Source organism: Nakamurella aerolata (assembly GCF_013002705.1).
Classification (GTDB): domain Bacteria; phylum Actinomycetota; class Actinomycetes; order Mycobacteriales; family Nakamurellaceae; genus Nakamurella; species Nakamurella aerolata.
In genome coordinates, this window is sequence record NZ_JABEND010000010.1 from 1 (window position 1) to 57,671 (window position 57,671).

At 69.4% G+C, this 57,671-nt stretch carries 46 protein-coding genes, 2 tRNA genes and 3 pseudogenes (1 of these 51 running past the window's edge); 36 read left to right on the forward strand and 15 right to left on the reverse strand.

Going from position 1 to position 57,671, the window contains the following annotated elements:
* Nucleotides 1-1,027 precede the first annotated feature (1,027 nt).
* Nucleotides 1,028-2,089 carry an SIS domain-containing protein gene (locus HKD39_RS15335; RefSeq protein WP_171200764.1) on the forward strand — a complete coding sequence of 354 codons (1,062 nt, stop codon included), beginning with the start codon at nucleotides 1,028-1,030 and terminating at the stop codon, nucleotides 2,087-2,089.
* Between the two features lie 15 nt (nucleotides 2,090-2,104).
* Here the strand turns inward: HKD39_RS15335 and HKD39_RS15340 are convergent, their stop codons facing one another.
* Nucleotides 2,105-2,815: a DinB family protein gene (locus HKD39_RS15340; protein ID WP_171200765.1), complete on the reverse strand. Its 711-nt coding sequence runs from the start codon at nucleotides 2,813-2,815 to the stop codon at nucleotides 2,105-2,107.
* Between the two features lie 91 nt (nucleotides 2,816-2,906).
* Between HKD39_RS15340 and HKD39_RS15345 the strand changes: the two genes are divergently transcribed.
* The 8 genes from HKD39_RS15345 to HKD39_RS15380 all read left to right on the forward strand — a co-directional run bounded on the left by HKD39_RS15345 (nucleotide 2,907) and on the right by HKD39_RS15380 (nucleotide 12,882).
* Nucleotides 2,907-4,442: a M20/M25/M40 family metallo-hydrolase gene (locus tag HKD39_RS15345; RefSeq protein WP_171200766.1), complete on the forward strand. Its 1,536-nt coding sequence runs from the start codon at nucleotides 2,907-2,909 to the stop codon at nucleotides 4,440-4,442.
* A 343-nt stretch (nucleotides 4,443-4,785) separates the two neighbouring features.
* Nucleotides 4,786-6,096, forward strand: a complete 1,311-nt coding sequence (locus tag HKD39_RS15350) for a M16 family metallopeptidase (protein WP_212754638.1) — start codon at nucleotides 4,786-4,788, stop codon at nucleotides 6,094-6,096.
* The gene (locus HKD39_RS15355) at nucleotides 6,093-7,559 is read left to right on the forward strand and encodes a M16 family metallopeptidase (protein WP_343074739.1); all 1,467 of its coding nucleotides are present in this window, start codon (nucleotides 6,093-6,095) and stop codon (nucleotides 7,557-7,559) included. Before HKD39_RS15350 ends, HKD39_RS15355 begins: the two co-directional genes overlap by 4 nt.
* 74 nt (nucleotides 7,560-7,633) lie before the next feature.
* The gene (nudC, locus tag HKD39_RS15360; RefSeq protein WP_171200870.1) at nucleotides 7,634-8,641 is read left to right on the forward strand and encodes an NAD(+) diphosphatase; all 1,008 of its coding nucleotides are present in this window, start codon (nucleotides 7,634-7,636) and stop codon (nucleotides 8,639-8,641) included.
* A 34-nt stretch (nucleotides 8,642-8,675) separates the two neighbouring features.
* A complete protein-coding gene (locus tag HKD39_RS20110; protein WP_343074740.1) occupies nucleotides 8,676-10,991 on the forward strand; it encodes an ATP-dependent DNA helicase UvrD2 in 2,316 nt (771 codons plus the stop codon).
* Between the two features lie 383 nt (nucleotides 10,992-11,374).
* The gene (locus tag HKD39_RS15370) at nucleotides 11,375-11,629 is read left to right on the forward strand and encodes a hypothetical protein (protein WP_171200767.1); all 255 of its coding nucleotides are present in this window, start codon (nucleotides 11,375-11,377) and stop codon (nucleotides 11,627-11,629) included.
* Nucleotides 11,630-11,775: 146 nt separating this feature from the next.
* Nucleotides 11,776-12,051 carry a WhiB family transcriptional regulator gene (locus tag HKD39_RS15375; RefSeq protein ID WP_171200768.1) on the forward strand — a complete coding sequence of 92 codons (276 nt, stop codon included), beginning with the start codon at nucleotides 11,776-11,778 and terminating at the stop codon, nucleotides 12,049-12,051.
* A gap of 645 nt (nucleotides 12,052-12,696) precedes the next feature.
* Nucleotides 12,697-12,882, forward strand: a complete 186-nt coding sequence (locus HKD39_RS15380; protein WP_171200769.1) for a hypothetical protein — start codon at nucleotides 12,697-12,699, stop codon at nucleotides 12,880-12,882.
* Nucleotides 12,883-13,042: 160 nt separating this feature from the next.
* Here the strand turns inward: HKD39_RS15380 and HKD39_RS15385 are convergent, their stop codons facing one another.
* The 3 genes from HKD39_RS15385 to HKD39_RS15395 all read right to left on the reverse strand — a co-directional run bounded on the left by HKD39_RS15385 (nucleotide 13,043) and on the right by HKD39_RS15395 (nucleotide 16,289).
* Nucleotides 13,043-14,356 carry an AarF/UbiB family protein gene (locus HKD39_RS15385; protein ID WP_171200770.1) on the reverse strand — a complete coding sequence of 438 codons (1,314 nt, stop codon included), beginning with the start codon at nucleotides 14,354-14,356 and terminating at the stop codon, nucleotides 13,043-13,045.
* Nucleotides 14,357-14,501: 145 nt separating this feature from the next.
* Nucleotides 14,502-15,770 carry a hypothetical protein gene (locus tag HKD39_RS15390; protein ID WP_171200771.1) on the reverse strand — a complete coding sequence of 423 codons (1,269 nt, stop codon included), beginning with the start codon at nucleotides 15,768-15,770 and terminating at the stop codon, nucleotides 14,502-14,504.
* Nucleotides 15,771-16,139: 369 nt separating this feature from the next.
* Complete coding sequence (locus HKD39_RS15395; RefSeq protein WP_171200772.1) at nucleotides 16,140-16,289, reverse strand: DUF5679 domain-containing protein; 150 nt, start codon at nucleotides 16,287-16,289, stop codon at nucleotides 16,140-16,142.
* Between the two features lie 482 nt (nucleotides 16,290-16,771).
* Here HKD39_RS15395 and mgrA point away from each other — a divergent pair, with 482 nt between their 5' ends.
* Nucleotides 16,772-17,821, forward strand: a complete 1,050-nt coding sequence (gene mgrA / locus HKD39_RS15400; RefSeq protein WP_171200773.1) for an L-glyceraldehyde 3-phosphate reductase — start codon at nucleotides 16,772-16,774, stop codon at nucleotides 17,819-17,821.
* A 217-nt stretch (nucleotides 17,822-18,038) separates the two neighbouring features.
* Here the strand turns inward: mgrA and HKD39_RS15405 are convergent, their stop codons facing one another.
* Nucleotides 18,039-19,778 (reverse strand): zinc-dependent metalloprotease, encoded by a 1,740-nt coding sequence (locus HKD39_RS15405; protein WP_212754616.1) that lies wholly within the window; start codon nucleotides 19,776-19,778, stop codon nucleotides 18,039-18,041.
* Nucleotides 19,779-20,019: 241 nt separating this feature from the next.
* Here HKD39_RS15405 and HKD39_RS15410 point away from each other — a divergent pair, with 241 nt between their 5' ends.
* Entirely contained in the window at nucleotides 20,020-21,117 is a 1,098-nt protein-coding gene (locus HKD39_RS15410; RefSeq protein ID WP_171200774.1) for a YlbL family protein, read from the forward strand.
* A 231-nt stretch (nucleotides 21,118-21,348) separates the two neighbouring features.
* A complete protein-coding gene (locus HKD39_RS15415; protein WP_212754642.1) occupies nucleotides 21,349-24,324 on the forward strand; it encodes a UPF0182 family membrane protein in 2,976 nt (991 codons plus the stop codon).
* 886 nt (nucleotides 24,325-25,210) lie between these two features.
* Here the strand turns inward: HKD39_RS15415 and HKD39_RS15420 are convergent.
* Nucleotides 25,211-25,284, reverse strand: a tRNA-Met gene (locus HKD39_RS15420).
* Between the two features lie 304 nt (nucleotides 25,285-25,588).
* Here HKD39_RS15420 and HKD39_RS15425 point away from each other — a divergent pair.
* Nucleotides 25,589-26,689 (forward strand): DUF2961 domain-containing protein, encoded by a 1,101-nt coding sequence (locus tag HKD39_RS15425; RefSeq protein WP_171200776.1) that lies wholly within the window; start codon nucleotides 25,589-25,591, stop codon nucleotides 26,687-26,689.
* A 42-nt stretch (nucleotides 26,690-26,731) separates the two neighbouring features.
* On the opposite strand, the gene HKD39_RS15430 is transcribed toward HKD39_RS15425, so the two are convergent.
* Nucleotides 26,732-27,664, reverse strand: coding sequence for a phosphotransferase (locus tag HKD39_RS15430; RefSeq protein WP_171200777.1), 933 nt, complete (start codon nucleotides 27,662-27,664; stop codon nucleotides 26,732-26,734).
* Between the two features lie 65 nt (nucleotides 27,665-27,729).
* On the opposite strand from HKD39_RS15430, the gene HKD39_RS15435 reads away from it, so the two are divergent.
* Nucleotides 27,730-28,341 carry a GNAT family N-acetyltransferase gene (locus HKD39_RS15435; protein ID WP_171200778.1) on the forward strand — a complete coding sequence of 204 codons (612 nt, stop codon included), beginning with the start codon at nucleotides 27,730-27,732 and terminating at the stop codon, nucleotides 28,339-28,341.
* Nucleotides 28,342-28,387: 46 nt separating this feature from the next.
* On the opposite strand, the gene prfB is transcribed toward HKD39_RS15435, so the two are convergent.
* Entirely contained in the window at nucleotides 28,388-29,515 is a 1,128-nt protein-coding gene (gene prfB, locus HKD39_RS15440) for a peptide chain release factor 2 (protein ID WP_343074744.1), read from the reverse strand.
* A 106-nt stretch (nucleotides 29,516-29,621) separates the two neighbouring features.
* On the opposite strand from prfB, the gene HKD39_RS15445 reads away from it, so the two are divergent.
* From HKD39_RS15445 to HKD39_RS15515, 15 genes and pseudogenes are all read left to right on the forward strand, one after another.
* Nucleotides 29,622-30,701 carry a ribokinase gene (locus tag HKD39_RS15445; protein WP_171200780.1) on the forward strand — a complete coding sequence of 360 codons (1,080 nt, stop codon included), beginning with the start codon at nucleotides 29,622-29,624 and terminating at the stop codon, nucleotides 30,699-30,701.
* Nucleotides 30,702-31,754: 1,053 nt separating this feature from the next.
* Nucleotides 31,755-32,285 (forward strand): hypothetical protein, encoded by a 531-nt coding sequence (locus HKD39_RS15450; RefSeq protein WP_171200781.1) that lies wholly within the window; start codon nucleotides 31,755-31,757, stop codon nucleotides 32,283-32,285.
* Nucleotides 32,285-32,653, forward strand: coding sequence for a phage tail protein (locus HKD39_RS15455; RefSeq protein WP_171200782.1), 369 nt, complete (start codon nucleotides 32,285-32,287; stop codon nucleotides 32,651-32,653). The genes HKD39_RS15450 and HKD39_RS15455 overlap by 1 nt, the downstream gene beginning before the upstream one ends.
* A gap of 216 nt (nucleotides 32,654-32,869) precedes the next feature.
* Complete coding sequence (locus HKD39_RS15460) at nucleotides 32,870-33,724, forward strand: type II secretion system F family protein (RefSeq protein ID WP_171200783.1); 855 nt, start codon at nucleotides 32,870-32,872, stop codon at nucleotides 33,722-33,724.
* A complete protein-coding gene (locus HKD39_RS15465; RefSeq protein WP_171200784.1) occupies nucleotides 33,721-34,659 on the forward strand; it encodes a type II secretion system F family protein in 939 nt (312 codons plus the stop codon). The genes HKD39_RS15460 and HKD39_RS15465 overlap by 4 nt, the downstream gene beginning before the upstream one ends.
* A gap of 171 nt (nucleotides 34,660-34,830) precedes the next feature.
* On the forward strand, nucleotides 34,831-35,097 hold the full coding sequence (locus HKD39_RS15470) for a hypothetical protein (protein ID WP_212754618.1): 267 nt from the start codon (nucleotides 34,831-34,833) through the stop codon (nucleotides 35,095-35,097).
* A gap of 35 nt (nucleotides 35,098-35,132) precedes the next feature.
* Nucleotides 35,133-35,483, forward strand: a pseudogene (locus HKD39_RS15475) (TadE/TadG family type IV pilus assembly protein); the annotation flags it as partial.
* Complete coding sequence (locus tag HKD39_RS15480) at nucleotides 35,480-36,022, forward strand: hypothetical protein (RefSeq protein ID WP_171200786.1); 543 nt, start codon at nucleotides 35,480-35,482, stop codon at nucleotides 36,020-36,022. The pseudogene HKD39_RS15475 and the gene HKD39_RS15480, both read left to right, overlap by 4 nt.
* On the forward strand, nucleotides 36,022-36,528 hold the full coding sequence (locus tag HKD39_RS15485) for a pilus assembly protein TadG-related protein (RefSeq protein ID WP_171200787.1): 507 nt from the start codon (nucleotides 36,022-36,024) through the stop codon (nucleotides 36,526-36,528). Before HKD39_RS15480 ends, HKD39_RS15485 begins: the two co-directional genes overlap by 1 nt.
* Before the next feature lie 190 nt (nucleotides 36,529-36,718).
* Nucleotides 36,719-38,056 (forward strand): annotated as a pseudogene (nhaA, locus tag HKD39_RS15490) (Na+/H+ antiporter NhaA); the annotation flags it as partial.
* Nucleotides 38,057-38,337: 281 nt separating this feature from the next.
* On the forward strand, nucleotides 38,338-39,099 hold the full coding sequence (gene ddaH / locus HKD39_RS15495) for a dimethylargininase (RefSeq protein ID WP_171200789.1): 762 nt from the start codon (nucleotides 38,338-38,340) through the stop codon (nucleotides 39,097-39,099).
* Nucleotides 39,100-39,267: 168 nt separating this feature from the next.
* Complete coding sequence (gene dhaK, locus HKD39_RS15500) at nucleotides 39,268-40,269, forward strand: dihydroxyacetone kinase subunit DhaK (protein ID WP_171200790.1); 1,002 nt, start codon at nucleotides 39,268-39,270, stop codon at nucleotides 40,267-40,269.
* Between the two features lie 8 nt (nucleotides 40,270-40,277).
* Nucleotides 40,278-40,934, forward strand: coding sequence for a dihydroxyacetone kinase subunit DhaL (gene dhaL / locus HKD39_RS15505; RefSeq protein WP_171200791.1), 657 nt, complete (start codon nucleotides 40,278-40,280; stop codon nucleotides 40,932-40,934).
* Nucleotides 40,934-43,381, forward strand: a complete 2,448-nt coding sequence (dhaM, locus tag HKD39_RS15510) for a dihydroxyacetone kinase phosphoryl donor subunit DhaM (protein ID WP_171200792.1) — start codon at nucleotides 40,934-40,936, stop codon at nucleotides 43,379-43,381. The genes dhaL and dhaM overlap by 1 nt, the downstream gene beginning before the upstream one ends.
* Nucleotides 43,382-43,389: 8 nt before the next feature.
* Entirely contained in the window at nucleotides 43,390-43,842 is a 453-nt protein-coding gene (locus HKD39_RS15515; RefSeq protein WP_171200793.1) for a DUF4240 domain-containing protein, read from the forward strand.
* Between the two features lie 63 nt (nucleotides 43,843-43,905).
* Here the strand turns inward: HKD39_RS15515 and HKD39_RS15520 are convergent, their stop codons facing one another.
* The gene (locus tag HKD39_RS15520; protein ID WP_171200794.1) at nucleotides 43,906-45,306 is read right to left on the reverse strand and encodes a purple acid phosphatase family protein; all 1,401 of its coding nucleotides are present in this window, start codon (nucleotides 45,304-45,306) and stop codon (nucleotides 43,906-43,908) included.
* 299 nt (nucleotides 45,307-45,605) lie between these two features.
* Between HKD39_RS15520 and HKD39_RS15525 the strand changes: the two genes are divergently transcribed.
* The 3 genes from HKD39_RS15525 to HKD39_RS20815 all read left to right on the forward strand — a co-directional run bounded on the left by HKD39_RS15525 (nucleotide 45,606) and on the right by HKD39_RS20815 (nucleotide 46,939).
* Nucleotides 45,606-45,678: transfer RNA gene (locus tag HKD39_RS15525), tRNA-His, on the forward strand.
* A gap of 228 nt (nucleotides 45,679-45,906) precedes the next feature.
* Nucleotides 45,907-46,767: an NYN domain-containing protein gene (locus HKD39_RS15530; RefSeq protein ID WP_212754619.1), complete on the forward strand. Its 861-nt coding sequence runs from the start codon at nucleotides 45,907-45,909 to the stop codon at nucleotides 46,765-46,767.
* The gene (locus HKD39_RS20815) at nucleotides 46,748-46,939 is read left to right on the forward strand and encodes a DUF5343 domain-containing protein (protein ID WP_171200795.1); all 192 of its coding nucleotides are present in this window, start codon (nucleotides 46,748-46,750) and stop codon (nucleotides 46,937-46,939) included. The genes HKD39_RS15530 and HKD39_RS20815 overlap by 20 nt, the downstream gene beginning before the upstream one ends.
* 81 nt (nucleotides 46,940-47,020) lie before the next feature.
* Here the strand turns inward: HKD39_RS20815 and HKD39_RS15540 are convergent, their stop codons facing one another.
* Nucleotides 47,021-47,446, reverse strand: coding sequence for a PIN domain-containing protein (locus tag HKD39_RS15540; protein ID WP_171200796.1), 426 nt, complete (start codon nucleotides 47,444-47,446; stop codon nucleotides 47,021-47,023).
* Nucleotides 47,447-47,448: 2 nt separating this feature from the next.
* On the reverse strand, nucleotides 47,449-47,730 hold the full coding sequence (locus tag HKD39_RS15545) for a type II toxin-antitoxin system Phd/YefM family antitoxin (RefSeq protein ID WP_171200797.1): 282 nt from the start codon (nucleotides 47,728-47,730) through the stop codon (nucleotides 47,449-47,451).
* 221 nt (nucleotides 47,731-47,951) lie between these two features.
* On the opposite strand from HKD39_RS15545, the pseudogene HKD39_RS18975 reads away from it, so the two are divergent.
* Nucleotides 47,952-49,289, forward strand: a pseudogene (locus HKD39_RS18975) (DUF2252 domain-containing protein).
* A gap of 13 nt (nucleotides 49,290-49,302) precedes the next feature.
* Here the strand turns inward: HKD39_RS18975 and orn are convergent.
* A complete protein-coding gene (gene orn, locus HKD39_RS15555) occupies nucleotides 49,303-49,953 on the reverse strand; it encodes an oligoribonuclease (RefSeq protein WP_171200798.1) in 651 nt (216 codons plus the stop codon).
* A 98-nt stretch (nucleotides 49,954-50,051) separates the two neighbouring features.
* Between orn and HKD39_RS15560 the strand changes: the two genes are divergently transcribed.
* The 3 genes from HKD39_RS15560 (at nucleotide 50,052) to HKD39_RS15570 (ending at nucleotide 55,404) form a co-directional block, all read left to right on the forward strand.
* Complete coding sequence (locus HKD39_RS15560) at nucleotides 50,052-51,857, forward strand: helicase HerA-like domain-containing protein (RefSeq protein ID WP_171200799.1); 1,806 nt, start codon at nucleotides 50,052-50,054, stop codon at nucleotides 51,855-51,857.
* A gap of 99 nt (nucleotides 51,858-51,956) precedes the next feature.
* Nucleotides 51,957-52,808, forward strand: coding sequence for a hypothetical protein (locus HKD39_RS15565; protein ID WP_171200800.1), 852 nt, complete (start codon nucleotides 51,957-51,959; stop codon nucleotides 52,806-52,808).
* Nucleotides 52,809-52,851: 43 nt separating this feature from the next.
* Entirely contained in the window at nucleotides 52,852-55,404 is a 2,553-nt protein-coding gene (locus tag HKD39_RS15570; protein ID WP_212754622.1) for a glycoside hydrolase family 31 protein, read from the forward strand.
* On the opposite strand, the gene paaE is transcribed toward HKD39_RS15570, so the two are convergent.
* From paaE to paaC, 3 genes are all read right to left on the reverse strand, one after another.
* Nucleotides 55,392-56,507 carry a 1,2-phenylacetyl-CoA epoxidase subunit PaaE gene (gene paaE, locus HKD39_RS15575; RefSeq protein ID WP_171200801.1) on the reverse strand — a complete coding sequence of 372 codons (1,116 nt, stop codon included), beginning with the start codon at nucleotides 56,505-56,507 and terminating at the stop codon, nucleotides 55,392-55,394. The genes HKD39_RS15570 and paaE overlap by 13 nt on opposite strands.
* Before the next feature lie 110 nt (nucleotides 56,508-56,617).
* Nucleotides 56,618-57,172 (reverse strand): 1,2-phenylacetyl-CoA epoxidase subunit PaaD, encoded by a 555-nt coding sequence (gene paaD / locus HKD39_RS15580; protein ID WP_171200875.1) that lies wholly within the window; start codon nucleotides 57,170-57,172, stop codon nucleotides 56,618-56,620.
* A 113-nt stretch (nucleotides 57,173-57,285) separates the two neighbouring features.
* Nucleotides 57,286-57,671, reverse strand: the 3' portion of a protein-coding gene (gene paaC, locus HKD39_RS15585; RefSeq protein WP_212754646.1) for a 1,2-phenylacetyl-CoA epoxidase subunit PaaC. It continues 361 nt past the right edge of the window; 386 of the gene's 747 nt are visible here — the last part of the coding sequence; its start codon lies off the right edge, out of view; it ends in the stop codon at nucleotides 57,286-57,288.

A 57,671-nucleotide genomic window follows, 5' to 3' on the forward strand; every position in this document is an offset into this window, starting at 1 on the left:
TCGGCACGGCGGGCGCCAGTGCCGGCACTCGCGGATGCAGCGGCGCCGGGGTCGGCCGTATCGACATCGCTCGCGGCGCTACCACGAGGCGATGGAGCGGTGCCTGTGGCGCCGGTCGAGGGCACGGGCACCGCAGGCGAGTCACCCCGCTCGGCGACCAAAGCCGCTGTGGGCGGGCGGGATTCCAGATGCGCAACCAAACCCGACCCCGGCTGCAGCACCCCCAACGCCGTACACCACCGCTGGAACTGCGCGTGCGAAACCCCCGCAGCGCCAACCTGAACCGGCTTCCGGTTGAGCATCAACATCACCCCCTTGTGACACACCCAGATTACCTCTTCTAGTACGCATGTTCGATCCGCCGATCGGATGAAAGTCAATGTCGTGAGGTCATCACAGCGACAACCGAATCTGCCCGCACAACCGGATCGGCTGTGCTTGGCAAATACATTGATCGACAATCTGATGGTGGCCGGCGCTCTGTCATCCGCACCGGTGGTTCCTTTGCCGGCCGCCCGGCCGCGGTCGGGCCCCATTGCCGCCGGTCGGCTGCCATGGCCCCCATCCGGTTGTTCATCCACATACCGCCGCCCATCCGCTGGTCCGATGTCGACCTGTCGGCCAGGCGACCGCCGTCGTCGATGGGGCCAGCGGTGTCCTTCCGACCGCCACGATCCGACGATGATGGCGCCAGCCACCTGGCCCTGCACTGCCGGGCAGTGGTCCCCCGCCACCCTGCTCGCCGGAGACCAGCCGGCCGAACTTGTTGTACGCCAAGAGGTTCGCGCCAACCGGCGAGCAGCAAGGCCCGCTCGTCACCGGTCACCAACCAAGCGCTGGCGGCCCCGCCACCGCCTGTGCAATACTGATTGAACCAAGCAGCTTGTGCGCAATTGCAAGCAGGAACGCGCACAACTTCAAACATCGAGGCAATTCACCGCCGCCCGCACGCTTGTCGCTCCCAGCGTGCACCCGGCGGTCGAGGAGAGGCGGAGGCGTCATGGCGGGATCGGTGGTGCGATCAGAGATGGCCGAGCAACCCCAGGTGCTGGCCAACCTGGTGCAGCAGCGCAACGAACTGCATGCGGCGGTGCAGGACGCGCTGCCACAATCGTTGCGGGGCATCACGTTGATCGCCAGGGGGAGCAGCGACAACGTCGCCGTGCACGCCCGCTATCTGCTCGAGTTGGCCACCGGCATGCCGGTGAGCATGGTGGCGCCGTCGCTGGTCACCAGGTACCACCGGGTCTCGGATCTGCGCGACTATCTGGTGATTGCGCTGTCGCAGTCGGGCCGCACCCCGGAAATTGTCGATGTCGCCACCCAGGCCGCCGGCGTCGGCGCCGCGGTGGTCGCCGTCACCAACGATGTCGAGTCTCCGTTGGCCGAGGCGGCCGCGGCGACCCTGTCGGTGGGCACCGGCGCGGAGCGAGCCGTCCCGGCCACCAAGACCGTCACCGGGCAGCTGGCGCTGGTCACCTTGCTGGCCGAAGCCGTTGCAGCGTCACCGGCGATCGGCGAACGCACCGACCTCACCCAGTACACCGGCGGCGACGCCGCCTGGGCGGCGCTGCCGGACACTGTTGCCGACGTGTTGGCCGACACCGCGCCGCTCGCCGACGCGGTGGGCATCCTGGCCGAGCGCCCCGACGGCATTCACCTGGCCCGCGGCCTCACCTACGCGGCCGCGCTGGAAGGTGCCCTGAAGGCCAAGGAAACCTCTCGCCGGGTGCACGAGGGCTACTCCAGCGCCGACTTCTTGCACGGCCCGCTGACCGTCGCATCGCCCACCGTCAGCGTGGTCGCCTACGGCGCCGACGGGCCGGTGCTGGCGGACGTCGCGAACACCGCGCGGGCCGCTGCAGACCTCGGCTCCCCGGTGGTCGGTGTCGGTCACCCGGACGTGGTCGCCGGTCTCCCCGACGGTGCCAAGAGCGCGTTTCTGCCTGTGCCGCAACGGCTTGGCGAAGCCCTCGCCGTGGTGCCGATGGTGGTCCGCGGCCAGCAGCTGGCCATCGACACCACCCTGGAACTCGGCCTCGACCCTGACACTCCCGAGGGACTGAACAAGGTCACCGCGACGCACTGAACGCGGCGGTCGGCGTTACTGCCGGAACTGCTCAGCCGTCTGCTGCAGCCTGCGGTGGTAATCGGCCCACCACTGCTCGGACTCGTCCGGCAGATTGCTGACACCGGCGCGCAGACCGACGGCACCGTCGATGTTCTCCCTGACGATGTCCGCCTGGCCCAGATGGCGCTGTTCTTCGGCGATCACGTGCACCAGCAGGCGTTGCAGGGTTACCTCGCCGGCATCGGGACCCCACCACGGAACGGTGCCCGGTGCGGTGAGGTCCAACTCGTCGATCGTGCGGTCTGCGTGCGCGCGAACACGTTGGTACAACTCAACAATCGATTCCTGGCTCTCGTCCGCAGTGGCCCACATGTCGGCGTTCGGCTCGGAATCGTCGCTGCCCATCTCCGCGTACCACGCCGGCATCTCCGGCACCGGACGCCCGAAGCACTCACCGAGGTACCCGGCTTCGACCCCACTGAGATGCTTGACCAAGCCCAACAGATTGGTGCCGGTCGGGGTCAGCGGGCGGCGGACGTCGTACTCGCTGGCGTCTTCCAACTTGAACAGCAGCGCATCCCGCCCGGAATCCAGGTAGCGGCGGAACACCGCCTTCGGATCGGACTGCCCTGCAGCAGCTTGGGCCGCATCCGGCGGGACCGCTTCCGCCGGGACAGCTTCCGTCGGGATGGCAGCTGCCGGGGCCTCGGCACCGGTGGCAGCGGGGTCGTCGGGATCAGTCATCCCGGCAGTCTCCCAGCTCGCGCCGGCCCGCGCTGCTGCGCGCGGCGAGCCCACGACGGCGCCGGCCATGCGCCTTGCATAGGCTCGGGGGATGACCGAGCCCTCAGGGCCAGACCGACACGCGTCTGACCCACCGCACACGGCCGATCCCACCTCGGGATCGCACGACACCGCCGCCCCACGCGCAAACCCGGAACGCGCGCTGGTCGCTGAACGGTTCGACGACTGGGTGCAGACGCTGTCCGAGTGGCTCACCATCCCATCGGTCAGCGCCGATCCGGCTCGCCGCGGCGACGTCCTGCGTAGTGCAGAGTTCTTCGCAGATCAGTTGCGCCAGACAGGTTTCCCGCGAGTCGAGGTGCTGAACGAAGGACCGTATCTTCCGGCGGTGGCCGCACATTGGCCCTCCGGCGACCCGGACGCGGTACGGGTGGTGCTGTACGGCCACCACGACGTGCAACCGGCCGACGGCGAAGAACGCTGGACCCATCCACCGTTCGACCCGACGGTGATCGACGGTGTGCTGCACGGCCGCGGCGCCAGCGACGACAAGGGCAACATCGCCACTCATCTGCTCGGCTTGACGGCCCACCTGCGGGCCACCGAGCGCAGCGCGCCCGCTGTCGATCTGACCGTTGTGGTTGAGGGCGAGGAGGAGTCCGGAAGTACCCACGTCACCGAACTGCTCGCCGACGTCAAGACCTTCATGACGCGGGCCGGCGCCGATTCCGCGGACGAGACCGACGTGATCGTGGTGACCGACACCGGCATCTTCTCCGCCGACACCCCATCGGTGGTGGTGGGGATGCGCGGCATGATCGCCGGCGAACTGCATGTGCACGGGCCGGACATCGACCTGCACTCCGGCCAATTCGGGGGAGCGGTGCCGAACCCGTTGGCGGAGTTGGCCCGGCTGGTCGCCGCTCTGCACGACGACGACGGTCGCATCGCCGTGCCGGGCTTCTACGACGGGGTGATCGAACCGGACGCCGCCGACCGCGCGGCGATCGCTGCGCTCCCGTTCGACGAGCAGGCCTGGTTGACCGGGCCCGCCGCGTCCAGGGCACTGGCCGGCGAGAAGGGTTACAGCACCCTGGAACGGCTCGGCGCGCGCCCCACCGCCGAGGTGAACGGCATCTACGGCGGCTACACCGGGCCCGGCGGCAAAACCATTGTGCCGACCGACGGATATGCGAAGTTGTCGTTCCGGCTGACCGGTAAGCAAGACCCTGCGCACATCCGCAAGGTGGTCGACCAGTTCGTCGCCGACAACCTGCGGGACGGGCTGACCGCCGAAATCCATTGGGAGTCAGACGGTGTCGAGCCGCTGTACACCGATCCCAAGCATCCGGCCACGCTGGCCACCCAGCGTGCGCTCGGCCGCGCCTTCGACACCGATACCGTGCTCATCACCAGAGAGGGCGGGTCCGGTCCCGAGTCCGATCTGGTGCAGGCGTTCAACGCACCCATGGTCTTCATCGGGGTGATGACCCCGGAGGACCAGATCCACGCACCCAACGAGAAGGCGCCATTGGCGCTGCTGCAGAAGGGATGTGAAGCCATGGCGCACCTCTGGCGAGAGCTCGCCGCCGTCGGCCGCAAGCAACTCAGGACGAGCAATGGCTGAGCGCGCCCGTTCCGGTAAGAAGCCCGGCCCCAAGCGCGCGGCGACAAAGGATACGCCGGCCACGCGCAAGGCGGCCAAGCCAGCGGCGACAAAGGGTACGCAGGCCACGCGCAAGGCGGCCAAGCCAGCGGCGACAAAGGGTACGCAGGCCACGCGCAAGGCGGCCAAGCCCACATCGGCCAAGCGTGCGTCGGCCAAGAGCGCCCCGGTCAAGCCAGCAGCCAAACGCGCGGCGGCCAAACCAGCAGCGGCCAAACCAGCAGCAAAGCCCACGCAGCGCACCCTCGCGACGGACAGTCGCAGCGCGGCGGAGCGCCTCGGGCTGAAGCTGCCGCGCAAGGCGTTGCCGAGTCAGGATCACCCCGTACATCGGGATGTGCTGGACAACGGGCTGCGGGTGCTGGTGGCGCCGCAGTCCGGCACCGGGGTGGTCGGTGTTGCGGTGCACTACGACGTCGGGATGCGGTCGGAACCCAAGGGGCGCACCGGTTTTGCGCACCTGTTCGAGCACCTGATGTTCCAGGGCAGCGAGTCGCTGCCCAAGCTGGAGCATTTCCGCACCGTGCAATCGTCCGGCGGCAGCTTCAACGGCTCCACCCACTTCGACTACACCGAGTACCACGAGGTGATGCCGGCGGCGGCGCTGGAACGCGGGTTGTTCCTCGAGGCCGACCGGATGCGGGCGCCGGCCATCACCGCCGAGAACCTAGCCAACCAGGTCGATGTGGTGAGCGAGGAGATCAGGCTTAACGTGTTGAACCGGCCGTACGGCGGATTCCCGTGGATCCTGCTGCCGCCGGTGCTGTTCGACACGTTCGCCAACGCGCACAACGGATACGGCGATTTCGTCGACCTGCGCGCCGCGACCGTCGCCGACGCTGCTGAGTTCTTCGAGACCTACTACAGCCCGGCCAACGCGGTGCTCACCATCTGCGGCGACATCGATCCTGGCATGGCGCTGGACCTGGCCGGGTCGCACTTCTCGGACGTGCCGGCCCGCCCCGCCCCGAAACGCCCGTCCTTCGCCGAACCGGCGCCGAACGGCACCAAGCGGGCCATCCACCACGATCCGCTCGCGCCGACTCCGGCGGTGGCGCTCGGCTGGCGGCTGCCCGACCCGGTGGATCGGCTGGATGACTATCTCGCCTATGTGATGCTCGGCGAGATCCTCACGGTCGGAGAATCGGCGCGCCTGCAACAGGCAGTGGTGGACACCGGTCTGGCGACCGATATCTGGGCAGGGCCAGGGCTTCTCGGTGGTCCGCTCGACTCCCGCGACCCCGATGTTTTCGGGCTGAGCGCCATCCATCCCCAGCAGGTAGGGGTGGACGAGGTGATCGGCGCGGCGGATCAGGTGCTGAGCACGCTGGCGGCCGACGGGCCCGCTCCCGACGAGCTGCGCCGGGCCGCGATTCGGTTCGCCACCGCGGTGTTCCGGGAAAATGACTCGGTGGCCGGCCGGACGCTGAACCTCGGGTCGAGCGAGCTGTTGCATGCCAGGGCCGAACTGATCGACGAGCTACCGGCGCTGGTTGCCGGTGTCACCGCAGAGCAGGTCGCCGCCGCGGCGGCCACCCTCGGCAAGAACCGTGCCGAACTGGAGTTGGTCGGCCGCGGCGCCGCCCAGGGCGGCACCCATGGAGGAAAATCGTGAGCCCAAGATCACCCAAGGCTGCCGGGCCGAAGGCCGGCCGGACGGCTGCCGCGAAAACCGGCCGGCAACGGCGAAAACCGCGCACCGCTGAAGAAATCGGCCGGACGGACATCGGGCCCCGGACGCTGCCAGGGTTGATGTCGGCGGGCCGGCGGCAGCGGACCCCGGCCATGGCCGACGAGGTGCTGGACAACGGCCTGCGGGTGATCGCGGTGCGGCGAGCGGACACCCCGCTGGTCGAGGTGCGGTTGCGGATCCCGTTCGGAGCCTCCGGCCGCACCTCGGCCGGGGTTCACGCCGCCAGAGCAGAGTTGTTGGGCAGCACCGCTTTGCTCGGCACCAGCACGCTGGACCGGGCCGAGCTCGACGACCTGCTGGCCGATATCGGCGGGCATCTCGACGCCGCGGTCGACCCGCAACGGCTGCTGTACAGCGGTTCCGTGCTCGGTGCAGGTTTGCCTGCACTGTTGGGGATTCTCGGGCATGCTCTCACCGAGGCCGGTTACCGCGCCAACGACGTTGCCAGGGAGAAAACCCGGCTCCTTGAACACCTGGCGATCGCTCGCTCGCAGCCGGGCGCCAGCGCCCGAATAGCCTTACAGCGCAGTCGCTTCGGCGATCACCCGGCGGCTCTTGAGCTGCCGGACCCCGAGGTGCTGACGAACGTGACACCGGCAGCACTGCGCGGCCTGCACCGCAAGGCGGTGGTACCGGACGGCTCGCTGCTGGTGCTGGTGGGCGACCTGCGGCCGAGCCAGGCGGTGGAGTGGGCGCGGACCGCACTGGCCGGCTGGACCGGGGCGAACCGGGCAACCGAGCTGACCACCCCACCGGCCGTCACCGGCGACAAGCCTGTCGAATTTCTGCATCGCCCCGGGTCGGTGCAATCGCAGGTTCGGCTCACCGGCCCGGCTGTCGGCCGGGACGCGCCCGAGTACCCGGCGCTGCAGTTGGCGAACCTGATCTACGGCGGCTACTTCTCGTCCCGGTTGGTGGAGAACATCAGGGAGGACAAGGGTTATACCTACTCGGCGGGATCGGGAATCGAGTTCTGGCCGGGCCGCGCCGCCCTCACCGTCTCCTTCGACACCACCTCGGAAGCCACTGCTGCCGCCCTCAACGAGGCCAGGTACGAACTGGGCCGGCTGGCGCTGGTGGCGCCGGAGGAACAGGAAATCGCCTCGGCGCGGAACTATGCGGTCGGGGCGCTGGCCATCTCGTTGTCCACCCAGGCCGGGCTCGCGTCCAACCTGGCGTCGGTGGTTGGTGCCGGAATGAGCCCGCAATGGTTGCTGGAGCACGGAAATCGACTGCTGCAGGTGACCGACAACGAGGTGGCCGAGGCTAGCGCGGCCTACTTCGCCCCGGCCAACTTCAGCGGCATCGTCCAAGGCGACGCCGACGTCGTTACCGGGCAGTTGCGGCTGCTGCCGGACGTCTCCATCGCGCAAGCCGAGTGGTGACGGGCACGTTGACCGAACCGCCAGAACCACGTGGCGCCAACGCTTCTGCCGATTCCGGCGCGGCGACCGAGCAGTTGCGGCTGGAGCTTCCGCTGCTGTCCCGCGGCACCGCCGACCGGGACGAGACGCTGCGCACCGCCGAACACGCCACTGTCGGCTGGCCGACGGCAAGGGTGATCCGGCTGGATCCGTCCGGTGGCATCGAGCTGGACGGCGGCAACCCGCGCTGGCGTCCGGCCGCCGATGCCGGGGCTGAGATCCCGCCAGGCGCTGTGCTTCTCGGCACCGTCGACGGGGTTGACCATTGGGCGCTGACCGACGCGTCGATCAGCGGCAGCAGTCTGCGCGACATCGGCGCCGACCTCGACGACACCGACGCAGGCTTGCTGGTGACAGCGGTGGCGCTGCTCACCTGGCATCGCAGGTCCGGTTTCTGCCCGACCTGCGGCGCGGCCAGCCGGCCCACCCTCACCGGCTGGTCGAGGACCTGCCCGAACGGGCACCAGGAGTTCCCGCGGACCGACCCTGCCGTCATCGTGCTGGTACACGACGGCGCCGACAACCTGGTGCTGGCCCGGCAGCCGAGCTGGCCCGCCGGGCGCTATTCGGTGTTGGCCGGGTTCAACGAGGCCGGCGAATCGTTGGAGGCGACGGTGCGCCGGGAGATCCTCGAAGAGGTCGGTGTCCAGGTGGACGACGTGCGCTACCTGGGATCACAGCCGTGGCCGTTCCCGCGGTCGCTGATGATCGCCTTTACCGCGCGCGCCGAACCCGAGGCCACCCTGACCCCGCAGGACGGCGAGATCGAGCAGGCCCGCTGGGTGAGCCGAGCCGAACTGCGGCGGGCACTGCAGCGTGACACCTGGGTCAGCCGCGACGCCAAGGAGCAGGCGGCACCGCACCGCCCGGCCGCCGAGGTGGCGCCCGAGCTGCCCGGCGAGGCGCCGACCAGTGACGAACTGCTGCTGCCGGGGCCGGTGTCGATCGCGCACCGGATGCTGCAGGCCTGGGCCGCCCAACGGACGGCCGACGGCGCGGGCCCGCCCGAGCACGAACCCGCTCGACACGGTGGGGAGCATTGACCGCGCTGTCGTACACGTGTGCGAGGCTGGATCGGTGACGGATTTGCTGGACGCGCTGGACGAGGGGCAGCGGGCCGCCGTGCTCGCGCCGTCCGGTCCGGTCTGTGTGCTTGCCGGTGCCGGCACCGGCAAGACCAGGACGATCACCCACCGCATTGCGCACCTGGTTCGCTCCGGCGCGCACCCGGTGTCCGAGGTACTGGCCGTGACCTTCACCACCAGAGCGGCGGGGGAGATGCGGCTGCGGCTGCGGTCCCTGGGCGTGCCAGGTGCCCAGGCCCGCACCTTTCACTCCGCTGCGCTGAAACAGCTGCGCTACTTCTGGCCCCGCGCGGTCGGCGGGCAGCTCTGGCCGGTGCTGGAGAACAAGATGCGGCTGGTGGCCACCGCCGCCCGGCGCGCCGGCGCCGGCACCGACACCGCGACGCTGCGCGACCTGGCAGGCGAGATCGAATGGGCCAAGGCCTGCCTTGCCACCCCAGAGAGCTACCAGCAGCTGGTCACCAGCACCCGGCGGGACACCCCGGTGCCGGTGGAGCAGGCCGCCAAGGTCTTCGACGGCTACGAGGCGCTGAAGAACCAGGTGGAACAGCTGGACTTCGACGACCTGCTGCTGCAGACCTGCGCCGTGCTGGAGACCGACGAGTCGGTGACCCGCGAGTTCCGCTCCCGGTACCGCTGCTTCGTCGTCGACGAGTATCAGGACGTCACCCCGCTGCAGCAGCGGCTGCTGGACGCCTGGCTCGGCGAGCGCGATCAGCTCACCGTTGTGGGCGACGCCAACCAGACCATCTACTCCTTCGCCGGTGCCTCGCCGCGGTATCTGCTCGGATTCCAGCAACGCTTCCCACAGGCGGCCGTGCTGCGGCTGGAACGCGACTACCGGTCCACCCCGCAGGTGGTGGAGCTGGCCAACAAGGTGATCGGGGCCGCCGGCGCCGCGGGCCCGGCCGGCCGGTTCCGGCTGCGGCTGCGCGCCGTGCTGCCGGACGGGCCCGAGGCCAGCTTCACCGAGCACGCCGACGAGCCGGCCGAAGCCAATGCCGTCGCGGCCGCCATCGCGACCCTGATCGAGGTCGGCACCCCGGCGTCGGCCATCGCCGTGCTGTACCGGATCAATGCCCAGTCCGAGAGCTACGAGCAGGCGCTCACCGCGGCCGGCGTGCCGTACGTGGTCCGCGGTGGTGAGCGCTTCTTTGCCAGGCCCGAGGTGCGGCAGGCGATGGTGACGCTGCGGCGCGCCGCCAACCAGTTCGCGGCCGCCGCGGATGCGTCAGCGGATGCCGCCGCCGATCCCGATGCTGCCGCCGGCGCTGAGGCCGGTACCGACGGTGCTGCTGCAGCCGACGCTGGTGCCGCTGGTGCCGACGCCGGTGCTGGCGCTGGTGCCGCCGGTGCCGCTGCGGCTGACGGTGCTGGCCGTGCCGGTGACGCCGGTGCTGTTGCCGACAGTGCCGGTGACGCCGGTGCTGCCGACGGCGCCGGTGCCGCTGCTCCGGATGCGGTCCGGGCGGCACCCGACGTCGAGCTGATCGGCTTGGTGCGCGGGCTGTTGGCGCCGATCGGTCTGTCCGAGGAGGCACCGCCGGCCGGTGCGCTGCGGGACAAGTGGGAGTCGCTGCGCGGCGTGGTGTCGATCGCCGAAGATCTGGCGTCCGGCGCGACCGCGGCCGGCAACCCGCGCCCCCTGCCGGTGCGGCTCGGTGAGTTCGTGCGGGAGTTGGAACAGCGGGCCGAGGCACAGCATGCGCCGACGGTCGAGGGGGTCACGCTCGCCTCGCTGCATGCCGCCAAGGGCCTGGAGTGGGACGCCGTCTTTCTGGTCGGCCTTGCCGACGGCACGCTGCCGATTCAGCACGCCGAATCGCCGGCCGAAGTGGAGGAGGAGCGGCGGCTGTTCTACGTCGGCATTACCAGGGCGCGGCGGCGGCTGGCGTTGAGCTGGGCGCTCTCCCGGACCGAGGGCGGCCGGCGGTCGCGACGCCGGAGCCGATTCCTCGTCGGCATCGCGCCGCAGCCCGCGCCGTCCGGCCGCGGCCGGGCCGCCGGCCGATGCCGGCTGTGCGGCGGCCGGCTGACCGAGCCGGCGCAGATCAAGATCGGGCGCTGCGCCAACTGCCCGTCGAGCGCCGACCCGGAACTGGTGGATGCGCTGCGTCAGTGGCGCCGGCAACGCAGTACCGACGACGACGTGCCCGCATACGTGGTGTTCTCCGACGCCACCCTGCTCGCCATCGCCGAGCACCGGCCGGCCGACGAGAAGGCGTTGCGGGCCATTCCCGGCATCGGTCCGAGCAAGCTGGAGAACTACGGCCGCGAGGTCATCTCCCTGGTCACCAGCACCCGCTGAGCACGCCGACCCGCTGCACACCCGCGGGCGCCGGCAGCCGGACCGACGCCGGCCCCCACCGGCGATCCGCAGCCGCCAGCCGGTCGGGCGCCCTTCGGAGCGTGGTGTCGCGGCGCGTTTGCTTGCTATTCATCTCACCGGTACTCGGCGAACCACGGCACCGACGACGCGCTGAAAAGCGTTGCCGGCCAACACCTCTCGTCGTCCTCCTGGCGTTCCGGCGTTGCCGCGCCAGCAGAGTCAGAAAGAAAGTTGCGAAAAACCCGGTAAATCGGTTGCCCGGCAGGTGTAGCGCACCGTAGTGTTGCTTCTGCCCGCCAGAGGTGGGCATCACCTTCACCCGGTCCGCAACCGGATCAGGTCACGAGCGAGAGGAGGCAGCCATGAACAACATCACCAACATCGGCGGTGGATTCGGCCGCGCCCTCTTTGCAGACCTGATGCAGGGCAAGCCGACCACCGCGCGTCTGCGTGTCGAACAACCGCTGTTGGTGCCGTGCTCGGCATCTCCCGCTGTGCGCACGCTGCCGCCGTTCGGAGCCATCAGCATCGCTGCCGGCACCGATCGCAGCGGTGTCGAGATAGGCGCTGTCTCCGACAGCGCCACCCTGGGACGGACCGGGAGTCTTCTGGCTTAACTATCCAGTCGCTCCCCTCCGGCCGCGGGTTCTCACTTCGAAGAACACCGCGGCCGTGGTGTATCGGCATCCGGCCCAGACCCGCAGACTGTGCGGCTCCAACCGGATTCCGCACTCCAACTACCACCGATGGAGGTGAGCGAACAGTGATCGCGTCACTGTTCGACGACGAGGTCGATCCGATCTTCCAAGAGGATCTTCCTTGCCACGCTGGCGATCCCGACCTGTGGTTCGCCGACAAGCCCGACGACCTGGAGCGAGCCAAGGCGCTGTGCGCCGACTGCCCGGCCAAGGCCCTGTGCCTGGCCGGTGCGCTGGACCGCGCCGAGCCGTGGGGTGTGTGGGGCGGAGAGATCATCGATCGTGGAGTCGTCATCGCCCGGAAGCGGCCGCGCGGCCGCCCGCGGAAGGAAGCGGCGTGAGTGGGTCGGCGGTCACCGTCTGGCTGCTCCGCGGCGCAGCTCCCTCAGCGGCCGGGCCCGCTCGACGGATCCGACCCCCGCGGGCGACTGCACCGCGAAAGATGCTGCGGCACAAGGTGTTCGCCGTAGCCTTCCGCGACGATCGGAGCGCACCTCGTCCAACACCGGGCCAAACACTTGGCCAGACAGCAGGCTCGCCGGCGCAGCGGCGCCCGGCCGGGTGCCGGCGGGCCGAGCAACCACACCACCGTAGGGCCGCAGCGGCCATGCCGCCGCAGCGAGTTCCCATGCCATCGAAAGGCACCGAAATGCATTTGCTTGTTGAAGAACTGAGTCGAGATCGAATGCGTCAGCTGCAGCGCGACGCCGAGGCCGATCGCCTCGCGCGCCGGCTGCGGGCCAGCCGTCGGAACCGGTCGCCCCGGGTCCGCGGCACCGTCCACTAACCCTCGGCCAGGTCCGGACCCACGCGACCGAACCCAGCCGCGGTCACCCGCTGCCGAGATCGCCCACGGCCCTGCCACTGTCACCGGTGGCAGGGCTGTTGGCGCTTGCGTCGTGCGCCAATTGTTCCAGTACCGAGCCGCCCCGCGCCCGAGCCGGTTCTGCCCTGATCCCCGGGCGGGACGACCGTACAGTGGGCGGATGGCCGACACCAGCCCACCCGCTCCGCAGCCGGTTGCCTGCGAGTCGTGCGGCCGGACGGCCGCGACCGCGCCGCTGGAGTGGACGAGCGAGCTCACCGACCGCGGCCGGCGCTACTACTGCGAACAGTGTGCGCGCCAGCACATTCGCGGCATCGAGTCTCGGCTCGACGCCGAATGGTGGTGAGCCGGCCGTCCCGTCCTTCCGGCCCGGCCCGTTCTTCCGGTCCGTCCCGCGGTTCGAGCCGGCCTGAACCGGCCCCGCCCCACCGAAACCACGATCGTGCGGCCGAACCGACGGGCGGGGCGAAGCCCTGCCGCCCGGCCGGTTCCGTCGTCCCGGGCGCTCAGTCCAGGTCGAAGCCCGGTTGCCAACGCAGCGCGATGTCCCGGAACGGCGCGTTGGCGTCCAGCTGGCACAGCACCCCGATCGACCCGAACGTCACCCGATGAATCATCAGGTACTGCGGCGGCAACGCCAGGCCGCGGGCGATCTTCGACTCGGGGGACGAGAGATTGGTCATCCGGGAAGCCTGCTGCTGCATCCACTCCCTGGTGAAGTGAAAGGTCTTGTGCCGCAGCGGTTCGACGAACGGCGCGACGTAGTCCATCAGCTCGACCGGGTCGGGATCGAAACCCGCAGGCACGAACCCCTCGCGGCGCAGCAGGGTCAGCACCTCGTCCGCCCTGCGGTCCAGCGCCAGCTGCGACACCTGGCCGATCACCGGCGGGGAACCGTCCGGCAGCTCGGCCACCGACCCGAAGTCGATCACCCCGAGCCGCCCGTCCGGGGTCAGCAGGTAGTTGCCGGGGTGCGGGTCGGAGTGCAGCAGGCCGACCCTGGCCGGCGCGGAGAAGTGCAGCTCGGTGAGGAGCCGACCGGCACGGTTGCGTTGTTCGGCGCTGCCCGCGTCGATCACCGAGGCCAGACCCTGGCCGTGCACCCACTCCGACACCAGCACCTTGGGGGCGCTGGCGACCACGCGCGGCACATAGATCTGCTCGTCGCCGGCGAACTCGGCGGCAAACGCCCGCTGGTGGTCGGCCTCGCGGCGATAGTCGAGCTCTTCCAGTAGTCGGTCGCGCATCTCGTCGAGCAACGGCCGGACCGCCACCCCCGGCACCAGCAGCCCGAAGATCGGCGCGACTCTGGTCAGCTGGTTCAGATCGGAGCGGAGCGCGGCGTCGGCCCGTGGGTACTGCACCTTGACGGCGACCTCGCGACCGTCCTTCCACACCCCGCGGTGCACCTGGCCGATGCTGGCGGCGGCGGCCGCGACGTCGTCGAACTCGGCGAAATGCTCCCGCCAACCGGCGCCGAGCTGCTCGGCAAGTACCCGGTGCACGCGCTCGGTTTCCATCGGCGGGGCGGCGTTCTGCAGCTTGCGCAGGGCCTGCCGGTACGGTTCGGCGTACTCGTCCGGGATGGCTGCCTCGTAGACCGACAGGGCCTGGCCGAACTTCATGGCGCCACCCTTGAGGGTGCCGAGCACCTCGAACAGCTGCTCGGCGGTGCGGCGCTGCAGGTCAGCGCTGATCTCGGCCCGATCGGCCCCGAGCAGCCGCTGTCCCCAGCCCATCGTCATCCGACCGGCGGCGCTCAGCGGGAGACTGGCCAGCTTGGCGGTGCGCCCGATCGCACCCTTGGGAATCTCCGACACCCTGCCAGTCTTCCAGTTGGCTTCCGGCGGCGGGACCGACTTTCGGCTAACAGGCGCCACTGCGGCTGGCCGGCGCCGGGCTCGACGGGCTGCTGAGCGCGCGCCGCACGGGGTGCCGGGGCCGCTGCCGGGTGGCCGGGGGACGTCAGCGGGCGCAGCTGCACTGCGGGTGCCGCTGCCAGCTCCGGCGCCGAACCTGACTGAGCACATCCCACTCGAACGTGCCGTCGATGGCTCCCGGCGGCCCAACACCTTCGACGAGTTCCAGTGCCTGGCCCGCGGCGAGCACGGCCGCGGCCGTCGCCAAGACCACCGGCGGGGCCACCGGCTGCTCGTGGATGGCGCGCCGCACCAGCGGCCACTGCGGATCGGCGTCGACCCTGGCAAGCTCCGCGCACCACAGGCAACTCGACAGTCCGGGCAGCACCAGCGGACCGACCACCGCGCCCGAGGCGCCGGCCCACGCCGCCAGGTGCGGCGTTCCGGCGTCGACCAGCGGCTTGGCGTCGGTGGCGTCCGGCGGGCCATCGCCGGCGAGAACCACCAGCGACGTCGGCTGGTGCGTCGGAATCGGATACACCCGCGTGTACTCGGAAATGGATGCCAGCCGCTCCGCCAGCCGTTGCCTGTCGTCGCCGGGGCCGGCCGGCGGTGGGATCGGCGGCAGCACGTCTTCGGCGCGGACGTCGCGCACCGGTGCCTGGTACACGTGCCCGACCCCGGCGGCGACCAAGAGCGCGGCCAGCTGGCTGGCGACCGGGCCGCTGCCGCGCACCTCGATCGAGGCGTCGGCGCGGCGGATCGCCATCAGCTCGGCCCGATCGGCCCCGTACCGATGAGCCAGCCCGGACTGTTCGGCCGGTGCGGCGACCGTCGCGGCTCGATCGGAGACCCTGGCGAGCATGCCGAGATCGATCAGGCGACGGGCGATCTCGTCGACGTCCGGCTCCGCGATCCCGGGCTCAGCGACGCCAGGCTCAGCACCCGGTGCCGGGAGACCGGCGGCGTTGGCGCCTCGCGGTGCGCTGCCGGGCTCGGTGTCGGATTGCTCGGTCTTGGTGGTCCAGGTGCGCAGCACGGCGCCGAGGTGCTCGCCCGGTCCGTCCAGGATGACGCGGCGCGGGTGCTCGGTCCCTATCTGCCACTGACCGACCGAGCGGGCGAACACTCGGATACCGGGGCCGAGCCGGAGCCGCGCGTCGGTCTCGGCGTTCTTGGCGGTCTCGGTGGTCTTGGTGGTCTCGGTGTTGTCGGCGGTCTCGGCGTCAATCCGGCTGTCGATCGCCGGACCGGACCGATCAGCGGCGGCCAGGTTGCCGCTGCCGGACCCGGCGTCGTTGTCGTTGCCGTTCGCCGGCGGCGTCGGGGCGCCGTTGGCCGCACCGGTCGCGGCGGACTGTGTCGGTGCTGCCATCGCGCCTCCTCGTTCCGGACTTCAACGCCGGTTGCCGCGGCGGATATCCAGCCTGGCACCGGCGGCCGAGGCGCTCGGTAGTTGTCCACAGGTCGGTGCAGACCCACTGATGTCGCGAATCCGGGTCCAGTGGCGTCGTCGGTGCCGTTTTCGGATCCGAACAGGCCACTGGACCCGGATTGGCGACATGGCCGGGGTCGGCGCGGCGAAAGGTGTACCGGAACTGCGCAGCGGTGGGGCGACAAGCGGGGGCCGGCGGCGATGCGACATGCGCGCAGATGTCAGGGGCGCCGATGCCAAGCGCGCACAGACGACGGCGCCGACACTCCGCGGGGGAGTGCCGGCGCCGGTTCGACCTTCGGGTGGCTGTCAGGCCTTGCCGAGGATGCGGTTCATCTTGGTGCCGCAGACCGGGCAGATGCCCTTCGCCATGCGACGGCCGTTGGTCTCGGAGACCTCGCCCTCGAAGTCTCGCTTTTCCTTGCACTTGACGCAGTAGCCGTTGTAGGTCTCAGCCATGGTGTTTCCTTTCCGCTGGTATTCCGCAGTTGTCCCGCGAGCGTGAGGTCCCCGCAGCGTGCGCTGCTGAGAATCGACGCTCACGCTACCGCTCCGCACGGACGCTGCCACACGACGTGCCGCGTGCTGAGCACAAATAACCGTACATATCCGACAAAAAGTACAGAATCAGGCGGTTTGATCGGATCTTGCACGCTGCGAGCGAACGCGCACCGCGCTCACGCACCCCCGTTCGAGCACGCTCCGAGCGCTGGCCGAGCGCCGACCAAGCGCGGACCGAGCGCCGAGCGAGGTCCGGCTGAGCGCCGAGCGAGCGTCGAGCGAGCGCGGATTCGCCGACGCCGTGCACACGTGCCGGCGTCCGGAGTGGGCTGCCGCGTGCCCACGGCTGGGAGTCCTCGACCTGACCGCACGGCCGCTCGGCGCCCCGCAGCGCCCGGTGCGGTGGCACCCGGTCGGCGGCGGCTGACAGGATCGTCAACATGAACGTGACTGAGCGCTACCTCGCCGCTGACGACCGCTACTCCGACGACCGGGACGGTGCCATGCGCTACCGACGGTGCGGCAACAGCGGGCTGAAGCTGCCGGAGGTCTCGTTGGGGCTGTGGCAGAACTTCGGTGACGTCAACCCGTTGGACACCCAGCGTGCGGTGCTGCGCGCCGCGTTCGACGCCGGGGTGACGCACTTCGACCTGGCCAACAACTACGGACCGCCGTACGGCAGTGCCGAGACCAACTTCGGCCGGATCTACAGCGAGGATTTCCGCCCGTACCGCAACGAACTGGTGATCTCCAGCAAGGCCGGCTACGACATGTGGCCGGGCCCGTACGGCGAGTGGGGCAGCCGGAAGTACCTGCTGAACAGCCTCGACGATTCGCTGCGGCGGATGCGGCTCGATTACGTCGACATCTTCTACTCGCACCGCCCCGATCCCCAGACGCCGCTGGAAGAAACGATGGGTGCGCTGCACACCGCCGTGCAGTCGGGCCGGGCGCTGTACGCGGGCATCTCGTCGTACTCGCCGCAGCAGACAGCGGCGGCGGCCGATATCCTCGCCGATCTCGGCACCCCGCTGCTGATCCACCAACCGTCGTACTCGCTGCTCAACCGCTGGATCGAAGACGGGTTGCTCGATGTGTTGGGCGAGCGCGGCATCGGTTGCATCGTCTTCTCGCCGCTGGCCCAGGGCATGCTGACCGACCGATACCTGGACGGGGTGCCGGCCGACTCGAGGGCGGCCCGGGACGGATCGCTCAGTCGTGACCGGCTGACCGACGAGGTGCGCGAGCAGCTGCGGGCGCTGAACCAGATCGCCCTGGACCGGGGCCAGACGCTGGCGCAGCTGGCGCTGGCGTGGGCGCTGCGCGACCCGCGGGTGACCAGTGTGCTGGTCGGGGCCAGCTCGGTGCGGCAGCTGCAGGACAATCTCGGCGCGTTGAACAGCCCGGACTTCTCCGATGACGAACTCGCCGTGCTCGGTGAGCACGCCGCGGCCACCGGGTTGGACCCGGCCCGGCCGGCCGGAAGCTGACGCTCGCCGCGGCAGGGAGGCCGGTGCTGGGTGGCTCGCACAGCAGCTCGGTGGCGCACCGGGTCACAGCAGGTCAGTGGCACAGCAGGTCAGTGGCACAGCGGGTCGGTGGCAGAGCAGGTCAGTGACCCGGCAGGTCAGTGGCAGAGCAGGTCAGTGACCCGGCAGGTCAGCGGCAGAGCAGGTCAGTGGCACAGCAGGTCAGTGGCACAGCAGGTCAGTGGTGCGGTGCTGACCCGCCCGGCTGGTCGCCCTGATCGGGTTCGTCCCGGTCCGGACGCCCGCTGTTGTCCTGACCTTCGCTGTTGTCCGGACGTTCGTCACCGTCCTGACGTTCGCTGTTGTCCTGGCCTTCGCCACCGTGCTGACGTTCGTCGGAGGGCTCGCTGTGCTCGGCGCGCTCGCCGTTGTCCGGGAGCTTGTCTGCGTGCTCACCCGCATCGGCTCCGGTCTGCGCCGGGCCCGGATCGCTTGCGCTGTCCAGCTTTTCGAGGTCCTCGATGGTCTGCACGTCGTCGAGACCGGCGAGCAGTTCGCTGAACTGCTTGTCCCGCTGCAGGAATCCCTCGGGATCGTCAAGGTCGGCCGAACTCGGCAGCAGATCGGGATCGCCCCACAGCGCGTCCCTGGCCTGGGCGTCGCGGCTGTCGGCAACGCTCTTCCACAGCTGTGCGGCGGCGCGCAGCCGGCGCGGGCGCATCTGCAGCCCGATCAGGTTGGCGAAGGCTTGCTCCGCCGGGCCGCCGGAGGCGCGGCGCCGCCGCATGGTCTCCTGCAGCGCGGCCGCGCCGGGCAGCCGATCGCCGACCGCATCGGTGACGACGGTGTCCACCCAGCCCTCGACCAGCGCCAGCAGGGTCTCGAGGTTCCGCAGGGTGGACTCCTGGCCGGGGGTGATCTTCGGCTCGAGCAGGCCGGCCGACTCACCCTGCCCTGACAGCAACTCGTTGATCGCCGCCGGATTGCTCGGATCGAACTGTCCCGCAAGGTTTTCGATCTCGGAGAAGTCGACGGTGATGCCGGCCGCGTAGGCCGCAACCAGATCGATCACCCGCTGGCGCAGCCACGGTGCGGCCGCATAGAGCCGGTGATGGGCGGCCTCGCGCAGCGCCAGGTACAGCCGCACCTGGTCCTCGTCCAACCCGAGGCCCTGACCGAACTCGGCGACGGCCGTCGGTAGCAGCGCGGCGGTGCCGTCGGGGCCGAGCGGAATCCCGATGTCGGTGGAGGTGAGGACCTCGGTGCTCAGCTTGGCGAGCCCCTGGCCCAGTTGGGTGCCGAACGTCATGCCACCCATCGACTGCATCATCCCCAGCATCGGCCCGACCTGCGCGGCCAGCTCCTGCGGCAGCGCGTCGGTCCATGACGACGACACCCGCTCGGCAATCGGGGTGCACAGCAGCTTCCAGGTCGGCATGGTCTGCTGCACCCACTGCCGCGGGTTCCACGCGGTGACGGTGCGCTCGCCCGCCGGGAACCCGGTGACGCCGTCCAGCCACACCTCGGCCAGCCGGATCGCGTCACGCACCTTGTCGACATCGACCGAACTTGCCGGGTGCATGGCGGGAAGCCCTTGCAGGGCAACCTTTTCGGCCATCTCGTAGTTGACAGGGCCGGCCTGTCCCGACGCTCCGGCCTGCGACATCATCTGACCGAGCTGGGAGAACATGTTGCCGAGCTGGTTCAGGTCGAAGCCGCCGGGGCCACCCTGCCCGCCCTGGCCGCCGAAGCCGGGGAAACCGCCGGAGCCGAAGCCGAACGCGGAGAAGGGATCGGAACCGGGCGGCTGACCGGGGCCACCAGGGCCGCCGGCGCCACTCGAACCGCCGGCGCCACTCGAGCCGGAATCGCCCGACCCGGAACCGCCCGACCCGGAACCGCCGGTGCCGTCCGGAGAATCACCGGATCCGCCGGAGCCAGAGTCGTCGGAGTTGAAACCGAACGGCAGATTCGTCATAAGTCCACGGTACGCAGCCCGCTCCGGCGAGCGCGCGCCGACGGTCGTCGGCCCGCGGCAGCGATCGCGCACAGCGAAATCGTCGATCAGGGCCACCCGAGGAGCCACCGGCTCCGCAGCCGACCAACCAGCTGACGGGTCACCGACAACCGCGACCAACCACAGCCGCCGACGGGATCATCCGGCGTAGCCGGCCCCACCCCGACTCGCCCGCCCAGCCAGGCGACATACCCTCGTGCACATGCCTTCGCCGTCCAGGTGGACCACCCGCACTCGTGTTCTCGTCACCGGAGCCGTGGTCGCCCTCGCGCTGGTGGCGGTGGGAGCCCTGGTCCCCGCGCCCTATGTCGGTCTCGGCCCCGGCGTCACCTACAACACCCTGTCCGCCGTCAACGGCCAGGAGGTGATCACCTTCCAGGGCAAGGACATTCCGGCGTCGGTCGACCAGACGTTTCCGGATCAGGGTCACCTCAACATGACCACCATCTCGGTGACCAACGACGACATGACGCTGTTCGAGTCGCTGGGCTGGTGGTTCCGCGGTGACACCGCGCTGGTGCCTCGGGAAGACGTGTATCCGCCTGGCAAGACGGTGCAGCAGGTCAACGAGCTGAACAAGCAGATGTTCACCGAGTCGCGATCGGCCGCGGAACTGGCGGCACTGGAGTATCTGAAATATCCGGAAGCCACCTATGCCGGCAACGTGCTCAACGATGCGCCCAGCGCCGGCAAGCTGCAGCCGCAGGATCGCATCACCACCATCAACGGCAGCAAGGTGACCGATGTCCGGAGTCTTTTGGCCACGCTCAGCAACACCCGTCCCGGCCAGCAGATCAGCGTGGGTGTGGTGCGCGACGACAAACCGGTGACGGTGCGGATCACGCTCGGCAAGCGGCCCAATCCGGAACAGGCCGACCCCGCCGTGCGGAACACCGGCTTTCTCGGGATCGAACCGGTGCAGCGGCCGTACGCGCCGTTCACCGTGAACATCTCGCTGGACCGGATCGGCGGGCCATCGGCCGGTCTGATGTTCACCCTCGGGGTGATCGACAAGCTCACCCCAGGCGACCTCACCTCCGGGCACTTCATCGCGGGCACCGGCGAGATCGATCCGCAACCCGACGGCTCGGCCAAGGTCGGACCGATCGGCGGCATCCTGATGAAGATGATCGCCGCGCGCCGGGCCGGCGCCACCGTTTTCCTGGTACCGGCGGCCAACTGCCAGGAAGCGCTGACCAGGGTGCCGGAAGGGCTGGAGCTGGTGCGGGTCGGCACCCTGACCGACGCGATGACGGCGATGGACCAACTGGGCAAGGGCCAGACTCCCCGGGGTTGTTGACGTTTCCCGCGGGTGACGGTCCCTGCAGGCGTTCGTCACCCGCACGCCGCGGGCCGGCCCCGGACGGCCGGGGAACCAATCCGGCGCCTCTACAGTTGACCGGACATAGCCTTGACGGCCCGTGCCGTCGCAGAGCTTCGCGCTGTCGGGTGAGCGCCACCGGTGCCAGCTGCGGGAAGCCGCCGAATGGGCAGTGCAGTAACAGCTGAGTGAGGAGCGTCTGGCGTGGGCATGCGGCCCGGGGTCGGCTTGCCGACCATGTCTAAGCGAGCCAAGCGGGTACTGATCGCGGTAGTCGCGCTGATCGTGCTGGTCTTCTTGTGGTTCCAGTTCGCGCGGTACTACGTCGACCTGTTGTGGTTCCGGGAAGTGGGCTTTGCCAGGGTGTTCACCACCCAGCTGCTCAGCCGGTTGGTGATGTTCGTTATTGCCGCGGTGCTCGGTGGCGGGCTGGCGTTCCTTGCGATGATGTTCGCCTACCGGTCGCGCCCGGTGTTCGTGCCGTCCGGTCCGAGCAACGACCCGCTGGCGCCGTACCGCACCGCGATTGCCAGCCGGCCGCGGCTGATCTCGATCGCTGCTGCCGTGGTGATCGGCATCATCTGCGGCCTTGCGATGCAGGGGCAGTGGACCACCGTCCAGCTGTTCCTGCACGGCGGTTCGTTCGGTCAGACCGACCCACAGTTCGGGCACGACGTCGGCTTCTACGTCTTCAAGCTGCCGATGATCGAGCTGGTGCTGACCAGCCTGTTCATCATCACGGCGATCTGCTTCGTGCTGGTGCTGGCAATCCAGTACATCTTCGGCGGCATCCGCTTGCAGGGACCCGGTCGCAGGGTGACCTCCGCCGCCACCCTGCAGCTGTCGCTGCTGGTCGGGTTCTTCGTGCTGGTGAAGGCGGTGCAGTACTGGTTCGACCGGTACACCCTGCTGTTCTCGAATCGTGGCGGCATCTTCACCGGTGCGTCGTACACCGACGTCAACGCGGTGCTCCCCGCGAAGATCATCCTGATGGTGATCGCGGTGATCTGTGCCGGCGGTTTCATCGTCGGAGCGGTGCTGCGCTCGGTCAAACTGCCGGCGATCGCGCTGGCGCTGATGGTGCTCTCCAGCGTGCTGATCGGTGGTCTGTGGCCGTTGATCCTGCAGCAGGTGGTGGTGAAACCCAGTGCATCGCAACGTGAACCGATGTACATCCAGCGCAGCATCGAAGCCACCCAGGCGGCCTACGGCATCGGCTCCGACACCGTCACCACCAAGCCCTACAACGACGTCGTCTCCAGCGACCCGCAGGTGATCAGGGCGATGGCGGACGACACCGCGACCGTCCCCAACGCGCGGCTGCTCGACCCGAACCTGCTGTCGCCGACGTTCACCCAGCGGGAGCAGCTGGAGAACTTCTACGGCTTCCCGTCCCGACTGGCCGTCGACCGCTACGAGGTCGACGGCAAGACCCAGGACTTCGTGGTCGCGGCGCGAGAGATCAACCCGAATGCGCTCGCCGAGAACCAGAAGAACTGGATCAACGAGCACATGACCTACACCCACGGCAACGGTTTCGTGGCCGCACCGGCCAACACCGTTGTCGCCGGGTTGCCGGAGTTCACGGTCTCCGACATCGACAACAAGGGCACCATCCCAGTCGACCAGCCGCGTGTCTACTTCGGCCAGCTGGGCAGCGACTACGCCATCGTCGGCGCACCTGAGGGCACAGCGCCGCAGGAGTACGACACGTCCACCCAGCGCTACACCTACGACGGCAAGGCCGGTATCGGGGTCGGAAACCTGTTCCGCCGCTTGGTGTTCGCCAGCTATTACGGCGAGCCGAACTTCTTGTTCTCGTCGCTGATCAACGACCAGTCCAAGGTGCTGCAGACCCGTCAGGTCCGTGACCGGGTGGCCAAGGCCGCTCCGTTCCTGACCATCGACACCAACCCGTACCCGGCGGTGATCAACGGGCGCATCACCTTCATCGTCGACGCCTACACCACTGCGGGCAATTACCCGTACGCCCAGCAGATGTCGCTGGCCGACGCCACCCGCAACTCGCAGTCGGCGCAGGGCGCCACCGCGCGGCAGGTCGAGACCAACGTCAGCTACGTCCGGAACTCGGTAAAGGCGACCGTCGACGCCTACGACGGGACGGTGACGCTGTACCGGGTGGATCAAAACGATCCAGATCCGATGTTGAACGCCTGGGACAAGGTGTTCCCCGGGCTGCTGCAGCCGGACAGCGCGGTGACTGAGGATCTGCGTTCCCACTTCCGGTATCCGCAAGATCTGTTCGAGGTGCAGCGCGAACTGCTGGCCAAGTATCACGTGGCCGACGGCACCCAGTTCTTCAACTCGGGCAACTTCTGGAAGGTGCCGGACGATCCGACCGAGCAGAGCGTCGAGGCGGCGCAACCGCCCTACTATCTGCAGGTCAGCCAGCCGGGGGAGGACGAGCCGCGGTTCGAGCTGACCACGGCGATGACGGGCTTCGAGCGTGATCTGATGGCGGCCTACATCTCCGCCAACAGCGACCCGGAGAACTACGGGAAGATCAACGTGCTGACCTTCCCGACGTCGACCCAGACGCCTGGGCCGAAACTGGTGCAGCAGTTGTTCAATCAGGACGACGACATCTCCAACTGGATTACCACGCGTACCCGTGGCGGCAGCAACCGGGCGCTGTTCGGCAACCTGCTGACGCTGCCGACCTCGCAGGGGCTGATGTACATCGAGCCGTTCTATCTGCAGGCCAACTCGGAGAGCTCGTACCCGACGTTCAGCCAGGTGTTCGTGTGGTTCGGGGGCCGGGTCGGCATGGGATCGACGTTGGCGCAAGCACTCTCGAATGCCGCCACCAAGAACCCGGCGTCGGTCGAGGCAGCCGAGAACGCGGTGAACAGCGGGCAGACCGGTGCCCCGTCCAGCGGCAGCCAGCCGCCGTCATCGGACGCCGCGCAGGTGCCGTCCCCGACCGAGGCAACGGTCACCTCACCGACCGGCGAGATCACCGTGCCGCCGGCCGACGAAGCCGCCGCCGTGGAGCAGATGAACGCCGCGCTGGCCGAACTGGAAGCGGCGAAAAAGAGCCAGGACCTGGCCAAGATCGGCGCCGCCAACTCCAAGCTGGAGCAGGCCGTGCAGAACTACCTGCGCGTCGCCAAGCCGGCCGGCGCGGCCGCGACCAGCTCGGCGCCGCCTAGCTCGGGCGGCTGAGCCCACCGATCCGGCCAGCACAACCGTTCCGGTACATCACAACCGCTGCAGCATGCTGGAACGGTTGTGACGTACAGGAACGGTTGTGATCGCGAAACTGCCTGGTTGCGGGGCGGAGGCGCCCCCCGGCGCGGCAGCTGAGCGGGGCGCGGCGGCTGAGCCGGGCGCGGCGGCGTGCCGCGCGCGGTGGCGTGCCCCGGCGGGCGGTGCGGATTTGACCTGCCTGCCTGCCCGGCCGGCTTCGGCTCGGCTCGGCTTTAGGCCGGACTGGGGAGAAGAATCTGCGGCTCGATGCGCGTTGTGCCTGGTCGACCTGGGCGAACGCGAGTCGAGCCGCACATTTTTCGAGCGAGTTGGCCTCGTGCGGTGGGAACGCCACCGAGGGTCGCTGAGGGAGTGCGACCCATTGCCGGGAACGACGGAACCGCCGCCCGGGGCCGCGACCAGCTCGGCGCCGCCTAGCTCGGGCGGCTGAGCGCACCGATCCGGCCAACACAACCGTTCCGGTACATCACAACCGCTGCAGCATGCTGGAACGGTTGTGCCGTTCCGGAACGGTTGTGATCGCGAAAACTGCCTGGTTGCGGGGCGCCGTGTCGGGCAGCGCCGCGTCGAACAAACCGTGTCGGGCAGCGCCGCGTCGAACAAACCGTGTCGGGCAGCGCCGCGTGGGAGGGCACCGTCGGACCGTGCAGTCTTGAACAGCGCCGCGTCGAATAGTGCTGTTGAACGGCGCCGAGTCCGGACGGCAGTCCGCGAAGCAACCCTTGCGCAGGTGCACCGGCCGCCACCCGGCCCACCGAGTCCACCAGGCCCACCAAAGAAAATAGGCCGGACCTGCACGATGCAGGTCCGGCCTATTCCGATGTCAAGCGACATCACTTTGTAGCGGGGACAGGATTCGAACCTGCGACCTCTGGGTTATGAGCCCAGCGAGCTACCGAGCTGCTCCACCCCGCGTCGGTAACTCCACTGTAGCAACCAGGTGAACGGCAACCAAATCGCCGGGTGGCTCCGGTGGTCGGAGCCGACGGCGAAGCCCGCAACCCCCTTTACGTAATCGATTTCCGGCCGATACGGTTGACCCGATCCGGAGCCGGCCCCGGTTCGGCCGCTGGTCGCCCGCTGGTCGGCTTCGGTCGCCGCAACACCGCGGCTGCGGCTCAGCTGTGCACCGCATCTGCGCATGCAGCACCTGCACGCCGCAACACCTGCACACTTCAACACCCGCACACCGCAACCGAACTGATCGAAGGAGATCAGCGTGACCAACTCCCCGCTCCTGCCTGGCCTTGGCGATCTGGCGCTGCTGTCGTCGGCGCAGACCTGGTCCATCAGCCCGGAGAACTTCGACGGCAGCAAGGGTGGTGGTGCCAAGGCCACCGACGGCACCGGCGCGCAGTGCGCGCGTGATCTCGGACAGGGCTGGAAGGTCTCGCCCAGCGTTGAGATCGAACCGGGGGAGACCTTCGAGCTGGCCAACATCCCGGGCGCCGGCGTCATCACCCACATCTGGGCCACCACCCACCGCAACAACTGGCGGCGGTTGATCCTGCGCGCCTACTGGGACGGCGCCGATACCCCCGCCGTCGAGACGCCGTACGGCGACTTCTTCGGGTCGGGCTGGGGCGAGTTCGCGCAGCTCAGCTCGCAGATGGTGGCGGCAAACCCGAACGGCGGATTCAACTCGTACTGGCCCATGCCGTTCACCGACGGCGCCAGGTTGACGCTGGAGAACCGGTCCGCCGAGAAGGTTGTTGTGTACTACCAGATCACCTACGAGACCGGCCGCGAGCTGACCGGCGCCGGCTACTTCCACGCACAGTTCCACCGCTCGAACCCGTTGCCCTACAAGCAGACCCACCCAATCATCGACACGGTGTCCGGACACGGGAAGTACGTTGGCACCTACCTCGCCTGGGGAGTGAACAACACCGGCTGGTGGGGCGAGGGTGAGATCAAGTTCTATCTCGACGGCGACACCGACTTTCCCACCATCGCCGGCACCGGTACCGAGGACTACATCGGCGGTGCATGGAACTTCGACGTGCCAGGGCGCGGTTACGTCGAGTTCTCCACGCCGTACCTCGGACTGCACCAGGTGATCCGCCCGGACGGGCTGTACTCCAGCCAGCAGCGGTTCGGCATGTACCGCTGGCATGTGGTCGATCCGATCAACTTCCAGCAGGATCTGCGGGTCGACATCCAGGCGCTCGGCTGGCAGACCGGGGGCCGCTACCGTCCGCTCACCGACGACATTTCTTCGGTCGGCTACTTCTATCTCGACGCGCCCAGCGCGAACCTGCCGGAGTTGCCCGAGCAGGATTTCCTCGAGGTGAGCGGGCACCCGGTCGATCCGCAGTAGCCGCCGCCGACGGGGGAGCCGGTGACGGGGCAGCCGGTGGCGTCAGGCCGGCGCGGTGACGCTGGGGTCGGCGAGCACCTCGCGCACCCGGGCGCGGGACTCGTCGGCGAATGCGGGCCAGCTGCGGTGGTAGTGCAGCACCCCGCTGAGACCGATGATCAGCGACCACCCGGCCGCCCTGAGCCAGACGTCGTCGGCCACCCGCAGCTCGTCGCGGTAGCCGGCGCGGGCGGCGGCCGACAGGTCCCAGACCGGCGCGTGCTCTGCGGTGCCGTCGCCGAGAGACAGTGCACCCCAATCGATCACGGCGGTCAGCTCGCCGCCGCGCACGAGCAGGTTGGCCGGCCGCAGGTCGCTGTGCAACCACAGCTGTGCCGACCCGTCGGAGCCGACAGCCGGCAGTGCGTCCGCGGCGGTCAGCACCGCGGCGGCGGCGTCCAGGTCGAGGGTGTCGGCCGCCGCCGGTAGCGCCCGGCAGTCGGTGACGACGCGTCTTGCCCATGCCGGCCGGTCACGGAACGGCTGGCTGCGGTAGAAGTCGAACCCGTCGCAGCGACGCGCGCCGGTGTGATCGGCCTGCCGCAACGCCAGGACGAACCGGGCCAGCGAGCGGCCGAACTCGGCCTGATCGGCTATCTCGGCCAGATCGGCGCTCTCGCCGGGAATCCACGAGTAGACGGCCCACGGATGCGGATAGCCGGCGTTCGGCTCGCCAACGGCTACCGGCGCCGGGACCTGCAGCGGGAGCGCTGGTGCCAGCCGCGGCAACCAGGTGACCTCCTTGTGCAGTGCTTTCGCGGTGACCGGCGTCCGGGGCAGCCGCAGCAGCAAGTCGTCGCCGAGCCGGTACATGACGTTGTCGGTGCCGGCGCCCGCGGGGCCCAGCTCAAGGCCTGCCCACTGCGGAAACTGTTGCGCCACAAGTGTCTTCGCCAGTTGCGGGTCGATCGGCGTCTCGTCGGGGTGCAGGGTCACCCGTCGAGGCTAGAGCGGGCCGGCCGGGTGCCGGCAACTGAGTTTCGGCTGACTAGGCTGTGCTGGTGAGCGGGGAACAACCACCACGCGGATCGTTCGGCGACCGTGGTGTCGGTGCTGCTGAGCCAGGCGAGGCGACGACCAGCACCGAACGGCTGTGGCTCTGCCGCCCTGAGCCCGGCGATCTCGCCGACCTGCATGCGATCTGCAGCGACCCGCGGGTGTGGGAGCACTTCCCGAGCCGGCGGCACACCGACCTGCAACAGACGGAGTCGATGCTGCACCGTTGGCAGGACGGCTGGGCGGCTGATGATCTCGGCGTCTGGACGGTCCGACAACGGCACTCCGACGCCATCATCGGATATGGGGGCTGCTCGGTCCGGCAGCACGCCTTCTGGAACCTCGGGTACCGATTCGCGTTCTCCGCGCAGGGCAACGGCTTTGCCACCGAAGTGGCCAAGGCCGGCGTGGACGCGGCTCGGGCCGTCCGCCCGGAGCTGCCCGTCGTCGCCTACCTGTTGCAGCACAACGCGGCCTCAGCCAGGGTCGCCGAGAAGGTGGGCCTGCGCTTGGTGCACCAAGGTCCGGACGAGGGCAACCCCGACCCGACCGCGATCCGCTGCATCTATGCCGACCGCGAACTCACCGAACGCGAGCGCGCCGCCGCACTGCGCTGAGTCGACCAGGGCTGAAACCGACCAGCGCCGGCGAGCGCGACCGGCGTCAGGCGGTGGTGCTGGAGCTTTCGGCGCCGTCAGCGGAGCGGCGCCAACGAATGCCGGCCTCGATGAAGCCGTCGATGTCGCCGTCGAACACCTGGGTGGGGTTGCTGACCTCGAAGTTGGTCCGCAGATCCTTCACCATTTGGTAGGGATGCAGCACGTAGCTGCGCATCTGGTTGCCCCACGAGTTGCCGGCATCCTTCAGCGCGTCCATGGCCGCCTGCTCCTCCTGCCGACGCCGCTCCAGCAGCTTGGCCTGCAGCACCGTCATCGCCGACGCCTTGTTCTGGATCTGGCTGCGCTCGTTCTGGCAGCTCACCACGATGCCGGTGGGCAGGTGGGTGATACGGACCGCGGAGTCGGTGGTGTTCACGCCCTGACCGCCGGGCCCGGACGAGCGGTACACGTCCACCCGGAGGTCCTTGTCCTCGATGTCGACGTGGTCGCTGGTCTCCACCACCGGCGCCACCTCGACGCCGGCGAACGAGGTCTGCCGGCGACCCTGGTTGTCGAACGGCGAGATGCGGACCAGTCGATGGGTGCCCTGTTCCACCGACAGCGTCCCGTAGGCATACGGCGCCTTCACCTGGAAGGTGGTCGACTTGATGCCGGCCTCCTCCGCGTACGAGGTCTCGTACACCTCGGTGGCGTAGCTGTGCCGCTCGGCCCAGCGCAGATACATCCGCTGCAGCATCTCGGCGAAGTCGGCCGCGTCCACCCCGCCGGCCTCGGAGCGGATGGTCACCAGCGCCTCGCGCGGGTCGTATTCACCGCTCAGCAGGGTGCGGACCTCCATGGACTCGACGGCGGTCTCGACCGAGCTGAGCTCGGCCTCGGCTTCGGCGGCCAGCGCCGCGTCACCGCCGTCCTCGGTGGCCAACTCGAACAGCACCTCGAGGTCGTCGATGCGCTGCCGAAGATCCTGCACCCGCTTGAGTTCCGCCTGAGCGTGCGACAGCGCCGACGTGACCCGCTGGGCCTGCTCCTGGTCGTTCCACAGGTCGGGCGCGCTGGCTTGTTCGGAAAGGGTGGCGATCTGCTTCTGCAGGCCAGCAACGTCGGTCACCGCTTCGATGGACGACATGGTTGCGGAGAGCTCAGCGATCTTGGCGGCAACGTCCGGATTCACAACAGGCCAGGCTACCCGCCGCCGCGGGTCGTTCCGGTCGGCGCAGGCCGGGCCAGCGGCGGCCCCACCAGCGCTGGCCAGTCCGCCGCTGTGATAGACCCCGGTCATGGCGAATCCTTCCGAACCTCGTTCCGGCGACCAGCGTTCATCCGGGCCGGCGGCCACAGCGGGCGGCGTTGTTGTGGTCGGGAGCCTGAACGAGGACCTGCGACTGCCGACCCCTGCGGTGCCGCGTGCCGGCGAGACGGTGCTCGGCGGGCCACACAGCTGGGGGATCGGCGGGAAGGGCAACAACCAGGCGGTCGCGGCGGCCCGATTCGACGCCGCCGTCACCATGCTGGGCCGGGTCGGCAACGACGCCGGTGGCCGCCGGATCCGTCAGGTGCTGGACGGCGAAGGGGTCGACACCCAGCACCTGCTGGACGGCGAGCAGCCGACCGGGCTGGCATTGATCATCCTGGAGCCGTCCGGCGAGAACCGGATCATCGTGAGCCCAGGGGCGAACGGAGAGCTCGTTCCGGCGCAGCTGGAGCAGGCGTCGTCGGTGCTGGCCGATGCTGCCGTGGTGCTGGCGCAGCTGGAGATCGATCCGGAGATGGTACTGGCGGCGTTCCGAGCCACGACCGGGACGACCGTGCTGAACGCCGCGCCGGCGCGGCAGGTGAGCGCCGAACTTCTCGCGGCGACCTCGGTGCTGGTGGTGAACGAGGGGGAGCTGGCCGCGCTGGCCGGACGGCCGGATGCGTCGGCGGTAGCGGACGTCGACGCTGTGGTTGCCGCCGCGGCCGGCGTGTCCGGTCCCGATCACATCGTGGTGACGCGTGGCGCGGCCGGGGCCGTCGTCATCGATAGGACCGAAAGCCACCGGACCCGCCCGGACCAGCTGGACCCGGACCAGCCGGACCCTGACCAGCCGGACCCTGACCAGCCCGGTGTTGGCCGGCCCGATCCCGAACGAACCGATGTGCGGCCGCTGGTGATCCCGGCTCCTGCCGTCACGGTGGTCGACACCACCGGCGCCGGCGACTGCTTCTGCGGGGTGCTGGCGGCCGCGCTGTCAGCCGGCGCGGGGATGGCCGATGCCGCCGGGTTGGCCGTCCGGGCGGCATCGATCGCGGCGACCCGGTCGGGTGCGGCCGAAGCGATGCCCTACCGCCGTGAGGTGCCGGCGTCGTCGGCCGGATAGCAGAGAAGGGCTCGGAGCGTCGATACAAGGCCGGATACTCAACCTCACCAGCGACCGCCGACCCTATAGGGGGAGAGTGGACGTCACTATTAGTAACGACGCCGGGGAATGGTATCAATCCGACATTCCTTATCGTACCCGGACCGGTGCGGTGCCGGCCGCCCGGTCTTTGAGGTAGCAAAATCGTTGCGGCCCAGGCATTCAGCGCCCCACTACGCCGCGGATGAGGCGACCGGTGCGGTCGTGGCGTCGTCGGGGCCGGTCTGGTCCGCCGGGGGGCTGGGCAGCAACGAAAGGGTGAGATCATCCCGAGCCTCTTGTCCGGCGACTACGCAAAGATAGGGTGGGGTCCATCGAATCCGTTGATGTTTCGGCGCCGGGAGTGGCGCTGGGTGGCGGTGGAGAAACGTGCTGAATGGTGGGCGCGCCGCGTTGTCGGCGGGGTCCTGTTGAGTAGGAAGGCGGGACGGGCGCGGTGCACCGTTCCCCGGTGGGCGTCGGGGGTCGCGCACCGGGTCAGCCGAGGGGACTGAATCACCTGCTGTTGCTGTCGGCAGCGCGGGTGTCCGAGAACCACAAGTTCCGACAAACACAGGTTCTGAGAAACACAGGTATTGAGGGGGCAATGTCGAGTGTTCCTTGTGCAAGGGTGCGCGCCGGCTATGGGCGCGCGGGTACGGCCGTCGAGAGTTGTTCCGGCGCAGCGAGTACGGGGCGTTCGGGCTGTGAGGAGGTTCGCTGTTGGTAGCCGATTTTGACGGAACGGGTCGTCCTGACACCGCACCGCAACCGCTCCCCGAGCCGAGAACGGCCGCGTTACGGGCCGAAAGGCTTGGCGCACACCGCATCGGCGGGCATCTGAGCGTTGTTCCCGACCCGGACGTGCCGCCCGGTGCCGACTTGGCGTCAGCTGTTCCGGCCCAGCGAGATCCGGTCCAACGAGGTCCGGTCCAACGAGGTCCGGCCCAGCGAGATCCGGCACCGGGCTCGGTGCGGCTGTGGCCAGGGCGCCGACGGATGTTCGGCGCTGCCGCTCGCGACACCGTCGGCGGCGTGGACGCCTTCGCAGCAGATGCGCTGCCGTGGTTGGCGGACGACGCGCGCCCTGCCGCCCTGTGGCGCCGCCCGGTGACCCGTTACGACGCCGATCTGCTGACCGCGCTGTTCACCGATTGGCGTTCTCAAGACTTTGCGGCACTTCCGATCTCGCTCGGTTCAGCGCTGATCGACATGCAGTTTCAGGCGCATCAGCACGACCGGCTGGAGCGCTGGCCGGACGCCGCCGACGAGATCATCGAGGTGTACGGGGTACCGGCCGGCCGGGTCACCACCGTGGTACGGGAACGGACGCTGCGCATCATCGATCTGATGCTGTTCAACGGGTTTCGCGCTCAGGGCGTCGGCCGGGAAACGGTGCAGGTGCTCTTCGAGCAGGCCGAACGCGCCGGACTCCGGCTGGTGGCCACGGTCCCGGCCAATGTCCTTGAGGTGGAATCGCAGTGGGTTCGCTGGGTCACCAACCGCAGTCCGGTCGGTGATCTCGACGTCGAGATCGAGCTGCGGCTCGAGCCGCTGGAGCGCTGATGGCTGAGCCGTATCTCGGTGAGATTCGACCGTTCCGCGGCGCCGAACCGCCGCCTGGCTGGACGTGGTGTGACGGGCAGCGACTTCCGATCGCCGAGTACCCGGAGCTCTACCTCGTTCTCGGGCAACGCTTCGGCGGTGAGGGCGACCACACGTTCGCGGTGCCGGCACTGCGCGGATCGGTTGCACCAGGCGGCATCTCCGATCGCGCCGCCAAGCAGCTCAGATGTCGGCAAGGGATCACGCCGGCCGCCGTCTCGCCGGCGGCTGTCGCGCCGGCCACTCAGCTACCGACGTCCCCGCCGGTGGACGGAACTCAGCTCAGGTTCATCATCGCGGTGGGAATTGGCCAGCTCCCGAACGGGTGACATCGTGGCGCTGTCGGCTCGGCATGTCCGTCGCCGATGGCGCAAACGGGTGGGCCCGGCACCCGAAGGGGGCTGGATCGGAGAGTTGTCCACAGGCAGAGGTATGGGGGTTGGTCCGCGCCGTTTGTCCGGGTAGTTTGCCGTCAACGAGACTGGTCACGGGCAGTTTCGCGGCGTTGCTACCCATCCCCGTGGCTCGTGGTGGAAGGGGACACCGTGGGTGCAGTGGTCGGTCTGCTCGCCGGTTTCGGGCTGTTGTTGATCTGGCACGGCCTGACGGCACGGCCGCGCACGCGTGCGCGCGTCCCGTTCGGTCGCAAGACCAGCCAACAACTCGCCGAGGCCGGCCTGACGGGCATTTCGCCGGTTCAGCTCATCGCGGTGCAGGTACTGCTCGCGCTGGTGGTTGCCACCGCATCGGTGGTGTTCACCCGCTCCGTCTCGGTGTCGGTGATCTTCGCGGTCTTCGGCGCGGTGTTGCCGCGGGTGGTGGTTGCCCGGTTGCGCCGTAAGCGCCAGGCCGACCTCCGCGAGCTGTGGCCGGAGGTGGTGGACAACCTCACCTCGGGGGTGCGGGCCGGGCTGTCGCTGCCGGAAGCGTTGTCCGCCATCGGAAGTCGCGGCCCGGTGGCGCTGCGCGCGCCGTTCGCGCGGTTCGGTGCCGACTACCGGGTGACCGGCAGGTTCAACGAGTCGTTGGACGCGCTCAAGGCCGCGCTGGCCGACCCGGTGGGCGACCGGATCTGCGAATCGCTCAGGGTGGCGAGGGAGGTCGGCGGCACCGATCTTGGCCGGTTGCTGACCACGCTGTCGGCATTTCTGCGCGACGAGGCCCGCACCAGAGCTGAGTTGCTGGCCAGACAAAGTTGGTCGATCAACGCTGCAAGGATGGCTATCTGTGCTCCCTGGCTGGTGCTGATTCTCCTTGCCACCCAACAGGAAACGTTGTCAGCGTACGACACTCCGACCGGCACGTTGATTCTGCTGGTCGGGGCTGTGCTTACTTTTGCGGCCTATCGATTGATGCTCCACATCGGGCGGCTGCCGGAAGATCGCCGGGTGTTGCGATGACGACCCAGGCGCTGATCGGCGGGCTGCTCGGGGCGCTGGCCGCTGCCGGACTGTGGCTTGCCCTCGTCTTCTCCCCGCCGCTGCGCCGGCGCAGGTTGGCGGACCGGGTGGCGCCGTACCTGGGCGGCGCCGACGTGCCCTCGCGGCTGCTGGCCGGTTCGGAGAAGCCCAGCGGCACCGTGGTCGGCCGGCTGACGGCGCCGCTGCTGCGGGACGCGGTGTCGTTCGTCGACCGGGTGGTCGGTGGCCAGGCGTCGGTCCGTCGGCGGTTGGGTGCGTTGGATTCGCCGATGACGGTCGACCAGTTCCGCACCGAACAAGTGTTGTGGGGCACCGCCGGTGCCGGCATCGGTGTGCTGCTCGGCCTGGTCGCGGTGCTCGGCGGGCAGAGCAATCCGTTGATCATCGCGGTGCTGGTGGTGGTCTGCGCGATCGGCGGCGTGCTGGCCAGAGACTGGTGGCTGACCCAGGCGGTGAGCAAGCGGGACGCCCAGATCCTCGTCGAGTTCCCGGTGGTGGCCGAGATGCTTGCGCTCGCCGTGACGGCGGGCGAAGGGCCGCTCGGCGCGATCGACAGGGTGAGCCGGCTGGCCCAAGGCCAACTCGCCGGCCAACTGCAGTCACTGGTGGCCGAAACTCGTTCCGGCACACCGATGATGACGGCGATCTCGGCCCTGCGCGACCGGACGCACCTCGAGGCCCTTGCCCGGTTTCTTGACGGGATGATCGTTGCGGTGGAGCGCGGCACACCGCTGGCCGACGTGTTGCGCGCCCAGGCCGCCGACGTCAGAGCGCTTGGTAAACGCCAACTTTTGGAGTCCGGCGGCAAGAAGGAGATCGCCATGATGATACCGGTGGTCTTCATCGTGCTTCCGGTGACCATTTTGTTCGCTATGTATCCGGGCCTGGTCGCCATTACGGCGGTGGCCACGTGAAAGGCAACTACCTGACATCGGCGCCGCCGGCCAGGCGGCCACCGTCACGACGGAGCCGGTCGCCCGATCATTCTCCGCCGGCCGTCGGGGGCCAAAGCCTGCCGACGGCGCGCTCAGCCGGTGGGGAGTCCGGCCGAAACTCTCGCTACCCCAACGATTGTGGAGGGAACAATGTTGAATCGACTGTATTGCACGGTGTTGGCGATGGTGCTGATCGGAGTCCAACGCAGTATCGGGGGCTTTGGGTCGCCGGAGCCGTCGGACCGGGCGGACGGCCGCCGCGGGCGCGATCGCGGCGACGTGCCCGGCTGGGTGATGATCACCGTGATGACGGCGATCGTCGTCATCGCCTTGCTCGCGGTGTTCAAGGACCAGGTGCTGAACGCGGTCCGGAGCGCCTTCGACAAGGTCAACAAGTCCGGCGGCGACACCAAGTAGCCGACCGGGCGGCGGCGGACCGCGGTTCGTCCGTCGCCGAGTTCGCGATGGTTGTCGTGCTGCTGTTGATGGTGTTCCTCGCACTGGTATCGCTGGCGTTGTGGCTCTACAGCCGCACCGTGCTCGCCTCGGCGGCCGCCCAGGCCGCGCGGTACGTCGCGAACGCCGACGTGCCGGCCGACCAGGCCGCCGGCAAGGTCGCTGAGATACTCGGAACAGGGGTGGCCGGCTCCACCAGTGTCGGCCTGCGCTGCACCGTCGACGCCGACACCGTCGGCATGGTGGGCGTCAGCTGCACCATGCCGGCACCGGGCATCGTGTCGCTGCTGGACGGGGTGCTGCCGGACGTGTCGGCGGCCGGGCACGCCGCGAAGGAGGGCCGGTGACGCCGGGCCGGCACGGCAAACAAGCGGCTGGGCCGCCCCGCCGCGATGCTGCCCGCACCGCTGCCGACGATCCGCACGGCGGCCCCGAGGCCAAGCCGTCCGGTGACGCCGGGCGCGCCACCATCGAGGTGGTGGTGTTGGCAGCGCTGCTGCTGATTCCCACCATTTACGTGCTGCTGTCGGTGTTCCGGGTGCAAGCGGCCACCTTCGCCGTGACCCAGGCGGCGCGGGACTCGGGCCGCCTGATCGACACCGCACCCACCGTCAGCGAAGGGCTGCGCCGGGCCGACGCCGCGGCCAGGGTGGCGCTGGCGGACCAGCATGTTCCGGACGGCGGCCTGCGGATCGGTTTAGTCGCCACCGGCGGCAACTGCGACGACGCCAGCAGCAATCCGCCGCCACTGTCACCCGGCGACACCGTCGACATCTGTGTCCGCGCCGTGGTGTCGCTACCCGGCGTACCGACCGTGCTGACCGGCGACAACAACACGGTGACCGGCGTGTACACGCTGCGGGTCGGCGACTTCAGGGAGGGCTGATGGGAGGCCAGCAGCGCCTCACCGCCGGCCGATCGGCCGTCCAGCGGGTCACCGGGCGACGCCGCCGCGGCAACCAGCGGGGCAACCCGCGCCGTGGTGTCCGCCCCGGCGCGCTCGGACCACCACAGGGCGATTCCGGGTCGGCGACTCCGCTGATGCTCGGCATGGTGTTGTGCCTGTTGCTGCTGAGCGTCGGAGTGATCGCCGCCGGCTCCGTTGTGCTGGCCAAGCAGAACTTGCAAAGTGCCTGCGACGCAGCGGCTTCCGCGGTTGCCGGGCAGCTGACCCCGGACCAGATCAACGGTGGCCGGCTGACCGATCTCGACGATCGGCTGGCAACGGAGCTGCACCGGCGGCGCAGCGGCGGCGACGTCACCGGTGCCGCCACCGAATTGAGCGTCAGGGCCCGCTGCCAGGCCAGATCCGAGGTGGCGTTCGGCGGCCTGTTCGGCAATCCCACGGTCGGGATCTCCGTCGACGCGGTCGGTAACCTCACCCGATCCTGAGGCGTGTCGGCGCCGCGAGCGACGGTAAGATCCACAACCAGGAGAGCCGGGAAGTCTGGTCGGCATGCGCACGGTGCTGCCCGAGATCGGTCAACGGTGCGCATGGCCGCCGGCGCCAGCCGGGCGGTCGACAGGGCTAGTGGTGTCCAGCCGTTGCCCTGCCGCATCGACCGCACCCGAAGGACGCACCATGACCCACTCCGGACCACCAGGCCAGCAGCCCACTAGCCGCCGCAACGGGCGGGCCCTGCCCGCGCTGTTCGGCCGCGGGAGTTGGAGCGAAGCCAGCCGAGTCGCGTCGCTGCTGCGGCGGGAAACCGTCGGTGGTGCACTGTTGTTGATCGCCACCGTCACCGCGCTGATCTGGGTCAACACCCCGGCCGCCGATTCGTACCTGGCGCTGCGCGACACCGTGGTCGGCCCCGACTGGATGCACCTGAACCTGTCGCTGGGCGCCTGGGCGTCCGACGGACTGCTCGCCATCTTCTTCTTCGTCGCTGGGCTCGAACTCAAACGGGAGTTCGTCGCCGGTGATCTGCGCGACCCGCGCCGGGCCATGGTGCCGATCGCCGCGGCCGTCGGCGGCATGGCGGTGCCGGCGCTGATCTACCTGTTCGTCAACCACATCACCCCCGGCGAGGCCGGGCAGGGCTGGGCCATTCCGACGGCCACCGACATCGCCTTCGCGCTGGCCGTGCTTGCGGTGATCTCCACCCACCTGCCGGCCGGTCTGCGCACTTTCCTGCTCACCCTTGCCGTGGTCGACGACCTGTTGGCGATCACCATTATCGCGATCTTCTACAGCTCGGATCTGCAGATCGGCTATCTGGCCGCAGCGGCGATCCCCTTGGGGCTGTTCGCCTTTGCCGTGCAGAAACGCATCAGGTCGGTATGGATCCTGCTGCCACTGGCGCTCGCCACCTGGGTGCTGATCCATGCATCGGGCGTGCACGCCACCGTTGCAGGGGTGCTGCTCGGCTTCACCGTGCCGGTGCTGCGCGGGGCGAAGGCTGGCGGCCCGGACGCCGGTCCAGGTCTCGCGGAGATCTTCGAGCACCGCATCCGGCCGATCTCCGCCGGAGTGGCCGTCCCGGTCTTCGCGTTCTTCGCCGCCGGCGTCGCGGTCGGCGGGTGGGACGGCTTCACCAAGGCGCTGTCCGACCCGATCACCCTCGGCATCGCCGCCGGCCTGGTACCCGGCAAACCGATCGGCATCATGCTGGCCACCTTCGCCGTCAACAAGCTCGGCCATCGCGAGCTGGCCAAGCACCTGAGCTGGTGGGACGTGCTGGGCCTGGCACTGCTGGCCGGCATCGGCTTCACCGTCTCGCTGCTGATCGGTGAGCTGGCCTTCGGATCCGGCTCGGAGGCCGACGACCACGTCAAGGTCGGCGTGCTGCTCGGCACCTTGGCGGCGGCGGTACTCGCCACCGTTGTGCTGCGGATCCGCAACAGGGTGTACCGGCAGATCAGCGAGGAGGAGGAACTCGACGCGGACGGCGACGGGGTGCCGGACGTCTACCAGAACGACGACGGCGAACTGGAGTACCAGACCGCCGACGGCGGCACCGTGACGCTGGCGTCCTCCCGCGGCGGGGCCAACGATGCCAGCGCCGGCAGCGGCGAAGCAACGGACCAGCCGGACGCCGGCGACGGCACAACCGCGGCGCCGGCGGCGGGGAACCCATCAGCGGCCCCGCAGGTACCGGCGGGCCCGCAGGCACCGGCACCGGCGGCAACACAAGCGCCGGTCGCCGCGCCGGAACCGGCGCCCCGGCCGTCCGTCGAGCAGCGCCCAGGCGACCGCGAGTGAGCAACAGAGCGCTGGTGCGGCCGCCGTCGGCGAGGCTGGAGCAGGGCCTGGTGACGCACCAGCAGCGGCAACCGGTGGATGTCGCCAGGGCCCGCGAGCAGTGGCAGGACTACTGCCACGCACTCGACGCCGCCGGCTGGGACACCGTCGAGGTGGCGGCCGCCGACCAGCTCCCGGATGCGGTGTTCGTCGAGGACACGGTAGTGATGTTCGGCGAAACGGCCGTGCTCACCAAACCGGGCGCCAACGAGCGGGTGGCCGAGGTGCACGGGACGGAAAAAGCGTTGCGCCAGTTGGGCTATCGGCCGGTCGACCTGCCCGGTGGCCGGCTCGACGGCGGAGACGTGCTGAAGGTGGGCCGGCGCTGTTACGTCGGGGTGGGTGGCCGGACCGACCCGGCCGGCGTCGCGGCGTTGCGCACGGTGGTGGCGCCGCTCGGCTATCTGGTGACGGCGGTGCCGACCCGGAAGGTGCTGCATCTGAAGTCTGCGGTCACCGCGCTGCCGGACGAATCGGTCATCGGCCATCCGCCGCTGGTGGACGATCCCGGTTTCTTTCCGCTGTTCCGGGCGGTGCCGGAGGAGGCGGGCGCACATGTGGTTGATCTTGGCGGCGGACGGGTGCTGATGTCGGCGGCGGCGCCGCGCAGCGCCGAGCTGATCGCCGGACTCGGCTTCGAGGTGATCAGCACCGACATCGGCGAGTTCGAGAAGCTCGAAGGCTGCGTCACCTGCCTTTCGGTGCGGCTGCGCGACTGACCGCGCCCGGTTCGGGTGACAAGCCTCAGCCGGTGCCGGCCCGGCAACTGGATCCGCGCTGGGGCTCGCCAGAACGCGGGGAAAGCGGCAAGATCGAGCCGGGCGGCACGTCATCGGCTCGGCCGGCGGCGCAGGCCGGCGAGCCGGAACAGCGAGAGGACCGCAGCGATGAAGAAGATCATCAACGATCCGGCGGACGTCGTCGCCGAGGCGCTCGCCGGATTCGGTGCCGCGCACGCCGATCTGGTTCGGGTGCAGCAGGATCCGGCGCTGATCGTGCGGGTGGATGCACCGGTGGCCGGGAAGGTCGCGGTGATCTCCGGCGGCGGCAGCGGCCACGAGCCGCTGCACGGCGGATACGTCGGCGCCGGCATGCTGGACGCCGCGGTGCCGGGACCGGTGTTCACCTCGCCCACCGCCGACCAGGTGCTGGCCGCCACCAAGGCGGTCGCCGCCGACGCCGGTGTGCTGTACCTGGTGAAGAACTACACCGGCGACGTGCTGAACTTCGAGACCGCCGCCGAACTGGCCGCTGCCGACGGCATCGAGGTCAGCACGGTGGTGATCGACGACGATGTCGCCGTCACCGACTCCACCTACACCGCCGGTCGCCGCGGGGTCGGCGGCACCGTGCTGCTGGAGAAGATCGTCGGCGCCGCGGCCGCGCGCGGCGACAACCTGGAAGCGGTCACCGCGCTGGCACAGCGCGTCGTCTCGCAGGTGCGGTCGATGGGCGTGGCGCTCAGCCCCAGCACCGTGCCGCACTCCGGCGAGCCGTCGTTCACCTTGGGCGACAACGAGATTGAGCTCGGCATCGGTATCCACGGTGAACCGGGCCGCAAGCGGGTGCCGCTGATGCCGGCCGACCAGATTGTCGAAACGCTGCTGACCGCCGTTGTCGAAGACCTCCCGTTCACCGCCAGTGACCAGACGCTGCTGTTCGTCAACGGCATGGGAGGCACCCCCGAGCTCGAGCTCTACCTTGCCTACAATTCGGCACGCCGGTGGCTGGCCGGCAAGAACATCGAGGTGGCCCGCTCGTTGGTGGGCAGCTACATCACCTCGCTGGAGATGCAGGGGATGTCCATCACCCTGCTGCGACTGGACGACGAGATGACGCAGCTGTGGGATGCACCGGTGCACACCGCTGCGCTGCGTTGGGGAGTGTGAGGAGTCAGATGACCAGCACCACCGGCTGCACCGCAGCCAGCACCGTCGCGGCGGTGCGCGCCGCCGCCGAGGCGATCACCGAACACAAGGTGGAGCTCACCACCCTCGACCGTCAGATCGGCGACGGTGACCACGGCGAGAACCTGGCCCGCGGATTCGCCGCGGTGCTGAGCAAGCTGGACACCGAGCAGCCGGCAACCCCCGGCGCCGTGCTGAAACTCGTTGCCACCACACTGATCTCCACGGTCGGTGGGGCATCCGGCCCGCTGTTCGGCACCGCCTTCCTGCGGGCGGCCACCACGGCAGGCGACGAGCCCGAGCTGGACGGTCCGATGGTTGCCGCGGTGCTGGCCGCCGCCCGCGACGGCGTGGTGTCCCGGGGCAAGGCCGAGCCGCAGGACAAGACCATGGTGGATGCGTTGATCCCGGCGGTGGCCGCCGCGGAGAAGGCAGCGACCGAAGGAGCGGACCCGGCGCAGGTGCTGCACGCGGCGGCGCAGGCGGCCGATCAGGGCGCGGCGGACACCACCGACCTGCAGGCGCGAAAGGGTCGCGCGTCCTATCTCGGGGAGCGATCGGTGGGGCACGTCGACCCAGGAGCCAGAAGTACCGCCTACCTGTTGGCCGCGATGGCCGGAGCCGTCGAGACCGAACACTCGCGCTGATGACCGTCGGGCTGGTCCTGGTCTCGCACAGCCGGCAGCTCGCCGACGGCGTTGCCGCACTGGCCGCGCAGATGGCGCCGGACGTCAGCATCGAACCGGCCGGCGGAACCGACACCGACGAGATCGGCACGTCCTTCGAGAAGATCTCGGAGGCGTTGAACGCGGCCGACTCCGGCGACGGCGTCGTTGTGCTGTACGACCTTGGTTCCGCCCAGCTCACCACCGAGACCGCCATCGAGTTCGCCGACCAGGAGCAGGCGGCCCGCTGGCGCATGGTGGACGCTCCGCTGGTGGAAGGTGCCATCGCCGCAGCCGTCGCGGCTGCCGGCGGGGCGGACCTGGACGCCGTCGCCGCCGCAGCACGCACCGCCGCAGGCGCGGCCACCGGCGGATCCGGTTCAGCGGCAGGCAATTCCGGTCAAGGCCCCGGGCCCGAGCCCGACACGATGGCGGAGGAGCACCGGCCCGAACCTCCTGGCATTCCCGCGGTCGGACAGGTGCAGATCGTCAACCCGCTCGGTCTGCACGCCCGGCCGTCGGCGGAACTGGCGCGTTCGCTGGCCGGCACCTCGGCGACCGTGCGGATCGGCCGGCCGGGGGAGCGTGAGGTTGACCTGCGTTCCGTCCTCGGCGTTGTCGGGCTTGCCCTTCGGGGCGGCGATCAGGTGCAGATCCGGGTGTGGGGACCCGATGGTGCCGCCGTGCTCGGCCGGCTGGAACAAGCCATCCGGTCCGGGTTCGGCGAGGCGGACCAACCCGCCGGTGGCGTGCCGGCGTCCGACGCGGAGCCCCGCGTGGTCGGCGACGTTGTGCATGCGACGGCCGGAGCGAACGGGCTGGCGCTCGGCCCGCTGGTGCGGCTCGGCGCCCTTCCCGCCACCCTGCCGGACGGCGCTTCGATCCCGGCGGAGTCCGAGCAGCAGGCCGCGGAACAACTCGACGCTGCCGTGATCGCCGCAGCGAAAACCCTTGCCGGGCAAGGTGAGTTCGGGCAGGCGCACGCCGCGCTGGTGGCCGACCCGCAGCTGCGCTCGCTGGCCGCGAAGCGGCTGGCCGACGGGGCCGCCGGCGCCTGGTGGCATGCGGTCAACGAGCAGGCCGACCGGTTGGAGGCCTCCGGCGACGAGCTGGTGGCGGCCCGCGGTGTCGACCTGCGGGAGGCCGGCCTTTCGGTGCTGGCCGAGCTGGGGGTGCACCTTGACCGGATCGGGCCGGCGGTGTCCGGCGCGGTGGCCCTTGCACCCGATCTCGGGCCGGCCGAAGTGCCGGAGCTGGTACGCCGCGGAGCCGTCGGGGCGGTGCTGTCCGGCAGCTCCACCACCGCCCACGCCGTGATCGTGGCGCGCGGGCTCGGACTTCCGCTTGTGCTGCGCACCGGGAGCGCGCTGGACCGCTGGCCGAGCGGGACGACGGTGCTGGTTGACGGAGATGCCGGGACCGTGCAGATCGATCCGCCGCAGGCGGTCGCGGACAATGCTCGGCGGCGCATCGCAGAGGCCGAGCAGCGCGCCGAGGAGCTCCGCGCGGCGGCGGCCGAACCGTTGGTACTGCCGGACGGACGCAGGGTGCTGATCGCGGCGAACATCGGGTCGCAGGCGGACGCCGTGGCTGCGGTCGCCAACGGCGCCGAGGCAGTCGGGCTGCTGCGCACCGAGCTGCTGGTGCTCGACCGCAACCCCTACCCGGACGAAGATGCCCAAACCGCTGACCTCACCGCAATCTTCGATGAGCTGGGCGATCGTCCGGTGGTGGTGCGGGTGCTCGACGCCGGCGGCGACAAACCGGTGGCAACCCTCGACGTCGGACCGCAGCGCAACGGCTTCCTCGGTGTGCGCGGCCTGCGGTACCTGCTGGAGAACCCGCACCTGCTGCGCACCCAGCTGCGGGCAATCTGCCGAGCCGCGGTGGGGCACCGGATCTCGGTGATGGCGCCGATGGTGACCGTGGGCACCGAGGCACAGGCCTTTAGGGAGGCGGTCGACGATGCGGTCGATTCGCTGCGCCAGGACGACGTTCCGCACGCCCGGCCCGAACAGATCGGAATCATGATCGAGGTTCCGGCGGCCGCGCTGGCCGCCGAGCAGTTCGCCGGCGTCGTCGACTTCTTCTCCGTCGGGTCGAACGATTTGACCAGCTACCTGATGGCAGCTGACCGCACCGAGCCCGGCGTCGCCGAACTGCTTGATCCGCAATCGCCTGCGCTGCAAAGGATTCTGGACGCGCTGACCACTACCGCCGCGCGGGAACACATACCGGTCGCGGTATGCGGCGAGATGGCCGGAATGCCGGATCAGGCACTCGGGCTGGTACGGCGCGGGGTGTTCGAGCTGTCGATGGCCCCCGCCAAGATCCCGGCCATCAAACACCTGCTGCGCTCGGCGCTGGCTTCCGAGGCGGCCGGCGGGCGGGGGACCACCGCGGTTGGAGCCGCTGCCGATCGGGCATGATTGGACGCATGAACGACGAGGAGTTCTGGGCGCTGATCGCCGGTCTCGCCGGGAAGGCCGATCCGGAAGGGATCGCCCGGCTCACCGAAGACCTGACCGCGGGCAGCACGCAGCGCATCGTCGGATTTGCCGAACAGTTGGCCACCGCCCTCTATGCCATCGACTCGAGGGAGCGGATGGGCCAGCCGGTCCGCGACACGGCCGACGGACCCGACAGCCCGGCGTTCCCACTGTCGAACGAGGTGTTCCTGTACGCCCGCTGCGCGGTGGTGGTCGCCGGCCGGGACGCCTGGCAGCGGGTGGTCGATGACCCGGCGGCGATGGCCGGAACCTGGGACCTCGGCGCCGAAGAGCTGCTGTACGTCGCGCCGGTGGCCTTCGAGCACAAGACCGGGTCGGATTGGACCCACCGCACCGCCGTCAGCTACGCCACCGGGAGCAACTCCGAGGGCTGGAGCTGACCGCACCGGGCCGCGGACCAGCGCTGGTCGAGCGCTGATCGGCGACCCGGCACGGCCAGGACGTCACGAGGTGCGCTGCACCCCGATGCCCTGAATGTGCTTGACCTGCTTGGTGTTTCCGCGATGCGCCACCGTCCACTGGTCGGTGATGCGGCCGGTGGAGTCCTTGGCGGTGTACGTCAGCGTGCGGTCCTGCAGATCGATCAGCTGGTACGTCATCAGCGACTGGTATGCGGTTTTTGGGGTGGCGCCGTTCTTGGTCCAGTCCGAGTAGTCCTGCGGGTACTGGCGGATCGACGAGCTGCTGGTGACGTACACCGGGCCGGTGTTGCGCCCACGCACGTCCCGCTGCCCGGAGACGTAGGCGTGATCGTGCCCCTGCAGCACCAGGTCGACGCCGTACTTCTCGAAGATCGGCTGCCAGGTGTTGCGCAGTTCGGGGTTGGCGCGGTCCGGTGAGCTGGAATACACCGGGTAGTGGAAGTTGACGATGGTGAACTCGCGGGGGTTGTTGGCGAGAATGCTTTCCATCCAACGGGCTTGGCTGTCCAGCCAGCGCTGCTCGTCCTTCTTGTCGGCGGGCACCCGGTAGTAGCTGTTCAGCGTCACCACCCGCACGTTGTCGATGTCGGTGTAGTAGGTGGTGCCGGCGAATTGCGGGAAATCGGTGGGACCGTTGGCCGGCGCCGGGAACTGGGCGCGGAACTGCGGAGTGAGTTCGCCGCTGTCGGTGGAGCGGTACTCGTGGTTTCCGATGGCCGGCATCCAGACCCTGCCGTTGGACAGCGGCGCTGCGGCGTCGAGCAACTCGTCCCACTGGGCGTCGTTGTTGAAGGTGTTGGTGTGGTCGCCGACCGAGATCAGGCCCCTGGCCTGCGGACGGTCGCCGTAGGCGGCCAGCGCCACCCGGCTCCAGTCCGAGCGGATGCCGGTCTGGATGTCGCCCATGGCGATCAGCGAGGTGGTCGGCGCGGCGGGCTTTCCGGTGGTGAACCGCAGCCACGGACTCCAGATGCTGCCGTCACCTACCCGGTACAGGTAGGTGGTGCCCGGCTTCAGCGCCTCGAACGTCGCAGTGTGGAAGGCCTGGCTGTAGCCGCCGTCGGCCTGCTGATTGGTGGTGCGGCTCGCCTTGACCGTGACGGTCTTGAATCCCCACGGATCGGCGGTGTCCGGCGAGATCTGCGCCTGCGGTGCGGTGACGTCAGTGCTGGTGCGCCAGGTGACGGTCTGCCGCGCGTCCAGGTCGGTGTCGGGGTTCAGCACGATCCGGTCGGGGGTGGCCGTCGGTGCCGGGCTGGTCGGCACCGCGGCCGCCGCCGCTGGTTGCGTGGGGGCCGGCGCTGCCGCCTGCTGGCCGGCCGTGGGCTGAGCGGTCGGCGCCAGCAGCGCCGGCACCCCGACAACGGCGGCGACAGCCAGTGCGGTGACGCCGCTGCCCAGCAACACCCGAGTTCTTGACATGGTCCCTCTCCTGTTCGGACTGCTCGTTAGGACTGCTTGGAACTTGATTTCGATTTCGATCAAGCCAAGAAGCCGGGAGTGACCGTCAGGCAAGGGGAAGGTGACCAGCGGTGCGCGGGCGCGCGAACAACCTGTGCCCTGGCTGTGCGACGCCCGTTTCGCCACCTGGGGAAGGGGGCGGGGGAGCTGGCTCGTTGCCGCGCTGTGCGTGCCGAGCCCGGAGAAACCAGTGCGCACCATCGGATAGACTGATCCACGGCCTTGAGCCGGGCGGCGCACCGCCGGGCGACGGGTCAATGGTGGGCGTAGCTCAGTCGGTAGAGCCCCGGCTTGTGGTGCCGGTGGTCGCGGGTTCAAGTCCCGTCGCCCACCCGACAACTTTGCCCCCGGCTTTCGGGCCGGGGGCAGAGTTTTGTCTGAAGCGCTGGTCAGAGCTGGCTCCCCGCAGTGCTGCGCGACGGGAACGATTGCAGTTCAGCAGCCGGCAGTCCCGATTCACCTGAGGGCATTCGTGTCTTACTCATGCAGTCAAGCTCGCACCGCACCGCTCTGCAATGCGCTCGCCCGATCGCTGTCGGTGGTGGGACCTACGCTCCACTCATGCGAGTCGGCGTCTACATCGACGGGTACAACTTGTACTACGGTGGTCGCGCCTTGTGTGGCCGATCGTCGGCCGGGTGGCGTTGGCTCGATCTGACGGCGCTTGCATCCCACCTGATCGCCGTGCACTCCCGCTGGCAAAGGCCGATCATCGAGACGGTTACCTACTGCACCGCCCGCGTGAGCGGAGCCACCAACCCCGCCGGCCAGCGCGAGCAGGATGTCTACCTCCGTGCGCTGGAACGCTCCGGCGCTGCCACCCGAATCAGTTACGGCAACTACGTGGCACGGGTTGCCACGGCACCGCTCGCGACCGCTGGCCGGAATGGTAAACCGGTCATCAGTCATCCCCAGTGGCCGTTGATGGTGCAAGACGGGGCCCAGCAGGACGTCCCCGACGCTAGGTTCATGGCATCCGTCGCACGCCGAGAAGAGAAGGGCTCCGACGTCAACGTCGCCTCCCACCTACTCATCGACGTGCTCACCGAGACGGTGGACGCTGCCGTGGTGATCTCCAACGACAGCGACCTGGCCTACCCCATCGCCTTCGCGCGAGGTCGAGTGCCGATCGGGCTCGTCAACCCCACGAAGGGCTATCGCGCGGGTAAACTGGCCGGCGAGCACACGGACGGCGTCGGGAATCACTGGTGGTACCAGATGCAGCCCTCCGACTGGTACGCGCACCAGCTCCCGCCGACTGCCGGCCCGCGTATCACCAAGCCTCCAGAATGGTTACCAAGGCCTGACGCTGCTACGCTGGAGACACACCACCCGGCTCCTCTGGAGCCGGGTTTTCTCGTCTCAGCGCTCCTCTTGCCGACTGAGCGGGCTTCGACACACCGTGAGTCACAAGCGGAATGACGCAGAGGATGACTCGGGCGTCCCGACGGCCCGCTATCACCGGTACCTCGATCAGACGCAGTCCGCGCTCGTACTGGCCGAAGGCATTCGCGCCGCGTACGGAGACCAATTCCGGATCAAACGGAACGCACACGAGATGTCGAGGAGCAAAGTTGGCGAACGGGCTATGTAGGCACCCAAGGCAGGGCAATGAGCCCCAGCCTTTCGACGCTGGGGCTCATGGCTTTTTCAGGACCAGCGCTTGAGCGCGTTCCTATCCCGATCGGTTCGAGGGCTTGCGCGCTCGCCGTACCAGGTCGTCGACCTCGAGTCCGAGGTGTGCCGCGACCGCTGCCATCGTCGCATCGTGGGTTGCCACCGTGACAGGTTCGCCGATCAGCAGCGCGGTGGCGAGATGGAGCGCGTCGAGCGTCTTGACATGGCGCTCAATGGATTCGGCCACGGTATGGGTCTCGGCGCCGATGTCGAGCAAACCGACGCGGTCGAGCAGGGGCGCGCCGTCGGACAGTGGTCTGCCGTCCCGCCGCAGCACTCGGACGACTTCGGTACGCAGCAGCCGGGATGACACGAACGTGGTCCCCGGCGCTTGCATCCAGGACTGAAGGTGTTGGCGCTCAGGAACATTCAGGATCGTCCGCAGGGCTACTGAGCTGTCGAGATAGACCAGGGCAGGCTCCACCGTCAGTGGTCTCCGCGGAGCTCGTCCAGAATCGCGTCCACCTCGGAATCGGTGTAATGCGGACCGCCTGGATGCCGTGGCCAAGGAGCGGGGTGCTCGGCCGGCGGCGTGTACCGCCCCTCCCGCTCAAGCCGCGCGAGCGCGGTGTCGCGGTCCCGAAGCGGGGTCAGCTTCCATCGCGGTCGTCCTCGCTCGGTCACCACGACACCCTCGTCCGCGTTGGTGACCTCGTTGAGCACGGCGGCGGTGTTGTGGTTGAGCTCGCGCTTGGTGACCGTACGCATGCTCGCAAGTGTAGTACGTATGTCAGACATTCGCCGATCGCGCTTGCCGGTGCGGCGTCTCGCCGGGGTCCACGGCTGCCGAACTGTCGCGGCCGATGCGACACTGACGCATGGCCACCACAACCGCACCGTCCACCGGCAGACGCCGCCGAACTGCATCGGGAATGGATAAGTCCCGGACGAAGCAGCAACGGCAACCACGGATCAGGGCGTCGGAGCGGATGCCGTCCGATGCCGCCGACGGCCGCCGGGCCCGCAAGCAGGCGCCGCGCCGGGCCGCGGCCGAGTGGGATCCGGGAGTGCGGCAGGTGCCGGCGCTGGATCGGTTACGGGCGCAGGAATCGGTGCGCGACAAGCAGCTGCTGCCGCTGCGGTATGCGCGGATGGCGTCGTCGCCGTGGGCCTACCTGCGCGGCGCCGCAGCGGTGATGGCGGCGGATCTGGCCGCGTCGCCGAACTCCGGGCTCACCGTGCAGATGTGCGGTGACGCGCACATTCTCAACTTCGGGCTGTGGGCGTCACCGGAGCGGCAGCTGCTGTTCGACGCCCGCGACTTCGACGAGACGCTGCCGGGTCCGTTCGAGTGGGACGTTAAGCGGCTGGCCACCAGCATCTACGTGCTGGCCGAGTCCGAGGGCGTCTCCCGGTCCCGCGCCGACCGGGCCGCGCAGGCGGCGGTCGACGCCTACCGCACCGCGATGCGCCGGTACGCCGGCATGGGCGAGCTGGACGTCTGGTACGACTAGATCACCGCGGACGTGCCGCTCAAGGGGCTGACGTCGGAGTTCGTCGAAGCCGCCACCCGCACCATCGAGAAGGCCACCACCAAGAGAACCCACCTTGGCGTCGCGCGGCAGCTCCTCACCGTGCAGGACGGAGAGCCCCGGATCAGCCTCAACCCGATGAAGCGGGTCGACGAGGGGCTGACCCACGCCCAGCGGCTGCGCGCCTACGAACAGGTCTACGACACCTATCTTGCGTCCATTCCGGCGCACCTGCGCCGGCTGGTCAACCGGTTCACCCGGGTCGACTCGGTGCGGCAGATTGTCGGCGTCGGCAGCGTCGGCATGCGGGTCTGGTTGCACCTACTGGAGGGGGACAGCGGCCGGCAGCCCGTCTTCTTCCAGGTCAAGCAGGCAACAACGTCGGTGTACGAGGAGTTCTTGCAGCCCAGGGCTTTCGACAACCACGGGCAGCGGGTGGTGGCGGGGCAGCGGCTGATGCAATCGGCCAGCGACATGTTTCTTGGCTATGTACGGGTGGACGGCTACGACCACTACGTCCGGCAGTTCCGCGACATGAAGATCATCCCCAGCGGCGAGCAGATCTCCGGCTACCTCGCCCAGTTCGCCGCCGTGTGTGGCCGCGCGTTGGCCAAGTCGCACGCCCGCAGCGGCGACCCGGAGGCGATCGCCGGCTACATCGGCAAGGGCAAGGCCTTCCGGGCCGGCATTGTCGGGTTCGCCCGCGCCTACGCCGCACAGACCGGCGCCGACCACGACGACCTCCGTGCAGCCATCGGTGCGGGGACGGTGCAGGCGGCCGACCGGGGCTGGTGAACTAATGCAGTGCTCAGCCGCGCGGGTCGGCACCGGCGTCGGCGGTGGCAGCGGAATCTGCCTGCGCCGCGGCCACCACCCCGGCGGCGATGGCCTTGGCCTGCTCCGCGGTGGGCCCAGGTTCCGGCACGAACGCTGCCGCCCGGTAGTAGGCGAGCTCGGCAATGCTCTCTTTGATGTCGGCCAGCGCCCGATGGGCCATGCCCTTGGGCGGCTGATTCTCGTAGATCGCCGGGAACCACCGGCGGCACAGCTCTTTCACGGTGGAGACATCGATCATCCGGTAGTGCAGGTGGTCGCTGAGGGTGGGCATGTCGCGGGCGATGAAACCACGGTCGGTGGCGATCGAGTTCCCGGCCAGCAGCGCGCTCTTCGCCTGCGGCGCATAGGTTTTCACGTATTCCAGGACGGCCTGCTCTGCCTGCCGCATGGTCACCGTCGAGGCGCGCACCTGCTCGGTGAGCCCGGACGCGGCATGCATCTTGCGCACCACCTCCGGCATATTCGCGAGCTTGTCGTCATCGGCGTGGATAACCAGGTCGACGCCCTCGCCCAGAATGTTGAGGTTGCCGTCGGTGACCAGCGCGGCAATCTCGATGAGCGCGTCGCTGCCGAGGTCGAGACCGGTCATTTCACAGTCGATCCACACCAGAGTGTCATTCACGGCTGCCGACCCTACCGCCGTCGCCGCCGGTCAGCCCGACGGCGGACCGCCCACCCTGACCTGCTCAGGAACCAGCTTGTCCGGTTAGGCTCCGTTTCATGGCTGACGCACCCGATCCAGCAGAGCAACCAGCACCCACCGAATCAGCGCCGACGGAACCAGCACCAACCCCGTCAGCGCCGACCGCCGCCGCTGACCCTGCCGCCGGGGCCGACCCTGCCGCCGGGGCTGACCCTGCTGCCGAGGCTGACGCTGGCGCCAAGGACGACCCTGCCGCCAAGGCCGCACCGAACGCCACCGCCGGCTCGTCCGAGGCGGCCCAACGCATCGCCAAGGGCTACGCCACCGACGCCCCGAGCCTGACGCTCGGCTCCGTCGTGGTGGACGGCAATGCCGACTCGGCCGCGCTGGTGAAGATCCCGCTGTCGATGATGAATCGGCACGGGCTGGTGGCCGGCGCCACCGGCACCGGCAAGACCAAGACGTTGCAGCTGATCGCCGAGCAATTGTCCGACGCCGGAGTGCCGGTGTTCGTCCCCGACATCAAGGGCGACCTGTCCGGACTGCTGTCGCCCGGCACCAGCAACGACAAGATCACCGAGCGGGCCAAGGCCACCGGCGACGACTGGAAGGCCACCGGTTACCCGGTCGAGTTCTACGCCCTCGCCGGCCAGGGCACCGGCACTCCGATCCGGGCCACCATCGACTCGTTCGGGCCCATCCTGCTGTCAAAGGTGTTGGGGCTCAACGAGACTCAGGAGTCCACCCTCGGGCTGATCTTCCATTGGGCGGACGGCCAGAAGCTCCCGCTGCTGGACATCAAAGACCTCCGTGAGGTGATCAGCTACCTCACCAGCGACGAGGGCAAGGCCGATCTCAAGAAACTCGGCGGGGTCTCGTCGGCCACCGCCGGGGTGATCCTGCGGGCCGTCACCAACCTGGAGGCCCAGGGCGGTGACCAGTTCTTCGGCGAGCCGCAACTGGAGGTCGCCGACCTGATGCGCACCGGCGCCGACGGCAAGGGCGTGATCTCGCTGCTCGAGGTCGGCAACCTGCAGTCGAAACCGGCCCTGTACTCGACGTTCGTGATGTGGCTGCTCGCCGAGTTGTTCGAATCACTGCCGGAGGTCGGCGATCCGGACAAGCCGAAGATCGTGTTCATGTTCGACGAGGCGCACCTGTTGTTCGCGGACGCGTCCAAGTCGTTCCTCGACGCGGTCACCCAGACCGTCAAGCTGATCCGCTCCAAGGGCGTCGGGGTCTTCCTGAGCACCCAGCTGCCCACCGATGTGCCGGACGAGGTGCTCTCCCAACTCGGCTCCCGGGTGCAGCACGCGCTGCGCACCTTCACCCCGAACGACCAGGCGGCGCTGGCCAAGACGGTCAAGACCTACCCGCGCACCGAGGACTACCAGCTCGACGCGGCGCTCACCTCGCTCGGCACCGGCGAGGCCATCGTCACGGTGCTCAGTGAGAAGGGCGCACCGACGCCGGTGGCCTGGACCATGGTGCGGGCGCCGCGCTCGCAGATGGCCCCGGCCGACTCCGGCGCGGTGCAGTCCGCGATCTCCGGATCATCGCTGAACGCCAAGTACGGCACCGCGGTGGACCGGGAATCGGCGTACGAGCTGCTGGCGGCCAGGGTCAGCGAGCAGACGCCCGCGCCGGGCCAGGGGGACAAGCAGGACCAGCCCGCCCGTGACGCGGCGCCGCGCGGCGACTCCGACGGGCGGGACTCCGGCAAGCAGGGCTCCGGCAAGCAGGGCTCCGGCAAACAAGAGGAGGGCGGCTTCCTCGGCGGCATTCTCTCGTCACCGACGGCGAAGTCGATGCTGCGCAGCCTCGGCACCCAACTCGGCAACGCGCTGGGCCGGAGCATCTTCGGGAACAGACGGCGCCGCTGACACGTTGCCATGAGCAGGAGGCGGTTGACATAACGCCCGCCTCCCCACACGACTGACCCGCCGACAAGAGCCAGCCGCCCGCGAGCTAAGGAGCCCGCCGTGCAGACCGTCCTGATCATCCTGCTGATCGTCGCGCTGGTGGTGGTGGCGATCTACTTCACCCAGAACCGGGGTCGGCGAGCCAGCGCCACCAGCGTCGAAGACGCCAAGGCCGAAGCCAGGCGCTGGATCGAGCGGCTGGGCGGTCAGGTGCTGAACCTGCACGGCGGCGACAACGGTGCCGCCACCCAGGCGCTGGCCGACGCGTCCGAGCGGTACACCGCCGCCGGTTCGCAGATCGAACAGGCCACCACCGTTCGGCAGGCCCAACTCGCCCAGCAGACCGCGTACGAAGGGCTGTACTACGTGCGCGCGGCCCGCACCAGCCTCGGCATGGACCCTGGGCCGGAGGTCCCGCCGATGCCGGGCCAGGCACAGGCCGGTGCGGTAACCGAAGATCGCCGGGTCGACGTCGAGGGCCGCCAACTGGAGGCATCGCCCAGCCCGAGCCAGCGCACCCAGCACTACTACCCGGGCGGCATGGTGGCGGGTAAGCCGGTGCCGCGTGGCTGGTACTCCGAGCCATGGTGGAAGCCCGCCCTGGTGGCCGGGGCCTGGGGTGTCGGCGGCTATCTGCTGGCCTCGACGCTGTTCGCCGGCATGGCGGGCATGGGCGGCGGCTGGAACGCCGACGGCTCGTACTCCGACGGCTACGCCGACGGCCAGGCCGCCGCCGATGGATCCGGTGACGGGGGCGACGCCGGTGGCGATGCCGGCGCCGATGCCGGTGGCGCCGATGGTGGCGGTGACTGGGGCGCCGATGGCGGCGGTGGCTGGGGTGGCGACGGCGGCAGTGACTGGGGCGGCGATTTCGGTGGCGACGGCGGCGGGTTCGACTTCGGCGACTTCTGAGCGATCGGTTGCCGGGTGAGCAGCTGCCGATAGCATCGGCCCGGTGACGGCACCGCAACCGCAGCAACCCGAACTGCCCGCGTACCTGAGGTTCCCGGCGCGCCCGGATCCGCACCCGGACAACGTGATCGCCGGCGACCGCTGGCGGATCACCGTGCTGGACGCCGGCTTGGTGCGGCTGCAGTGGAGCCCGAGTGGGCGGTTCACCGACCTGGCGTCCCAGACCGTGCTGTTCCGCGACACGCCCGTTGTCGACAAGACCGTGCGCGAAACCGACGCCGTCATCGAGCTCATCACCGACCGGCTGCACCTGATCTACGACCGGGGACCCTTTACCCCGCAAGGACTCTCGGTACAGGCCAGGGGCGGAATCAGCAACTACCACAGCGTCTGGCGGTTCGGCGAGCAGGCCGAGGGCAATCTGGGCGGAGCCGCCCGCACCCTCGACGGCGTTGACGGCGCGCTGCCGCTGGACGACGGCGTGCTGTCCCGTCACGGGGTCGCCGTGGTCGACGACTCCGACACCGTGCTGATCGAGCCAGGGGGCTGGTTCACCGAACGCGAGCCGGGAAGCCTTGACCTGTACGTGTTCTGCTACGGGCGCGACTACCGCGCCGCGCTGAGCACCTTCTACCGGGTGACCGGGAAACAACCGCTGCTGCCGCGCTTCGCCCTTGGCAACTGGTGGAGCCGCTACCACCCGTACACCGCCGACGAGTACACCGCGCTGATGGACCGGTTCACCGCCGAGCGGCTGCCCTTCACCGTCGGCGTCATCGACATGGACTGGCACCCGGTGCAGATCGAACCTGAGATCGGCAGCGGCTGGACCGGATACTCCTGGAACCGTGAGCTTTTCCCCGATCCCGCCGCGTTCCTGAAGGGCCTGCACCAGCGTGGCCTTCGGGTCACCCTCAATGTCCACCCCGCCGACGGGATCAGGGCGCACGAAGACCGCTACCGGGAGATGGCGACAGCCATGGGCATCGACCCGGACAGCAAACTGCCGGTGGTGTTCGACCCGACGGATCCGCACTTTCTGCTGGCCTACCTGCAGCAGGTGCACCACCCGCTGGAGCACGAAGGCGTCGACTTCTGGTGGCTGGACTGGCAATCCGGCCGGGTGTCGAGGATCGCCGGTCTCGACCCGCTGTGGTTGCTGAATCACCTGCACTTTCTGGACGCCGGCCGGCCCGGTGGTCCGATCGAACACCGGCCGATCACCTTCTCCCGCTACGCCGGCGTCGGCTCGCACCGTTACCCCGTCGGTTTTTCCGGCGACGCCGCCGTCTCGTGGGCATCGCTGGCGTTCCAGCCGGAGTTCACCGCGACCTCCTCGAACGTCGGCTACGGCTGGTGGAGCCACGACATCGGCGGCCACATGTTCGGCGGCAAGGACGACGAGCTCGCCACCCGCTGGGTGCAGCTGGGGGTGTTCTCACCGATCCTGCGGCTGCACTCGACACTGGATCCGTTCAACAGCAAAGAACCGTGGCGCTTCGGCGAGGTCGCCCGCCGAGTAATGAGCGACTACCTGCGCCTGCGGCATCGGCTGCTGCCCTACCTGGCCAGCATGAACTACCGCGCCCATCACGCGGATCAGCCGTTGGTGCAACCGATGTACTACGAGCACCCGTGGGCGAGCGAGGCCTACGAGGTGCCCAACCAGTACCTGTTCGGTGACCAGCTGCTGGTCGCGCCGGTGACCAGCAGGCGCGATCCGGTCACCACCATGGCGTCGACCACCTGCTGGCTGCCGCCGGGGGACTGGACCGATCTGACCACCGGTGTGCGGTACAGCGGCGGCCGCAAGATCGTCATGTATCGCAGCATCGACCAACTGCCGCTGCTCGCCCGGGCCGGCGCGGTGATTCCGTTGCAGGACAACGACAATCCCAGTGCCGACGGTGCCGACGGTGCCGACAGCGCTGGGGGCGTTGGGGTTGCTGTGGGCGCTGTCAACTCGGTGGCACCGCCGGACGCGCTCGAACTGTGGGTGACGCCGGGCAGCGGCGAGTGGGAGCTCATCGAGGACGCCGACGACGACGCCTGGACCCGCACCGTGCTGAAGACCGACGGACACACGGTCACCGTCGGTGCCGCCGAACCGATGGCGACCCAAACCACCGCCGAGTCACCCGATCCCGGCCGCTCCGCCGCGACCGCCGTCCCGGCTGACCGCCGCTGGAGCCTGAAGCTGGTCGGCTTCGACGGCATCACCGCTGCCAGGGTGGACGGCCGCGAGCTCGACCTGCGCCCTGGCGACGTACCGGGCAGCGTGCGTATCGAGGTGGGACAACGCCCGACCGGGGCGGACACCCGCGTTGAACTGCTCGGTGAGGTTCACGGCAGCGACAACGCCGTTGCTGAAAGGGTTTTCACCCTGCTGGACAACGCGCAGACCGCGTTCGCCGACAAGACCAGGGCCTACGGCCTCGTCACCGGCGGGCTCACCCCGGCCGAGGCGGCGCTCGGCATCGCCGCGCTGGGGCTGGACCACCAACTGACCGGCGCCATCAACGAGATCCTGCTCGCCGCCCCCGGATCCACCACCGCGCCGGTCGACCCGCCGCCGGCGGGCACTCAGGAGTCGTAGTCGACGGTGACGGCGGACGAGGTGGGCTCCGACTGGCAGGTCAGGATGTACCCGGCGGCCAGCTCGTCCGGCTCCAACGCATAGTTGGTCGCCATGTCGACCGTGCCGTCGACCAGTTTGGCGCGGCAGGTTCCGCACACCCCGCCGGCGCACGCGAACGGAACGTCCGATCGTGACCGCAGCGCCGCGTCCAGGATCCGCTCGCCGCTGCCGGCCGGCGACTGCACGGTCGAGGTGCGCCCGTCCAACGTCAACGTGATGTCCACCTGCGGGCGGCCGGCTGCGCCGTGACCGCTGACCGGCGGAATGTTCTTGCGGCGCACCGGTTCTTCGCCGGTGGAGAACAATTCGGTGTGCACCAGGTTCGGGTCGCTGCCACGGGTCAGCAACTCACCGCGCACACCGCGGACCAGCTCCACCGGACCGCACAAGAACCATTCGTCGACGCTGTCCGGCCGCACCATGTACTCCAGCACCGTCGACAGCTTCTCCGGGTCGAGCCGGCCGGAGTGCACCGGCGACTGCCGCTGCTCCCTGGTCAGGATGTGGTGCAGCGAAAACCGCGACGGGTAGCGATCTTTCAGGTCGGCCAACGCATCGACAAACATCACCTGGTCGGCACTGCGACTGGAATAGATCAGGCTGAACGTCGCATCCGGATCGTCCCGCAGCACCCCGGTGGCCAGCGCCAACACCGGGGTGATGCCCGAGCCGGCAGCCACCGCGGCGACGTGGGCGCCACTGCCGGCCCGCAACTTGCTGGTGAACGATCCCTGCGGCGTCATCACCTCGACCACGTCGCCGACCGACAGATCGCTGGTGGCATACGTTGAATAGATACCGCCGGGCTCGGCCTTCACCGCGATGTGCAGCTCACCGTTGCCCGCCGGGGCACACAGCGAGTAGCTGCGCCGGATCTCGGTGCCGTCGTGCCGGTGCCGGACCGCGACATGCTGGCCCGGTAGATAGCCGTACTCAGCGTCCAGCTCGCCCGGAATCGCGAACACCACCTCGACGGCATCAGCGGTGAGCCGGTTGACCGCCTTCACCGGCAGCGGGTGAAAGCGCAGCCGCCGTCGCTCGGTCGCCTTGGTGGACGACAACTGGGGTCCGTTCGAACGACTGGCGCTGGTCTGGTTCGTCTCCGGGCACGTTGCGGGCCGGTGCGACGTTCCTTCGTCACGTCGTCCCGCTGCCTCCGCTCGCTGTCGACTCACAGGACCTTGAACTCCTCGAACGGTTCTGAGCACTGCTGGCACGCCCACATCGCTTTGCACGAGGTGGAGCCGAACCGGCTGGTGCGCCGGGTGTCTCGGCTGTCGCAATGCGGGCAGCGGACGGACAGGCTCAGCGGAATCGGACCGGCGGGGTCCGGGCGAGCGCCGGGCGGTGCGATCCCGAACTCCCGCAACGCGGCGCCGGCCTGCTCGCTCATGTCGTCAGTGGTCCAGGCCGGCACCAGCACAAACTCGACGGCGACCGCGCTCCGCAGATCGGCGGCCGCGCGCACCACGTCGGCCGCCATGGTCGCGGTGGCCGGGCAGCCGGAGTAGGTCGGGGTCAACGCGACAACGATCTTCCCGTCCGGCTCGACGGGGCGGTATACCCGGCGCAACACGCCGAGATCGGCCAGCGTGAGCACCGGAATCTCCGGATCGACCACATTGCCGGCCGCCACCGCCACCCGCCGCAGCTCCGGGTCGGCGCTACCGCCCAGCGCAGCGAGCACCCGAGGGTGAGTCGCCGTCACACGCGGGGCCTCTTGCATGGGCACCAACGGGTTTCCGATGCCGATCGCGGCCAGCGTATCCCGATCGGTGTCGGCCGGCAGCGCGCCGACAACCGACGCGGACGGCAGCCGGCGGGTGGTCGGTCGGCGGCTCACCAGCTGGCTCCCGGATGGGCTCTGGCCAGCACCTGCATCACGGCCAGCATCGGTCCGAGGTGCTCGCTGGGGCGCCCGTCTCGGCCGCCGCCGGCCACCCGCTGGGTGGCCGGGACAGTGAGCGTTGCCTCATCGAGAACGGCGGTAATGCGCTGCAGCGCAGGTTCTTTCAGCGTGGCAGGGTCGACGGCGATACCGTCCAAGTGGTCGGTCAGCGGATGCGGATCGAACAGCTCGTCCAGGTACGGCCAGGCCCGGTTCAACGCATCCTGCATGCGGCGGTGCGACTCGTCAGTGCCGTCGCCCAGTCGCACGGCCCAACCGGCGGCATGCTCGACGTGGTACCGCACCTCCTTGATCGCCTTGGCGGCGATACCGGCCA

What these genes read in the sequence shown, in the direction of transcription:
- HKD39_RS15335 (WP_171200764.1), top strand. Translation starts at nt 1,028, where the DNA reads ATGGCCGAGCAACCCCAGGTGCTGGCCAACCTGGTGCAGCAGCGCAAC.
- HKD39_RS15340 (WP_171200765.1), bottom strand. Translation starts at nt 2,815, where the DNA reads ATGACTGATCCCGACGACCCCGCTGCCACCGGTGCCGAGGCCCCGGCA.
- HKD39_RS15345 (WP_171200766.1), top strand. Translation starts at nt 2,907, where the DNA reads ATGACCGAGCCCTCAGGGCCAGACCGACACGCGTCTGACCCACCGCAC.
- HKD39_RS15370 (WP_171200767.1), top strand. Translation starts at nt 11,375, where the DNA reads ATGAACAACATCACCAACATCGGCGGTGGATTCGGCCGCGCCCTCTTT.
- HKD39_RS15380 (WP_171200769.1), top strand. Translation starts at nt 12,697, where the DNA reads ATGGCCGACACCAGCCCACCCGCTCCGCAGCCGGTTGCCTGCGAGTCG.
- HKD39_RS15390 (WP_171200771.1), bottom strand. Translation starts at nt 15,770, where the DNA reads ATGGCAGCACCGACACAGTCCGCCGCGACCGGTGCGGCCAACGGCGCC.
- HKD39_RS15395 (WP_171200772.1), bottom strand. Translation starts at nt 16,289, where the DNA reads ATGGCTGAGACCTACAACGGCTACTGCGTCAAGTGCAAGGAAAAGCGA.
- mgrA (WP_171200773.1), top strand. Translation starts at nt 16,772, where the DNA reads ATGAACGTGACTGAGCGCTACCTCGCCGCTGACGACCGCTACTCCGAC.
- HKD39_RS15405 (WP_212754616.1), bottom strand. Translation starts at nt 19,778, where the DNA reads ATGACGAATCTGCCGTTCGGTTTCAACTCCGACGACTCTGGCTCCGGC.
- HKD39_RS15410 (WP_171200774.1), top strand. Translation starts at nt 20,020, where the DNA reads ATGCCTTCGCCGTCCAGGTGGACCACCCGCACTCGTGTTCTCGTCACC.
- HKD39_RS15415 (WP_212754642.1), top strand. Translation starts at nt 21,349, where the DNA reads ATGCGGCCCGGGGTCGGCTTGCCGACCATGTCTAAGCGAGCCAAGCGG.
- HKD39_RS15445 (WP_171200780.1), top strand. Translation starts at nt 29,622, where the DNA reads ATGGCGAATCCTTCCGAACCTCGTTCCGGCGACCAGCGTTCATCCGGG.
- HKD39_RS15455 (WP_171200782.1), top strand. Translation starts at nt 32,285, where the DNA reads ATGGCTGAGCCGTATCTCGGTGAGATTCGACCGTTCCGCGGCGCCGAA.
- HKD39_RS15465 (WP_171200784.1), top strand. Translation starts at nt 33,721, where the DNA reads ATGACGACCCAGGCGCTGATCGGCGGGCTGCTCGGGGCGCTGGCCGCT.
- HKD39_RS15470 (WP_212754618.1), top strand. Translation starts at nt 34,831, where the DNA reads ATGTTGAATCGACTGTATTGCACGGTGTTGGCGATGGTGCTGATCGGA.
- HKD39_RS15485 (WP_171200787.1), top strand. Translation starts at nt 36,022, where the DNA reads ATGGGAGGCCAGCAGCGCCTCACCGCCGGCCGATCGGCCGTCCAGCGG.
- dhaK (WP_171200790.1), top strand. Translation starts at nt 39,268, where the DNA reads ATGAAGAAGATCATCAACGATCCGGCGGACGTCGTCGCCGAGGCGCTC.
- dhaL (WP_171200791.1), top strand. Translation starts at nt 40,278, where the DNA reads ATGACCAGCACCACCGGCTGCACCGCAGCCAGCACCGTCGCGGCGGTG.
- dhaM (WP_171200792.1), top strand. Translation starts at nt 40,934, where the DNA reads ATGACCGTCGGGCTGGTCCTGGTCTCGCACAGCCGGCAGCTCGCCGAC.
- HKD39_RS15515 (WP_171200793.1), top strand. Translation starts at nt 43,390, where the DNA reads ATGAACGACGAGGAGTTCTGGGCGCTGATCGCCGGTCTCGCCGGGAAG.
- HKD39_RS15520 (WP_171200794.1), bottom strand. Translation starts at nt 45,306, where the DNA reads ATGTCAAGAACTCGGGTGTTGCTGGGCAGCGGCGTCACCGCACTGGCT.
- HKD39_RS15530 (WP_212754619.1), top strand. Translation starts at nt 45,907, where the DNA reads ATGCGAGTCGGCGTCTACATCGACGGGTACAACTTGTACTACGGTGGT.
- HKD39_RS15545 (WP_171200797.1), bottom strand. Translation starts at nt 47,730, where the DNA reads ATGCGTACGGTCACCAAGCGCGAGCTCAACCACAACACCGCCGCCGTG.
- HKD39_RS15560 (WP_171200799.1), top strand. Translation starts at nt 50,052, where the DNA reads ATGGCTGACGCACCCGATCCAGCAGAGCAACCAGCACCCACCGAATCA.
- paaD (WP_171200875.1), bottom strand. Translation starts at nt 57,172, where the DNA reads ATGCAAGAGGCCCCGCGTGTGACGGCGACTCACCCTCGGGTGCTCGCT.